Annotated in this window: 52 protein-coding genes and 3 pseudogenes; 17 read left to right on the top strand and 38 right to left on the bottom strand. The window is 72.0% G+C overall.

Annotated features, from left to right (window positions below):
• Positions 1-54: 54 nt before the first annotated feature.
• The 3 genes from AB0O29_RS01645 to AB0O29_RS01635 all read right to left on the bottom strand — a co-directional run bounded on the left by AB0O29_RS01645 (position 55) and on the right by AB0O29_RS01635 (position 3,319).
• The gene (locus tag AB0O29_RS01645) at positions 55-723 is read right to left on the bottom strand and encodes a helix-turn-helix domain-containing protein (RefSeq protein WP_365144364.1); all 669 of its coding nucleotides are present in this window, start codon (positions 721-723) and stop codon (positions 55-57) included.
• A 13-nt stretch (positions 724-736) separates the two neighbouring features.
• Positions 737-1,015: a hypothetical protein gene (locus AB0O29_RS01640; RefSeq protein WP_365144362.1), complete on the bottom strand. Its 279-nt coding sequence runs from the start codon at positions 1,013-1,015 to the stop codon at positions 737-739.
• A gap of 1,095 nt (positions 1,016-2,110) precedes the next feature.
• The gene (locus tag AB0O29_RS01635) at positions 2,111-3,319 is read right to left on the bottom strand and encodes a hypothetical protein (protein ID WP_365144359.1); all 1,209 of its coding nucleotides are present in this window, start codon (positions 3,317-3,319) and stop codon (positions 2,111-2,113) included.
• Between the two features lie 795 nt (positions 3,320-4,114).
• Between AB0O29_RS01635 and AB0O29_RS01630 the strand changes: the two genes are divergently transcribed.
• From AB0O29_RS01630 to AB0O29_RS01610, 5 genes are all read left to right on the top strand, one after another.
• A complete protein-coding gene (locus tag AB0O29_RS01630; RefSeq protein ID WP_365144356.1) occupies positions 4,115-4,660 on the top strand; it encodes a hypothetical protein in 546 nt (181 codons plus the stop codon).
• A gap of 131 nt (positions 4,661-4,791) precedes the next feature.
• Positions 4,792-5,466 (top strand): hypothetical protein, encoded by a 675-nt coding sequence (locus AB0O29_RS01625; protein ID WP_365144353.1) that lies wholly within the window; start codon positions 4,792-4,794, stop codon positions 5,464-5,466.
• A gap of 9 nt (positions 5,467-5,475) precedes the next feature.
• Positions 5,476-5,778, top strand: a complete 303-nt coding sequence (locus AB0O29_RS01620; protein WP_365144350.1) for a hypothetical protein — start codon at positions 5,476-5,478, stop codon at positions 5,776-5,778.
• 105 nt (positions 5,779-5,883) lie between these two features.
• Positions 5,884-6,108, top strand: coding sequence for a hypothetical protein (locus tag AB0O29_RS01615; protein ID WP_365144347.1), 225 nt, complete (start codon positions 5,884-5,886; stop codon positions 6,106-6,108).
• Positions 6,109-6,237: 129 nt separating this feature from the next.
• Entirely contained in the window at positions 6,238-6,609 is a 372-nt protein-coding gene (locus AB0O29_RS01610; RefSeq protein ID WP_365144344.1) for a hypothetical protein, read from the top strand.
• A gap of 39 nt (positions 6,610-6,648) precedes the next feature.
• Here the strand turns inward: AB0O29_RS01610 and AB0O29_RS01605 are convergent, their stop codons facing one another.
• The gene (locus tag AB0O29_RS01605) at positions 6,649-7,593 is read right to left on the bottom strand and encodes a hypothetical protein (protein WP_365144341.1); all 945 of its coding nucleotides are present in this window, start codon (positions 7,591-7,593) and stop codon (positions 6,649-6,651) included.
• On the bottom strand, positions 7,563-8,120 hold the full coding sequence (locus AB0O29_RS01600) for a hypothetical protein (protein ID WP_365144338.1): 558 nt from the start codon (positions 8,118-8,120) through the stop codon (positions 7,563-7,565). The genes AB0O29_RS01605 and AB0O29_RS01600 overlap by 31 nt, the downstream gene beginning before the upstream one ends.
• A gap of 145 nt (positions 8,121-8,265) precedes the next feature.
• On the opposite strand from AB0O29_RS01600, the gene AB0O29_RS01595 reads away from it, so the two are divergent.
• Positions 8,266-8,490: a hypothetical protein gene (locus AB0O29_RS01595; RefSeq protein ID WP_365144335.1), complete on the top strand. Its 225-nt coding sequence runs from the start codon at positions 8,266-8,268 to the stop codon at positions 8,488-8,490.
• 17 nt (positions 8,491-8,507) lie between these two features.
• Here the strand turns inward: AB0O29_RS01595 and AB0O29_RS01590 are convergent, their stop codons facing one another.
• Entirely contained in the window at positions 8,508-8,876 is a 369-nt protein-coding gene (locus AB0O29_RS01590) for a hypothetical protein (protein ID WP_365144332.1), read from the bottom strand.
• Positions 8,877-9,332: 456 nt separating this feature from the next.
• Between AB0O29_RS01590 and AB0O29_RS01585 the strand changes: the two genes are divergently transcribed.
• Together AB0O29_RS01585 and AB0O29_RS01580 are read left to right on the top strand one after the other, a co-directional pair.
• Positions 9,333-11,519 carry a serine/threonine-protein kinase gene (locus AB0O29_RS01585; protein WP_365144329.1) on the top strand — a complete coding sequence of 729 codons (2,187 nt, stop codon included), beginning with the start codon at positions 9,333-9,335 and terminating at the stop codon, positions 11,517-11,519.
• 430 nt (positions 11,520-11,949) lie between these two features.
• A complete protein-coding gene (locus tag AB0O29_RS01580) occupies positions 11,950-12,957 on the top strand; it encodes a hypothetical protein (RefSeq protein WP_365144327.1) in 1,008 nt (335 codons plus the stop codon).
• A 43-nt stretch (positions 12,958-13,000) separates the two neighbouring features.
• On the opposite strand, the gene AB0O29_RS01575 is transcribed toward AB0O29_RS01580, so the two are convergent.
• Genes AB0O29_RS01575 through AB0O29_RS01560 form a run of 4 tightly spaced genes read right to left on the bottom strand, consistent with a single transcriptional unit; the run spans position 13,001 to position 15,364 of the window.
• Complete coding sequence (locus AB0O29_RS01575; RefSeq protein ID WP_365144325.1) at positions 13,001-13,282, bottom strand: hypothetical protein; 282 nt, start codon at positions 13,280-13,282, stop codon at positions 13,001-13,003.
• A 20-nt stretch (positions 13,283-13,302) separates the two neighbouring features.
• On the bottom strand, positions 13,303-13,821 hold the full coding sequence (locus AB0O29_RS01570; RefSeq protein ID WP_365144322.1) for a hypothetical protein: 519 nt from the start codon (positions 13,819-13,821) through the stop codon (positions 13,303-13,305).
• Positions 13,818-14,492, bottom strand: coding sequence for a hypothetical protein (locus AB0O29_RS01565; protein ID WP_365144319.1), 675 nt, complete (start codon positions 14,490-14,492; stop codon positions 13,818-13,820). Before AB0O29_RS01565 ends, AB0O29_RS01570 begins: the two co-directional genes overlap by 4 nt.
• The gene (locus AB0O29_RS01560; RefSeq protein WP_365144316.1) at positions 14,489-15,364 is read right to left on the bottom strand and encodes a hypothetical protein; all 876 of its coding nucleotides are present in this window, start codon (positions 15,362-15,364) and stop codon (positions 14,489-14,491) included. The genes AB0O29_RS01565 and AB0O29_RS01560 overlap by 4 nt, the downstream gene beginning before the upstream one ends.
• 191 nt (positions 15,365-15,555) lie before the next feature.
• Between AB0O29_RS01560 and AB0O29_RS01555 the strand changes: the two genes are divergently transcribed.
• Positions 15,556-18,576, top strand: a complete 3,021-nt coding sequence (locus AB0O29_RS01555) for a Tn3 family transposase (RefSeq protein WP_365144313.1) — start codon at positions 15,556-15,558, stop codon at positions 18,574-18,576.
• Positions 18,577-19,080: 504 nt separating this feature from the next.
• On the opposite strand, the gene AB0O29_RS01550 is transcribed toward AB0O29_RS01555, so the two are convergent.
• Positions 19,081-19,692 (bottom strand): hypothetical protein, encoded by a 612-nt coding sequence (locus tag AB0O29_RS01550; RefSeq protein WP_365144311.1) that lies wholly within the window; start codon positions 19,690-19,692, stop codon positions 19,081-19,083.
• A 206-nt stretch (positions 19,693-19,898) separates the two neighbouring features.
• Here AB0O29_RS01550 and AB0O29_RS01545 point away from each other — a divergent pair, with 206 nt between their 5' ends.
• Entirely contained in the window at positions 19,899-20,294 is a 396-nt protein-coding gene (locus AB0O29_RS01545) for a hypothetical protein (RefSeq protein ID WP_365144309.1), read from the top strand.
• A gap of 51 nt (positions 20,295-20,345) precedes the next feature.
• Here the strand turns inward: AB0O29_RS01545 and AB0O29_RS01540 are convergent, their stop codons facing one another.
• The 3 genes from AB0O29_RS01540 to AB0O29_RS01530 all read right to left on the bottom strand — a co-directional run bounded on the left by AB0O29_RS01540 (position 20,346) and on the right by AB0O29_RS01530 (position 22,766).
• A complete protein-coding gene (locus AB0O29_RS01540) occupies positions 20,346-20,519 on the bottom strand; it encodes a hypothetical protein (protein ID WP_365144306.1) in 174 nt (57 codons plus the stop codon).
• A 23-nt stretch (positions 20,520-20,542) separates the two neighbouring features.
• Positions 20,543-20,950, bottom strand: a complete 408-nt coding sequence (locus tag AB0O29_RS01535; protein ID WP_365144303.1) for a hypothetical protein — start codon at positions 20,948-20,950, stop codon at positions 20,543-20,545.
• 589 nt (positions 20,951-21,539) lie between these two features.
• Entirely contained in the window at positions 21,540-22,766 is a 1,227-nt protein-coding gene (locus AB0O29_RS01530; protein WP_365144300.1) for a nucleotide sugar dehydrogenase, read from the bottom strand.
• A 67-nt stretch (positions 22,767-22,833) separates the two neighbouring features.
• Between AB0O29_RS01530 and AB0O29_RS01525 the strand changes: the two genes are divergently transcribed.
• Positions 22,834-23,607 carry a glycosyltransferase gene (locus AB0O29_RS01525; protein WP_365144297.1) on the top strand — a complete coding sequence of 258 codons (774 nt, stop codon included), beginning with the start codon at positions 22,834-22,836 and terminating at the stop codon, positions 23,605-23,607.
• 406 nt (positions 23,608-24,013) lie between these two features.
• Here AB0O29_RS01525 and AB0O29_RS01520 read toward each other — a convergent pair whose 3' ends face one another.
• From AB0O29_RS01520 to AB0O29_RS01460, 13 genes are read right to left on the bottom strand one after another with little or no spacing between them, the layout of a single operon-like run.
• A complete protein-coding gene (locus AB0O29_RS01520; protein WP_365144294.1) occupies positions 24,014-24,787 on the bottom strand; it encodes an SDR family oxidoreductase in 774 nt (257 codons plus the stop codon).
• A gap of 20 nt (positions 24,788-24,807) precedes the next feature.
• Positions 24,808-26,385 carry an APC family permease gene (locus AB0O29_RS01515; protein WP_365144291.1) on the bottom strand — a complete coding sequence of 526 codons (1,578 nt, stop codon included), beginning with the start codon at positions 26,383-26,385 and terminating at the stop codon, positions 24,808-24,810.
• Between the two features lie 37 nt (positions 26,386-26,422).
• On the bottom strand, positions 26,423-27,676 hold the full coding sequence (locus AB0O29_RS01510; RefSeq protein ID WP_365144288.1) for an MFS transporter: 1,254 nt from the start codon (positions 27,674-27,676) through the stop codon (positions 26,423-26,425).
• A complete protein-coding gene (locus tag AB0O29_RS01505) occupies positions 27,670-29,097 on the bottom strand; it encodes an amidase (protein WP_365144285.1) in 1,428 nt (475 codons plus the stop codon). Before AB0O29_RS01505 ends, AB0O29_RS01510 begins: the two co-directional genes overlap by 7 nt.
• The gene (locus AB0O29_RS01500; RefSeq protein ID WP_365144282.1) at positions 29,094-30,341 is read right to left on the bottom strand and encodes an ATP-grasp domain-containing protein; all 1,248 of its coding nucleotides are present in this window, start codon (positions 30,339-30,341) and stop codon (positions 29,094-29,096) included. The genes AB0O29_RS01505 and AB0O29_RS01500 overlap by 4 nt, the downstream gene beginning before the upstream one ends.
• Before the next feature lie 29 nt (positions 30,342-30,370).
• Complete coding sequence (locus AB0O29_RS01495) at positions 30,371-31,615, bottom strand: biotin carboxylase (protein ID WP_365144279.1); 1,245 nt, start codon at positions 31,613-31,615, stop codon at positions 30,371-30,373.
• Positions 31,612-32,877, bottom strand: a complete 1,266-nt coding sequence (locus AB0O29_RS01490) for a 3-deoxy-7-phosphoheptulonate synthase (RefSeq protein WP_365144276.1) — start codon at positions 32,875-32,877, stop codon at positions 31,612-31,614. The genes AB0O29_RS01495 and AB0O29_RS01490 overlap by 4 nt, the downstream gene beginning before the upstream one ends.
• A gap of 2 nt (positions 32,878-32,879) precedes the next feature.
• Positions 32,880-34,424: an aromatic amino acid ammonia-lyase gene (locus AB0O29_RS01485; RefSeq protein ID WP_365144273.1), complete on the bottom strand. Its 1,545-nt coding sequence runs from the start codon at positions 34,422-34,424 to the stop codon at positions 32,880-32,882.
• Positions 34,421-35,464 carry a class I adenylate-forming enzyme family protein gene (locus AB0O29_RS01480; protein WP_365144270.1) on the bottom strand — a complete coding sequence of 348 codons (1,044 nt, stop codon included), beginning with the start codon at positions 35,462-35,464 and terminating at the stop codon, positions 34,421-34,423. The genes AB0O29_RS01485 and AB0O29_RS01480 overlap by 4 nt, the downstream gene beginning before the upstream one ends.
• Positions 35,461-35,760: a phosphopantetheine-binding protein gene (locus AB0O29_RS01475; protein WP_365144267.1), complete on the bottom strand. Its 300-nt coding sequence runs from the start codon at positions 35,758-35,760 to the stop codon at positions 35,461-35,463. Before AB0O29_RS01475 ends, AB0O29_RS01480 begins: the two co-directional genes overlap by 4 nt.
• Positions 35,757-36,170: a hypothetical protein gene (locus AB0O29_RS01470; protein ID WP_365144264.1), complete on the bottom strand. Its 414-nt coding sequence runs from the start codon at positions 36,168-36,170 to the stop codon at positions 35,757-35,759. The genes AB0O29_RS01475 and AB0O29_RS01470 overlap by 4 nt, the downstream gene beginning before the upstream one ends.
• Positions 36,171-36,197: 27 nt before the next feature.
• Positions 36,198-37,922 carry a prenyltransferase/squalene oxidase repeat-containing protein gene (locus tag AB0O29_RS01465; protein WP_365144261.1) on the bottom strand — a complete coding sequence of 575 codons (1,725 nt, stop codon included), beginning with the start codon at positions 37,920-37,922 and terminating at the stop codon, positions 36,198-36,200.
• The gene (locus AB0O29_RS01460; protein WP_365144258.1) at positions 37,919-39,232 is read right to left on the bottom strand and encodes a phenylacetate--CoA ligase family protein; all 1,314 of its coding nucleotides are present in this window, start codon (positions 39,230-39,232) and stop codon (positions 37,919-37,921) included. Before AB0O29_RS01460 ends, AB0O29_RS01465 begins: the two co-directional genes overlap by 4 nt.
• A gap of 188 nt (positions 39,233-39,420) precedes the next feature.
• Between AB0O29_RS01460 and AB0O29_RS01455 the strand changes: the two genes are divergently transcribed.
• Positions 39,421-40,632 carry an AMP-binding protein gene (locus AB0O29_RS01455; RefSeq protein ID WP_365144255.1) on the top strand — a complete coding sequence of 404 codons (1,212 nt, stop codon included), beginning with the start codon at positions 39,421-39,423 and terminating at the stop codon, positions 40,630-40,632.
• Between the two features lie 99 nt (positions 40,633-40,731).
• A complete protein-coding gene (ddaH, locus tag AB0O29_RS01450; RefSeq protein ID WP_365144252.1) occupies positions 40,732-41,619 on the top strand; it encodes a dimethylargininase in 888 nt (295 codons plus the stop codon).
• Positions 41,620-41,690: 71 nt separating this feature from the next.
• Here ddaH and AB0O29_RS01445 read toward each other — a convergent pair.
• A pseudogene (locus AB0O29_RS01445) lies at positions 41,691-42,551 on the bottom strand (LysR substrate-binding domain-containing protein); the annotation flags it as partial.
• Between the two features lie 204 nt (positions 42,552-42,755).
• On the opposite strand from AB0O29_RS01445, the gene AB0O29_RS01440 reads away from it, so the two are divergent.
• The gene (locus AB0O29_RS01440; RefSeq protein WP_365144249.1) at positions 42,756-42,932 is read left to right on the top strand and encodes a hypothetical protein; all 177 of its coding nucleotides are present in this window, start codon (positions 42,756-42,758) and stop codon (positions 42,930-42,932) included.
• Positions 42,933-43,059: 127 nt separating this feature from the next.
• Positions 43,060-44,271 carry a helix-turn-helix transcriptional regulator gene (locus AB0O29_RS01435; protein WP_365144246.1) on the top strand — a complete coding sequence of 404 codons (1,212 nt, stop codon included), beginning with the start codon at positions 43,060-43,062 and terminating at the stop codon, positions 44,269-44,271.
• A 120-nt stretch (positions 44,272-44,391) separates the two neighbouring features.
• Here the strand turns inward: AB0O29_RS01435 and AB0O29_RS01430 are convergent.
• The 8 genes and pseudogenes from AB0O29_RS01430 to AB0O29_RS01395 form a co-directional block, all read right to left on the bottom strand.
• Positions 44,392-44,813 (bottom strand): annotated as a pseudogene (locus AB0O29_RS01430) (DUF1266 domain-containing protein); the annotation flags it as partial.
• 202 nt (positions 44,814-45,015) lie between these two features.
• Positions 45,016-46,158, bottom strand: coding sequence for a GNAT family N-acetyltransferase (locus tag AB0O29_RS01425; RefSeq protein ID WP_365144243.1), 1,143 nt, complete (start codon positions 46,156-46,158; stop codon positions 45,016-45,018).
• Complete coding sequence (locus tag AB0O29_RS01420; protein ID WP_365144240.1) at positions 46,155-47,432, bottom strand: ATP-grasp domain-containing protein; 1,278 nt, start codon at positions 47,430-47,432, stop codon at positions 46,155-46,157. The genes AB0O29_RS01425 and AB0O29_RS01420 overlap by 4 nt, the downstream gene beginning before the upstream one ends.
• The gene (locus AB0O29_RS01415; RefSeq protein ID WP_365144237.1) at positions 47,429-48,742 is read right to left on the bottom strand and encodes an MFS transporter; all 1,314 of its coding nucleotides are present in this window, start codon (positions 48,740-48,742) and stop codon (positions 47,429-47,431) included. Before AB0O29_RS01415 ends, AB0O29_RS01420 begins: the two co-directional genes overlap by 4 nt.
• Entirely contained in the window at positions 48,742-50,190 is a 1,449-nt protein-coding gene (locus AB0O29_RS01410; RefSeq protein WP_365144234.1) for an alanine racemase, read from the bottom strand. Before AB0O29_RS01410 ends, AB0O29_RS01415 begins: the two co-directional genes overlap by 1 nt.
• Positions 50,187-51,020, bottom strand: a complete 834-nt coding sequence (locus AB0O29_RS01405; protein WP_365144231.1) for a class I SAM-dependent methyltransferase — start codon at positions 51,018-51,020, stop codon at positions 50,187-50,189. Before AB0O29_RS01405 ends, AB0O29_RS01410 begins: the two co-directional genes overlap by 4 nt.
• Positions 51,021-51,025: 5 nt before the next feature.
• Positions 51,026-51,712 (bottom strand): 2OG-Fe dioxygenase family protein, encoded by a 687-nt coding sequence (locus AB0O29_RS01400; RefSeq protein ID WP_365144228.1) that lies wholly within the window; start codon positions 51,710-51,712, stop codon positions 51,026-51,028.
• A gap of 355 nt (positions 51,713-52,067) precedes the next feature.
• Positions 52,068-52,416 (bottom strand): annotated as a pseudogene (locus tag AB0O29_RS01395) (IS3 family transposase); the annotation flags it as partial.
• 103 nt (positions 52,417-52,519) lie between these two features.
• Here AB0O29_RS01395 and AB0O29_RS01390 point away from each other — a divergent pair.
• Together AB0O29_RS01390 and AB0O29_RS01385 are read left to right on the top strand one after the other, a co-directional pair.
• Positions 52,520-52,747 carry a hypothetical protein gene (locus tag AB0O29_RS01390; protein ID WP_365144225.1) on the top strand — a complete coding sequence of 76 codons (228 nt, stop codon included), beginning with the start codon at positions 52,520-52,522 and terminating at the stop codon, positions 52,745-52,747.
• 208 nt (positions 52,748-52,955) lie between these two features.
• A complete protein-coding gene (locus AB0O29_RS01385) occupies positions 52,956-53,669 on the top strand; it encodes a hypothetical protein (RefSeq protein ID WP_365144222.1) in 714 nt (237 codons plus the stop codon).
• A 17-nt stretch (positions 53,670-53,686) separates the two neighbouring features.
• On the opposite strand, the gene AB0O29_RS01380 is transcribed toward AB0O29_RS01385, so the two are convergent.
• Positions 53,687-54,025, bottom strand: a complete 339-nt coding sequence (locus AB0O29_RS01380) for a GNAT family N-acetyltransferase (protein WP_365144376.1) — start codon at positions 54,023-54,025, stop codon at positions 53,687-53,689.
• Positions 54,026-54,172: 147 nt separating this feature from the next.
• Positions 54,173-54,718: an NUDIX domain-containing protein gene (locus AB0O29_RS01375; protein WP_365144219.1), complete on the bottom strand. Its 546-nt coding sequence runs from the start codon at positions 54,716-54,718 to the stop codon at positions 54,173-54,175.
• Positions 54,719-55,222: the final 504 nt, after the last annotated feature.

Here is a 55,222-nt window from a genome sequence, read left to right as displayed (position 1 = left end):
GCGCCGGCCCAGGGCCAACGCCCCTCCCTCACAGAGATCACGCTTCGGGTTCAGCTACGTCGGATGATGCATCCGACGCAATTCCGCCCAGTTTCCACTACCGCCGTTCTCAACGTCCGACCACGTGATGGCGAGTGCGGTCTCCAGCTCCGTCGACGTCCGGGTCCGTGGGCTGGTGATCCGGGTAAAGGCGTCCGCCCAGAGCCGCAGCAGGCCGGGGCCGACCTCGCAGGCGGTCAGGAAGGCCACGCACTGCTGGCGGCTGGCCGGCAGCGCCTGCCGGTTGATGATCCTGGCCGCCGAGCTGACCGGCAGCAGGTGCGCACCGCCCGCCAGGGCCTGGAGCCGGCGCAGGGACGGTGCGCCGGCCCTTTCGTAGAAGAACTGCAGCGCCTCGCTCAAGTCACCCCGGGTGGTGGCGAGCTCGGGCGCAGCCGGTCGGCGCAGCTGCGGCAGGCGTCCGCGCCCGGCGATCCGTGCCTGCCTCCACAGCTTGAGGACCGCGTCGGATCCGCCGCAGGCCTCGCTGATCGCGGTGACGCTCTCCCGGGACGGCAGGGTCCTGCCCGCGAGGGCGCGCTTGAGGGCGGTCGGCGAGAGCCCGGTCTTCACCGCGAGCTCGTCGTAGGTCAGCCCCGCTCCGGCGCGCAGTTCGCGCAGGGCGGTGGCCAGGGCGGCGAAGGCCGGCACGGCGCGGTCGACGGGGAGTTCACGGCGTCCCATGTCCGCGCCCCCTCTATCGGCCGGCCTGGAGGGCGCCGCGGACGGCGGCGGCCACGACGCCGCGCCCGCTCGGGGTGAGGGTGAAGACGGTCAGCATGCCGATCCCGGCCGCGCCGCCCAGGAGCTGGAAGATCTCCGTCATCTGCATCTTCCCGTACAGGCGCAGCACCACGGCGAGGACCAGGACCACGCACACGACCGCCGCCTGCGGCATCGTCATCGCGGCCACCGTGCCGGGCCGGGGAGCCGTGCCCGCGCGCCGTCCCCGCGGACGGCCGTTCTCCAGTTCCATACGGACCTCCTCGTCTGTGAGCACGGGGGAAGCCCGGCTCTCATCGGGTGGGGGGAGGGGGCACACGGGTGTGCCCCCTCCCCGCTGGTGACTTCGCGCCAAGTGGCGTATTCCCGGGGGCGATTGCAGTCGCCGGTTCCCGGGAGCACCAGGATGGCAGCACCGGCTCGCACGACCTAAGCCGTACCAGGCCCGCCTCATCCCGAATGCGTGGAATGCCGGTTGATTCGTCCGCTGGCGTCCAAGGCCTGACAGGCATTCACGCACCTCGCTCAGAAGGCCTCTGACCTGCCATGATCCTCAGGCCGGGGTCCGTCGGCAGTTCCGCCCGCGCCTCACAACCCTGCAGAACGCCTACGGTTCCCCGCAGTCTTGCTGCATCCCCGGCCCATTCGTCCGAGTCCGTCCAAGCACCGGTTGCACTGCTGGGATCCGGCAGGGCACCGTGGGGTGCAGAACCGGCCGGGAAACCGGCAGGACCCCTCGAATGCTGGTGACTTCGCAGACAGGGACCCCGCGGCACCGCGTTGCAGCGCGCGTACCGCACACGCAGGGCCGACCCCTCTCCCGGGGCCGGCCCTGCCGTATTTCCCCCGCCCCGCTCCGGCAGAGGTCCGCTAACCGGTTAGCGGACCTCCCCAACTCGCGGTGCGGGCCAGGCATGGCCCTGACCTGGGACGTTCCCATATATGGGACACGTCTATCACCAGGGGCGGCACGGTTCCCACATCCGGGAACCCCCCGGCCGGGGCGCAGTGGTGCCGGGTTCGGCGGTGGCCGGCCCGGCGGCGGGCGTGGAGTGGGCGCGGGAAGGGGCAGGTCAGCGTCCACGAGCCGGTCGGCTATCCGTTACCGGGCCCCGGGAGGGGCGCTTCCATAGAGGGAACCGCTCTTACGGTGGGAGCGCTCCCGTATCCACGGGTGGAAGCGGACCTGCTGGTGCGCCCGGTCTCACGGGCCGTAGGAGACCCCGGGGGGCCGCCTCTTTCCATCATCCCTCCGTGACGGGACTGACGGGAGCGGAGTACGGCCTCGTGTCCACGACGCGGTCGCCGCGACGGCAGGGGCGGCCGTGCGCCGGATGAGGCACCACCGTCACCGCGCGCGGCTCCTGCCGGTGGAGGGCCCGGCCTGCCGGCGGTGCGGGGCGACGGCCGCCGCGGCGGGCGCGGCCTGGCCGGGAGCGGCGCCGGCGCCGGTGGTGGTGGAACGGGAGCGGGCGGCGGCAACGGAGACAGTGGGGCCGTCGGGGACCGGGACGCCGGGCGGGGTGGTCAGGGCGCGCAGGGTCGCGCCGACCAGGCGGCGTGTGATGTCGGCGGACGAGCCCTGCCGCCAGGCGATGTTGTCCCTCAGTCCGGCCTTCAGGCGGTCGCGCAGTCCCTGCTCTCCTTCCGGGCCGCGGGCGACGTCGGCCATGCGGGCCGCGAGCAGGGGCCAGGCCCGGGTCGCAACCAGCAGGGCCGTGTCCCGCTCGGAGCCGATCTGCTCCTTCGTGATCGTCACCAGCCGGCTGTTCGCCGCCGATGAGACGCCGAGCCGCTCAAGTGCGGCGGACCGGTCGGACAGGTCCAGGTCGTTCGGGACGGTCAGGCCCTCGGTCAACGGCCCCCACACCGAACGGGCGTCCGCGCTCGCCGCCACCGGCTTCCGGGCCGCGGCCGGACCGGGAGCGGCAGGGGCGGGCGCGGGCGCGGGCCGTGCGGCGGGCACCCCGGACGCGGCCGCGGGGCCGGCTGCCGGAGCGGCGGCGCCCTGCTGGGCCAGGAGGGCGGCGACCGCCCGGTCGACGCCGACGCCCTGGCCGTGCGCGGCCGTCAGGAAGCCGGCGACGTCGACACCTTGCCGGTCGAGGAGGGCCATCTTGGCGGCCATGTCCGGCCAGGCCGGGGAGGCCAGGATCGCGTCGCGGACCAGACCCTCGGGCATCGTCTTCTTGAGGAGGTCGGCCCACCGGTCGGTGCCCGCCGCGCTGATCCGGGCCTGGTTGGCCTCGACCGCCCGGTAGACGCTCTGGGTGACCTGCCCGACCTGGGGGAGGAACGCGCTCAGGTCGACTCCGGCTTTCTGCAGCAGCACCAGCTGGCCGGCCATGGCCGGCCAGCCCGGATCCGCCATCAGCCCCTCCAGCACCCCCCGGTCGAGGAGCGGGCGCAGTGCGTCGGCGGCCCAGCCCGGGGCGAGCTTCTCCTCCGCCTCGGCGAGTTCTTCCTCCTGGCCCTGGCGGAGTTTCTGGGCGGCGCGGCGTACGGCGTCGGAGATCGTCAGCATCAGCCGGAAGGCGATCGCGGCCGTCTGCGCCACCTCGCCGAGCGCCTCGGACCGAGCAGATCGCCGCCCTGGAGGCGACCGTCACCGACTACGGCCGGTTCCTCGGCGCCGTCCGCGAACTCCTCGGCGGCGGCTGGCCGTGCGCCTCGCAGATCACCGCCCACCCCGTCCTCCAGGACCTCATCCCCACGGCCGAGGGCGACGACGACCGGCGCATCGGTCACCGCGCCCTCGGCCGCCGGATCCTGCGCCCCCACGTCGGCCGGACCTTCACCGGCCTGCGGGTCGAGGAGCGGTGGGACGCCCACGCGAAGGCGTACCTGTACCGGGTCGTCTGCCGGTCCGCGGAACGCCTCGCGGCCGCCGGTAGAGGAGTTTCAGCCACGTTGCGGCGCAGAGTGACCCAGTGGCAATCCGTGCCGCTACCGGCGCGTAGTCTGCCGGAGGTCCGTCGTGAGGCCGCCGACCGGCGCGCCCAACGGCTGCGGGTAGAGCGGGCAGAAGACAGCCCTGGCCCCGACTACGGTGCGGCCCTCGCAGCCCTGGCCCGGATGACCCCGGCCCGGCAGTAGCAGCCCAACTCCCAGATGCGGCCCCGCCGGCCGGTGGGGTCTGACACCCCTGCACGAAACGGATCACGACGTGCCCCACCCCTCTCACGGACAGCAGCAGCCCGGCGGCTGCGGCTGCCCCGGCCCGGTCCCGCCCCCGCAGTGGGGCGGCCAGCCGCCCAAGCCCTGATGGCCCGCCAGGGCAGACAGGCGCCTGCCGGGACCTATCCGGCGGGCGCCTGCACCGACCACCCTACGAACATAGGAGCAGCAGCCCATGACCAGCCCCCAGCCGCCGGCGGGACCCGCGTACGGCTACCCCGGGCCCGTCCCGCCGTCCGTTCCGGAGCCGACCGGCCGCCGGACGTGGGTCGTCCCGGTGATCACCGGAGCCGCCGGTCTCGCCCTCGGGGTCCTCGGGACCCTCGCGGTTACGGCGAGCGGTGACGACGGCCAGGAGCAGCCCGGCGCGGGAGCCTCGCCCACCGGCCCCGCGACGTTCACGCTGACCGGCACGTTCAAGCTCAACGGCTACAGCAATTTCACGACCGACAGCACCGCCGGCGGATGCCGGGGCTCCAGCGGTTACACCGATATCCGCTCCAGCACCCAGGTCACCGTCTACGACGACAAGAACACCGTGATCGGCACGGGAACCCTGGGCAGGGGCGAGTCCGGCACCAGCGGCTGCACCTACTCGATCGGCATCACGAACCTCCCGGCCGACCGACCGTTCTACGCGGTCGAGGTCGGCCGCCGAGGAAAGATCACCGCCACCGCCGCCGAAGCCCAGGGCGGCCAGTGGAAGGCCAGCCTGGGCTAGCGCCCGCCCCGTGGGGTGCCCGCCGGTCGAAGACGGGCACCCCCCATGCTCTCCCACTCGCTCAGCAGTCACCGGCGCCGGTCAGACACGCCCGCGCAGCCGGATCGCACCTCCACCCAGAAAGCACAGCCATGACGCAGAACCAGTACGGCCAGCCCACCCCTCCGCCGACGAAGCCCCCGATGGGCAAGGGGAAGAAGATCGCCCTGGGCTGCGGCGGCAGCCTGGTGGGCGGCCTCGTGCTCCTCATCGCGCTCGGCCTGGCCCTCGGCCCGGCGGACGACACCGATGCAAAGGCGAAGCCCAAGGCCGCGCCGAAGCCGTCCGCCACGCGGCCGGTCGCCACCTTGTCCGGCATCAACCTCACGGCCTGGGCGGCCGCATTGGAAGGCCAGGGGATCAAGTTCGAGTCCAAGGGCGAGCAGTACACGCCGCCCGGCGGCCCCGAGGCGTTCAAGGACTGGAAAGGCAAGAGCCAGCGGAGCACCCAGGAGGGCCTCTACCTGAAGGCCACCGCCATCGCCTATGCCAGCGACGGTGCCGTCATGAACGCCTCCTGCAAGGCTCAGGAGGCCACCGGCCAGGAAACCAAGGTGACCGGCTTCTTCGAGAAGTGCGTCACCGCCCTCGCCGTCCCCGGCATGGATGCCGCGCAGGCCACCGCCTTCGTCAAGGAGAACACCGCCCGGCTGATCGCCGCCGCCTCCACCCCGCCCGCCTACCTGAACACCGAGGGCGTCACCCTGCGGATCGATGACGACGGCCAGGCCGGAGCCGCCCAGCTCACCATCACCGCGAAGCGATAGGAGCAGCGCATGAGCACCGCCGAGTTCGTCTCCGCCGGCGAGCGGAAGAAGGTCACCCGCGAGCAGGTCGAGGCCGCGGCCGCCCGGCTCGTCCCGGCCCACAGCACCACCATGGCCAACCCCGAGTGGTTCGCCCTCGTGGGCCCGAACCTCTACTACGTGGTGACGCTGGTCGAAGAGGCGACCGGGCATCGGCCCTCCGGAGTCAAGACCGCTCGCCTCGCCCTCCACGAGCTGAAGTTCCCCATCCTCTGCTACGCCTGGAACGACAAATTCGTCAACGAGGGCCACCCCTGGCACAGGGGAACCTGAGCAATCACTGAACCCCCGCCAGCCGAAAGCCTGGCGGGGGCTCTTCACATCTCTGCCCGGGTGTGCGCTACTGCGCGGCGGCGCGACCGTCGAAAGGAGTCATGGGTGGCGGCAGCGGACTGGATCAACAGGCACCCCGCCCTTGTCGGAAACTCAATTCTGGGCGCGCTGATCTTGCTGGTCGTGATCGTAGCGAGCGTCGCGCTCGGCGAGGACGCCCCGCTCAACGACCGGCAGCGCTGCGAGGAGTCATCGAGCAGCACCGAGCTGCGCTTTGAAGACTGCAAGACGCTTTTTCCGGGGCAGAGCGGACTCAGCGGCTGGGACTGACCCCAGCGCACGCGCAGGCCCCGCCGGTCACCGACCGGCGGGGCCCTGTCTCACAACCTGGCGGCTGGTGAGCGGCTGCTGATCGCCACCGGTTCCCGACGTGGCATGGCCGGGGTGTGCCGGGACGCGGTGATCGCCTTCGAGGCCGACGGCCTGGATCCGGCGGCGTGCCTCGCCTGGGGGTGGATCGGGCCGGAGGAACTCGCCGCCTACGTGGGCCGCCACGTCAGCGGCTACACGCTGGCGGACAAGGCGGCCGGGCACCTGCGCGCCGTTGCAGAACCGTGGGCGCTGGTCGGCAGCGGCTTCCCCGGCGTGGAGCACGTTCCAGTGCCGGGGCGGTTCTGGGTGGCGTGGCCGACACCGTTCCTGCCGGGCGGGAAGCCGGTGGGCAGACCGGCTCGTGCGGCGGGCCCTTCTCGCACCGGGACCGCCCCACGGTGCGACGCTGTCGAACCCGACAGCGCCGTTGACCCGATCCGCCCCCGACACGCGCCGTAGCGATTGGAGGTCCCCGACTCTCCCTCAGACCGCTTACGGTCAAGGCAAGGTGAGGATGGCGTCCTCCATCCCGGGCCAGCCCAGGGTGATGTCGGCGCGCGAGCAGATCCGCAGCCACGCCTCTACATCGGCGGGCTCTCGCTCGACCCACAGCAGCAGGCGCAGGCCATCATGGTCTCGGAAGTGGTCGGCGTACTCCAGCAGCTGCCCGACCGCCGAGCGGAGCTGGGCCGTGTCCGCGCCCTCAGGGAGGGATTTGACTTCGCACAGGATGAGCCGCTCGCCGTCCAGGCCTGTGAGCACCAGGTCGTAGTCGGGCTCCTCGGGGGCCGGCGAGCGGGGCACGAACCCGCGAACTTCGGCGGCGTCGGCGAGCGCGTTCTGCAGCCGCGCGTGGGTGTTGCGGGCGCGCTCGATCAGGGCCGGGTCCGGAGCCACCGGCATCGAGGGGGCGACGGTGCTGTCCGTGCGGGCTTTGCGGTAGGGGACGCCGACGAGCCGCCGCTTCTCGTTCTGGTGGGCGTTGATCAGCGCTTCGACAGGCTCCCGGTTGTCCGCGAGCAGCTGCTGGAACGTCCCGCCGGCCGCTTGAGTGGAGTACCGCGGCAGGGATTTGCGGGGGACGGTGATCTGCCAGTCCACGGCACGGCGGCGCGGGAAGACCGCGCCCTCCGTCTCATCGAACGTGGCCTCGCCGGTGATCTCGCCGATGTACGCGCTGGTGTCGTCGGCGATGACGACCCAATCACCGATCCGGTCCGGGGACAGGAACCGCAACAGCTGTCCGGCCCTCGTCCCGCACGTCGACGGGTCCTTCTTGTAGGCACGGCCCATGGCGGCGCGAACGTCCTCGGGGTCGGCGCCGGGCGCGATAAACCCGGCCTCCCAGTAGTTCGTCGCGCATGTGCTGTTCGCGACCCACGCGGCGGCCTGATTGGCACCCCTGCCGGTGCTCAACACCCATATACCGAACTCGTCCACCATGTCCTCCCCTGACAACTCGTGCCGCGCCGACTCGATCCTTGCAGGCGCAGCACAAGCGATACATGCAGGGGCCTCACCGCCGCCCAGGCCCAGCTGGACACCATGGTCACCACCACGGGCCTGCTGGCGGCCCTCGGCGAAGAGGCGAGGACGGTCGACGAAGAGGCCTTCGAGAAGGGTGCGGCGTACGGGCGCGTGAGCAGCTCCTGGCCGCCCTGCTGGAGGACATCGAAGGCCACGAAGTAGGCCGGCCACTTCGCGGCGAGGGCGGCGGCGCCGCGAGCGCGGGTGGCGGCCCGGCGCTGCAACGCCCCGAACGACAACGCGCCGGCCTCGGTATCCCAGGCGACCAGCTCACCGTCCAGGACGAGGCCGGCGGGAAGCTGCACCTGGGCGGCAGCCACCGGGTCGGGCCAGCGGTCCTGGACCAGCGCACCGCGCCAGGGCTGCACCACCACCGCCCCGCCCAGACCGGCCGTAGTGAACAAGATCGCCCGGTGACCGTCGAGCTTCTGCTCATAGGCCACCCCGGCACGGAGCGCGGCCGGGCCCGGCACGGCTTCAGTACCTGTTTCTGAACCCGGAAGCCGCAGGCCAGCCCGCCAGTGTCCGGATCGCGAAGTTCGCGGAAGCGTTTGCCGAACGGTCACTGTGACCGTTCGGCAAACGGAAGTGCAGGGGCGTGTGGAGCGGGCGGAACGTTCCCCACCGGGAACTCGGCCTGGAGGTTGGGCGGGGAAGGTCGGTGGACCGGACCACGAGGACCTCGGCCAGGACCAGCACATCCCGAGCCCGCCCCGTTTCTGCGACCCCGAGCCGGCACTGCGCCAGGCGCTGGCCGACCGGTCCACCGAGTACGGACAGATCAGCCTGCCCGCCAACTACCTGGCCGAGTAGCGCGCGCTGTTGGCGGCTCAGTTGGCCGGGCCGCACACCTCTGCGCTGAAGGGCCCCCACAAACACGCCTTCAGGGATACGCCCGGGCCGTCGTACACCCAGGGCGACTGGCTGGGGCTGGTGGTCGGGCCGTACGCCCACCCGCCGGTGCTCAAGTTCCTGATGCCGAACTCACAGCCATTGGGGGCGGCGGTCGGATCGATCGCCATGTAGTCGTGGCCACTGTGGAGTTCGACCTTCTCTAACGCGGTGCAGCCGCCGCTGCGGATAAACCAGGAGCCCTCGGCGGCCTGCGCCGAGGTCGCGCTCCCCACTCCGATCACGCCCATCGCCACCATGGCGAGCGCGGCGGCCGAGGCACGCTTCCCGGTCCTGGTGAATCGCATGGAATCCTCCGGTTCGTCGGTCCCGCCCCGAGCTGGCGCCCGGGGCGCACCCCAAGTCCAGCAGCCGACAGCACGGAGCACAACTGATCGAGCGGAATCCGGACGGTCCTGGACACCGGCCCCCGCATGACCACTCCACCATTCGGCTGGCGGGCCGGGTCGCTGACATAGCTCTTGCATCTTCGACGCGAGGTCTGTCGGGCTCACGTCTCGGGATTGTCTTGGGGGAGGCCGGAGCGCTGCAGCGTCTCCATCAGGTGGGCTGCGTGCTCGGGGTGGTGTCGGGGGTTCAGAAACAGGCACTCAACGGCGGCCGAACGCGGCCGACCCGCGACAGCGTCCACGCGCTCGACCTTGCTCTTCGGTGGGCATCGACGGAAGATTCTTCAGCTGCCCGGTGCTGCGTCTGGGTGGGCTCTGCGGGCAGGGGTGGCCCGCGATGACGTGGGGGGTGTTGTGGAGGCGGGGAAGCGTCTTGCCGACCGGTACAAGCTGGTCGAGCGGCTGGGGCAGGGCGGCATGGGCCAGGTGTGGCGGGCCTTCGACGAGCATCTCCAACGCGTGGTCGCCGTGAAGATCCTGCACGATGATCGCGAAGACGCGCGTGCGGTGAGTCGCTTCCGCAGAGAGGCCATGATCGGGGCCCGGCTGCACCATCCCGGGATCACGGTGGTGCACGACGTCGGGCGTGAGGCGGGACGGCTGTTCATCGTGATGGAACTTCTCGACGGCCGCGACCTGGCCGCCCTGCTCGCCGAGTCACCGGACGGGTTACCCATCGCGGACGCCATCAGCCTGGCGCTCCAGATCATCGACGCTCTCGCCGCGGCCCACGACCAGGGCGTCGTGCACCGCGACCTGAAACCGGCGAACGTCTTCCTCCACCAGGGGCGGGTGAAGATCTGCGACTTCGGGATCGCCCGAGCCGTCGACTCCACCGCCGGCCTGACCCTGGACAACCAGTTCCCCGGGACACCCCCGTACATGGCACCCGAACAATGGCGCGGCGAAAGCATCAACGCGCGCTGCGACCTGTACGCCTTCGGATGCCTGCTGTACGCCATGCTCACCGGGACGCCGCCCTTCACCGGCGACCGCTTCGCCCTGATGTACCAGCACTCATACGAGGCGCCCGTCCCGCCGCGGATGCTCCGTCCTGAGATCCCGCAACCCCTCGAAACACTCGTTCTGGCACTCCTTGAGAAGGCTGCTCAGGACCGACCAGCCGACGCCCACACAGTGCGCGAGACGCTGGCGGCTGCCGCTCGCGTCCCGGAGCCCGACACCGCCTCCCAGGGGTCGGTGCCCAGTGGGGCCACGTTCGTAGACGAACTCCTCCAACAGGCAAAGACAGCCGCTGAAAGCGATCCCGTCAGAGCGCGAGACCTGGGTGCCGCCATCATCGAAGTCGCCACGCACTCCCTAGGCTCTGACCACTACAGCACCCTCACGGCCCGCCTCAATCACGCCGTGTGGGTGGCGCTCACCGGCGACCCGGCGACCGCACGCGACCTGGAGGCAGCCCTCGGACCCGACCTCACCCGCGCCCTCGGACCCGACCACCGCGACACCCTTGCAGCCTGTCTCAACCACGCCCTGTGGGTCGGCGAGGCAGGCGACCCGGCGAGCGCACGCGACCTGAGCGCAGCTCTCATCCCGGACCTCACCCGCGCCCTCGGACCCGACCACCCCAGCACCCTCACCAATCGTCGCAACCACGCTTGGTGGGTCGGCGAGGCCGGCGACCCGGCAACCGCACGCGACCTCTACGAAGCCCTCATCCCGGACCTCACCCGCGCCCTCGGACCCGACCACCCCAGCACCCTCGCTGCCCGTCTCAACCACGCCAGGCGGGTCGGCGAAGCCGGCGACCCGGCAACCGCACGCGACCTGAGCGCAGCCCTCATCCCGGACCTCACCCGCGCCCTCGGACCCGACCACACCAACACCATCGCCGCCCGCAGCAACCGCGCCGCGTGGGTCGGCCACGCCGGCGACCCGGCAACCGCACGCGACCTGAGCGCAGCCCTCATCCCGGACCTCACCCGCGCCCTCGGACCCGACCACCCCGACACACTCTCGGAACGCGGCAACCACGCCGTGTGGGTCCGCCAGGCCGGAGACGCGACAGCCGCACGCGACCTGGGCGAAGCTCTCATCGCCGACGACTTGCGCGTGCTCGGACCCGACCATCCCCTCACCCTCACAGCCCGCCGCAACCACGCCGCGTGGGTCGGCCACGCCGGTGACCCGGCAGCCGAACGCGACCTGGGCGCAGCCCTCATCCCAGACGACACGCGCGTCCTCGGCCTCGACCACGACAACTCCCTCGCAGCCCGCCTCAACCACGCCTGGAATGTCGGAGTCACCGGCAACCCCTCAGCCGCGCGCGACCTGGGCGCAGCCCTCATCCAGGATCTCACCCGCGCCCTCGGACCCGACCACCCCGACACCCTCACAGCCCGCAACCACCAAGCCTGGTGGGTCGGTGGAGCCGGCGACCCGGCAGCCGCGCGCGACCTCTACGCGGCTCTTGTCTCCGACTGCACCCGAATCCTCGGAGCGGAGCACACCGACACGATCGCCTTCCAGAAAAACCAGGCCTACTGGGCGCAGGAAGCCGCCCGAGTTCAGGGATTGTAGGGCGGCGTCGAGCGTCGCCCCACGCAGAAGAAGGTGGCGCGCTTCGGTGGTCGTTCGGGCCGCCGCACGGGTGATGGGGTGCACCTTCCCGTGCTCGCCCTCGGTGTCTTTCCCGTTCTCGCGGCACCGGCCGTGCGCTCAGCACCTGCTGGGAGGGCGGCAGGTCCTGCCCCAGCCAGCCCTGCTCGTTCGCCACACCGGTGGACTGGTGTTCGCAGTGTCGCGTACCGCGTGTCGCTTGCCAGCGGGTCAGCTCGCGAGGTGGAATGCGGATCGGTCTCAAGGAGACCGTGCCCCGGCGTCCGCCCGACCTTGAGGACGTCCTCAGCGGGGGCAGAAGTGGGCTCCGCCCACGCCGGCTGACTGCCATTGTCCGAGCCCGCGACCCGTCGCGAGCCGGTGTCGGGACGGGTCGACGGCCGAGGTACGCATGGCCACCACCGCGCTACAGCGTGATGCCGAACGGCTCGCCCTCTACACCGGTCTCCCCTACCAGAGCACTCACCAGATCGCCGGAGCGATCCGGCGCAGGGCCGCGGTGATTCCCCGGCCTTCCCCGCAGCAGGAGCTGCTGGAGCGCTGGCTGCTTCGCCGCGTCGCCTGGCCGATGTACGACCCGGTCCGTCCGTGGGGCATCACCTGGGTGCGTCCCGAAGCCGACGGTCTGACTGTCCACTTCGAGGGCGACTACTTGGCTGGTGAGCTGGCCGGCCTGCTTCCTCCCCGGTTCACCGCCGACGGCCTGTTCTACGGCATTCCTGGTGCACGCTTCTTCCCTGCCTCGAAGAAGGGGGTCGAGATGATCCTGCCGGGGACATCCGCCCGGATCCGGCTTGCCGGGATCGGTCCCAAGGCGTGGAAGGCCGCGTGGAAGAAGGAACAACACGAAGCGGCGAAGGAGGGCGACGTCCTGTGCCACCTCGGGTCGCCTCGCTCCTGGACACACCGCGAACTGCTCTACGTGGCTGGTGCCGGAATCGGGGCGGTGCCCCGGGCCCGTCGCGCCGAGGCCTCCGCCTGGCTGGCCAGCGCACTGCTCAGGCGGGTGGGCCTGTGGTCTGCCGCCGGGATCGCCCTGTCCAACACGTCCTGGACCAACCCCGAGAACGGTGGGGAGCAGTGGATCATCGAGCACATCCACCAGCCCACCCCCGACTCCCTCCACCACGACGAACTCGTCGGCCTCCTGACCGACCCGGAATGGGGGATGCGCGTCAAGGTCACGGACCGCTGGTGTTCGTGCGCCCGGCAGGGAGAGATGTGCCTCGTCAAGCTGAGGAGCACCCAGGACGAGGCCGGCGAGCTGGAGCTTCGGTTCGCCCGCAGGGACACACCACGCTCCGTGCAGGCGTGGGGTGGCGAGCTGTACGCCGCGAAGACCCTCGCTGCCGTCATCGCTCCCACACGGCTTAGACTCCGGCCAGAATCAGCCAGCTGACAGCGGTCTGCCGCCCCGGACGTTGCCCGGGGCGGCGCATGGGTCAGCCGGGCGTGAAGAAGCCTGTGATCTTGTAGGGCGTGGTCTGGTGCCAGGTCCCGAACGCCATGACCCAGGGCACTCCGGCGCTGTCCACCACGACAAGCCGAGTGTCGGTGCTGGCGAGCGGGCGGTGGAGGGCCATCCGGACCGGGCCTGGGCAGGTTTCCCCGGTTGGGGAGATCGCCCGAAAGACGGCGTCGGTGACCATTCGCCCAACGAGGCGGCCGTCGCGGTGGTAGTGGGCGTGAACCGATTGGAGCACGCCGTCGAGTTCGATTGGCACGGTACGGGGGATCGGGGCGCTCACCGGAGCGGACCGCGGTAGTAGGGGAGGTCAGTCAGGGGGCGATAGGGGATGCCGGCACTGATCCACAGTCGCATGGAGTGGTGTGGGATCACGTGTGCGGTTCCTCGGCCGTCTCTCTGGAGCTGGCCTACCTTCAGGACGACCCGTTCCGAGGTCCCCTTCATGGTCCACAGGTCCAGGAAGATCGGCCGTCGGCAGGATCTGATGGTGCGGCGGTGGTTCTTCCAGCGGAAGGTGACGAGCCCGTTCAGGGATCCGGTGATGGCCAGGCGTCCGGACCGGTAGAGGTGTCGGGCGTCGAAGTTCCAGACCATGTTGCCGTGGTCGAGTTCCCGGCCGCTGATCTCCGTGGCGGACATGCTCTTGTGCTGGACTTCGATGACGCATCCGTCCGGGGTGACCAGGTCGGCGATGTGGGCCCCGCGTGGCTGCTCGCGCTGGAGGACTGGGGCCATGTCCTTCCAGTAGTTGTGCCACTGCATGGAGGACCACAAGGGTTCGCACCAGTCGTTCATGCGGGTGCTCCCGCCGGGGTGAGGTCGAGGCCGAGGGCGTCGGGGTCGAGTCCGAGGGCGGGAAGGTCGTCGATGCCGGCGGCGGGTGCGTTCTTCGCTGCTGCTTTGGCCTCGATCAGCTTCCGGAGCTGTTCGACCAGTACCTGCTTCTCCGCGCGCATCATGCGGCGGACCGTGCGGCTGTCGCGTTCCTGGCCGACCAGGCGCCGGTATTCCGTGTCGATCCCCTGGATCTTCAAGCGGATGTCCTGGATCTTCACCTCGATGAGGTCGAGGGCGAACAGCGGGCGCTGCTGGGGGATCTGCGGGCCGGGGCCGCAGACGGTCGGCTCGGGTCCGCCTGCGGTGTCGCTGCCCTTGTTCGGGGCGTCGTCGGAGGGCTTGGCGGCCTTGGTCTGGTCGGCTCCGTCCGGGTCGTCCGGGGTGCTGATGAGGGCGGCGAGCTTCTCCATCATCTCGGTGTCGAGGGCGACGAGGTGGGGACCGGTGAGGGCGCTGTTGTATTCGATGGCGGACAGGTCGCCGTCGCAGATGCCGGTGAGGAGGATCTCGTTGAAGGCGCTGATGCGGCGGCTGCCGTCGGGGTGCGTGGGGGCGAGGTCCTTGTAGTGGTCGACGATCCACTGGCGGGTGGCTGCGGAGGTGGAGGAGAAGCGGGAGGTGGGGCTCACTGTGCGTCGGCCTTTCGGTTCTCGATCTTGGTGATCCACTCGGAGAGGTGGTGGACGGCTGCGGTGAGTTCGTTGAGGGTGTCTCGGTCGGCGATGTTGAGGATTTGCTCGGGCGGCATGCGGACGACGTGGCGCAGCGTGTGGACGTGGCGTCGGAGTTGGTGCAGGAGTCGTTCGTCGCCGGTTGCGTCGTCCCGCTGTGGGGGGTCGGCGGGGTGCGCAGGTGTGTCGGTGAGGGATGCGCGGAGGCGCAGCTCGGTGAGGGGGTCTTCCTGGAGCGCTTCGCGGAGGAAGGCCGGGTCGGTGACGTGGGCGACTACTGCGGCGCGTACGTCGTCGCGGTCGAGCTGGGCGATGATCCGCGCTGGCGTCAGGCCGGCGCCCGCGTCGACGGTGAGGCGTGCCCCGATGGCCTGGCGGTACTTCTGGGCGGTGACGCGTTCTCCGGTGCGGGCGGCGTCGCCGAGCATCGTCAGGAGGATCTCCCAGCGTTCGGCCGGCGGGCGGCCTGATCCGGCGGTGTCGATGGCTGCTTCGCGGATCACGGAGTAGGAGACGGTCACGCCGGTGGCTGCGACGCGTTCGCGTACGGGGAGGCTGCAGGCTGCTGCGACTTTGCGGTACTCGCGGGCGGACTCCGGCGAGATGCCGATCTCCGACGCGAAGCGGGCGAGGAGTTGTCGGGTGCCGTCGAAGTCAGGGGTGGTGTGGGGGGCGACTTCGAGGAACAGGTCGCCGAGGTCCATCCGGGTCCGGTGTCGCTCTGCTTTCAGGAGGTCGTCACGGCTGACGAGTCTGCGTCCTCGTTCGACCTGTTCAGGGCGGTAGGTGGTGGCGTCCCGGGCTTGAGGCTCGGTCCAGTAGGAGGTCATGGGCCAGGACGGTAGGGGTGCGGAGGGCAGCGCGGCGCATCGAAAGAGCGGCTGCGCGGGTGACGCAGACCAACCGTGCGAAAGCGCGCGCTAAGGCCTCCGGCGGGTACACAAGGGCGGTCCGTCATTTGCCGTGGGGCGGTCCAGAGCCCGAGGCTTCCCCCGTCAAATCCGATCTTCGGAAGGTGGGCATGACCGACAATTGGTTCCTGAGCGATGAGGATGTTGCCCTGTACGGGGCCGTCCCCAAAGGCCTCACCCAGCAAGAACTCCAGCAGTACTTCGTCCTGGACGAGGACGACCTCCAGACGATCGCGAAGTTGCGGGGACCGGAGAACCGGCTGGGGTACGCCGTCTTACAGGCGGGCCTGCGCTTCTCGGGACGGTTCTCCGATCCTCAGCGCACCCCAGCGGACGTCGTGAAGTTCCTGGCTCATCAGCTGGACGTCGACCCGGCGGTGCTAGGCCGCTACGGGGCACGGGACGCCACAGCCCGTGCCCACAAGAACCAGATCAAGAACGCGGGCCGGTGGCAGGAGTTCGACGGGGACAGCTGTCGCGATTGGCTCGCGGCCCATATGTGGATCACCGGCGCAGGCCCCAGGAATCTGTTCTACGCCGGCGTGCAGGAGCTGCGCGGCCGCCGCATGCTGCTTCCGGGGCTCAGCACCTTGGCACGCCTGGTGATGACGGTTCGGGCCGAGGACTGGGACAGGGTGTGCCGGCTCCTGCTCGCCGCTCCGACCCCGAAGCAGATCGAAGTCCTCCAGGATCTGCTGCGCGTGCCGGAGGGAGCGAACCTGTCGGAGCTGGGTCGAATCCGGCGCAGGCCACGGAAGAGCAACTCCGAAGGTGTCGAGGAGGCTCTGCGACGGGCTGCCACAGTCCGGAGCTGGGGGTTCCACGGCCTCGATATCGGGGTGCCTCCACGTCGTGTCGCTCAGGTCGCCCGCTCCGGTGGGGAAGCCCGGGTCTCCAGGACCGCACGTCTTGCCAGTACAGACAAGACGGCCACGACGGTGGCCACCGTGGTGAGCCTGAGCACGAGCTCGATCGATGACGCCCTCAACGTCTTTCACGACCACATGGATTCCGACATCGTGCGGAAGGCCAAGCGCGCAGCTGAGAAAGCCCTGCGCGATGCTCTGCCGGAGCTGGTTGCCGCACTGGGCACCCTGGATCAGGTGACAGAGGTGTGGACGGCTGGAAGGGATGAACTCGTCGATGCAGCATCCGGCGAGGTCAAGGATGGTAAGCGGACCGCCCTGGAGCACTACACACGGATGGAGCAACTCGCCCCGCCGCCAGACGACATCGACACGGCGCGGGCCACCGCTCGCAGACACCATCCGGGGACAGGCTCCGATCCTGACGAGGCCTGGCGGGCCGAGCTGGTGAAGGGATACAAGCACGTCGCGGACTTCCTCCCCCTGCTTCCCGTCGCCATCGACTTCCGCGCGACGCCGGACGGAGCACCGGTGCTCGCCGCGCTGAAGGCACTGCCCGCTCTGATGATCCGTGCGCAGGTCGGCCGGGACGAGATCGACCTCACCTTGGTCAGAGGGTCCTGGCGGAAGCTGGTACTGGCAGCCCCGGGCAACGGGCCGGAGACAATCCACACCGAGGCGTACGCCATGTGCATCCTGACCCAGTTCCACGAGCAGCTGAACTCCCGCGACATCTACGCCCTGTACTCCTCCAACTGGGGCAATCCTGATGCCCAGCTCATGTCCGACCGGGCCTGGGAGAGGGAGAAGCCCGCGCTCCTGACCAACCTCCACCTGGCTGAAGACCCCCAGGAGCTCCTTGCGGAGAAGAGCTCCGATCTGGACAGGTCGTTCCGAAGGGTGGCACAGGGCTTTCCCGACAACGCCCACGTCTCCTACGACCGCCGTGGCAAACTCCGGATCTCGAACTCCCACAGCGACCCCCAGCACGATCCGGCCCCCCTGCAAGCAGCGGTCATCAGGTCCCTGCCCCGCGTCGACCTCCCCGAGGTCCTGCTGACCGTCCTGCAGTGGGCCGGCGCCGACCGCATCTGCACCACGCCGGCCGGAGCATGTCCACGCGCCAAGGACTTCAACACCACCTTCGCTGCGCTCCTGGTCGCCTACGGCTGCAACGTCGGGTACGACCTGGTGACAGGCCACAGCCCTGCCCTGCGCCGCAGCAGGCTCAAGGAGGTGGAACGGGACTACCTCACCCCCAAGAACATCGAGGTGCTCTCGAAGCGGATGATCGAGCTCCAGGCGGACATCCCCCTGGCGCGCCTCATGGGCGGGGGCGAAGTCGCGGCCGTGGACGGCATGCGGTTCTACGTTCCCCCCAGGTCGCCGTTCGGCCACCGCGGTGAGCCACGGCGCACCGCAACGTGGTTCACCGTGGTCACGGACCAGGCAGCAGGACGCGCCGGCATGGTCGTCTCGGGCAGCCCAGCCACCTCTCTGTACGTGCTCGACGTACTGGGCGAGCGCACCACCGACGGTCCCACCACAATCGTGGCCGACGCCCGGCAACACGGCGATATCGTCTTCGGACTGCTCACCCTGGCCGGATACCACTACGCCCCCCGGTACGACGACATCCCGGAGAAGGGCCTGTGGCACACGCAGCCGGCTGGGGGATACGGGCCCTTGCAGAAGGCCGTCAAAGGGCGCATCGACATGGCCCTCATCGAACGCCACTGGCCCCGCGTCCTGAGGGTCATCGGCTCCATCCACCACGGCACCGTCCGCGCCCACGACATCATCCGCATGCTCACCCAGGGCGCCAACGACAGCCTCGGCCAGGCCATCGCTCACTACGGCCGCATCGCCAAGAGCCAGCACATCCTGCGCCTGATCGAAGACACCGACTACCGGAACACCATCCAGTCCATGGCGACCCTCCAGCACGACCGGCAGAAACTCGCACGCAAGATCCATCACGGCCGTGACGGACACAACGAGCGCTACCACCCCGGCATGGAAACGGAAGTGGGTGCGCTAGGCCTGGTCCTGAACGCCGTCGTCCTCCACACCACGTGTCTGACGGACCAGACACTGAACGATCTGCGCGCCAGCGGCCACCCCGTCCACAACGAAGCCGCTGCCCAACTCTCACCCTTCACCCACGACCACATCAACCTCCGCGGCCGCTACACCTTCGAATTCAAGGAGGTCACCAACGGACCCCGGTTCGCTCCGGACTCCGGCTCCGCCCAGACCGACTGAGCCACCCTCCGCAGGCTCAGCCGACCACGCCGGCTGAGGCACTCGGAGCCGAGGCCGACTCAACAGCCCTGCTTGCCCTCCCCCCGCGGGGGTGGACCAGCAGGGCTGTTCCGCATGCCCCCTCACACGAAGCCGGCATTCGTCGCCGGTCAACCTCACCACCTTCGCCGTCACCCAGGCCAAGGAACAATGCCTCAGGTCTCTCCGCACGCACGCCTCTGACCTGCACAGAAGGCCCTTACCGCGCGCTTTCGCATAGTTGGTCTGCGTTCGGCCCCTCACACTCCAACACAGGACACGAGAGTTCGAGACATGCGGCGCCGGAACCCGCAAGACGTTCTCGGTGACCTTCGACAGCATGAACAGCGCCGAGGTCACCCTCCGCCTTCGCTGAGCACCCGGTCGCCGTAGGCCCGGGGGGCCGGGGGGCCGGGGGGCCGGGGGGCCGGGGGGCCGGGGGGCCGGGAACGGCCTTGATGGCCGCCGTGCTTTGAGCGGCTGCCATCAGGGCCGGTAGGGGCTCCAGCGTCCCAGGCGGGCGAGTTCGCGGCGGGCGGCCGACTCGGTCAGGCCGAGGGCGGTCGCGGCCTGGGCCGGGGTGGTGGTGTGCTGGGCGGAGCGGGCGAGCCAGGAGCCCGTCGCGTGGGCGGCGGCCTCCATCTGGCGGACGGCGCGGAGGGCGGCGAGGGGTGAGTCGTCGCCGAGTTTGCCGATCTCGGCCTGGAGCTGCTCCAGCAGGTGGGTCACCGATTCGGGGACGGGGATGGTGGCGGCTTCGACGGCGGTCGTGTGGCCGTCCCAGTCGTCGTAGCAGGCGTCCGCCTCGTCGGCGGCGGCATCCTCCAGGTCCTGCTCGCCGATCGCGTTCCAGTCCAGCGCATGTTCGGGGCCGGTCCATCCGCACGAGCAGGTTCCACGGAGTACGGCCGCGCGCGGGATGCGCCCGCGGCGGCCGTCGTAGACGGACCAGTGGGACGTCTTGTGGACGTTGGGACCCGAACCGGTGTCGAAGAACGCGGGTGCGGGGACGGTGCCGTCGGGCAGGAGGACGCCGATCCAGCCCTCGTGGGAGGTCCCGAACTCCTCCGTCGTCCACGTCTCCCTCTCGTCGGCCATGACGCCCCTTCAGCACCCAGCAGGGCCCGCCCGGCTGCGGGCCCGTCTGCCACGACCTTGACGCACCGGCGTCCCGGGGTCAGGCGAATGGGGGAAATCCGTCCCGAAAGGCTGACCACGAAGGAAGGGCCTGGGGCAGGTGGGTCGTGTTCTCTCACTATTTCGAGGACGATTCGCCGTCCGCACTGGCTGCTACCTTCGGCCGGATGAAAGCGCTGGTGTACGACAACAGCTTCCGTGAGCGCGCCCGGCGTCAGCAGGTGTGGGGGTTCTGTCTGTTGGCCGCCTCCGTCGGCGTCTGGATCTGGATCGCCGCGCAGTTGCTGCTGCCCTACTCCGTGACCGGACGTGAGGGCGCGGATTGCCAGTCCCGGGTGTTCTACACGGAGGAGAACGAACGGGGCCGCCCGTATGAGGGCTACGCCGACGCCGCGGGCGCCCGGTGTGCCACCGAACGCGACTGGGCCGAGCTCCTCGCCCTGCTGCTGCTCTCCCTCCCCACGGCCGTGGTGGGCACGGTCCTCTACACCTCAGGCAGTACCGGGCACCGACTCAGCGAACACGCGGCAGAAGTCAACCGGCTGAAGGAGTTCTCCGCTTAGAGGCCGCAGGCATATCCGGCCTCCGACGGGCCCAGAGGAGCGACTGCGAACCTAGGCGCACGCGGGTTCGGGGGGCGCGTAGATCATCACGCCGCCAACCGTGGGCACACACCGCGTGCCCACGGGCAGCTCCTCCACGACGGCGAGGCCGTCGACCAGCCCGTCGAACACGATGCGCTGGAGGTGGTCCCGGCCGTAGAGGCCTCGGTGTCCTAGCTCAGACACCAGCCGCAAGGTAGCGGGGTGATCTAGGCGTCGGGCCCCCAAAGCTGCGCCCGGACCGTCGCGAGGAACACCCTGCGGGCCTCGGCGTACTCGGCGCGCACCATCCGGTATGCGTGCAGGTACTCAACCAGCTGGGCATCGGCGTGGTTGGCGCCTCGTATGTCGTCGTCCGAGACGGCGGCCCGCAGGAACCGCTGATACGCGGCGCTCACGCCCTGGTCGGCCAGGCGGAGAACATGCCCAAACACCGTCCTGGCCAGCGTCCCGACCGCGGGGCCGCCGGCCAGGCGGACTTCGACCAGTGACTCGCGGACGTTCCCGGCGCGCTCTCGGAGGGGCTGGGGAAGCTCCGAGGTCTCGTCGGTCTCGGTTCCTTCCCAGCGGCCGGGCTCCAGGACCGCAGGGTCGGTCGAGTAGACGTCGCATGCCACCAGCAGGGCACGGCAGCCAGGTGATGCGGGCTCCGGCGGGACCATCCGCGCGGTGCGGGGAGCAGGCCCGCTGGCTCACCCGGAACCCGGTCACCGTGGGACCATCCCCGCAGGTGCGGGGAGCAGATCGTGAGCCGTAAAAGCCCCTACCGTCGGCACGGGGTCATCCCCGCGGGTGCGGGGAGCAGCGTCGAGTTCACGCGTCCGAATGGCAGGCCGCGGGGGTCATCCCCGCGGGTGCGGGGAGCAGACTAGCTGACCTGCCACTTTATGCGGGGAGGCTGGCGTTCTGAAGCACTTTCATCGATTCGCACATTTCGGGCATGGTCTTGGAAGTCGGGCTCAGACTGCTCTTCGCGGCCTCTCCTCCCGTCCGGTTGAACGGAAGGCAAGGTAGGCACGTGTCACCTCCTTCCATCCCCTTGGCTGCGGCATCAGCTGTCATGGTGACCGTTCGTGCTGCGCGTCTCGCTCCCGTGCAGCTTCGGCGGAGCGCGAAACGTCCTTGGTGGTCGGGAAGTTCGCCCTGGCTTGCAGGGCTGTCCGAAGCCGTCCTCCGTGGAGCCGTCCCGCTCGCACTTGGCCTGACTCAGCGCGGTCCATGCCCGGGGGCCAGGGGCGACCCGCCGTCTGATGGCGCCGGCTGCTGCACTCGCGCATCGCCCAGCATGGGCCTGGAGCAGAAAACCCTGCTGCCGGCCTGCTGCGGGGAGGTGCTGCTCGGTGGTGCCTCCTGGCCGCCCCGGCTTTTGCCTGCGGTCCAAAGCCGGGGCGGAGGCCCAGGGCCAGTTACCAGGCCGGTCTGACAACGACAGGGTGATGAGAACGAGTTTGCGCCGCCTTCGACGTGCCGAGCATGCGTTGGGTCAACCCTCCCCCAGCCCTCGTGGCTGGCGGTACAAGCCATGGCTGGACTGTCCCGTGCCGTACAGAACCGCGTCAACATGGCCGTATCTTGATCCGAGAGCGTTCCGAACCTGAAGGGGAGACCGAGGTCCTCCCGGATCTTCCAGGAGAGGAACAGCGGGTCGATGGGGAGGCAGTGTCCGCCGACTCCCGGCCCCGGGGTGAAGCGGGTGAAGCCGAAGGGCTTGGTCGCGGCGGCGTCGATCGCCTCCCAGATGTTCACGCCGAGGCGGTCGGTCAGCGTCGCGAGTTCGTTGATCATGGAGATGTTGACGAGCCGGAAGGTGTTCTCGATCAGTTTGGCCAGCTCGGCGACCTTGTGCCCGGACACCGGCACCGTGGTCTGGAAGATGCCGTCGTAGAAGGACTTGATCACACGGAGTGATGTGTCGTCGATGCCGGCCACCAGTTTCGGCGTCGTCTCGAACGACCAGCGCGGGTTGCCCGGGGCGATGCGCTCGGGGCTGAAGCCGACATGGAAGTCCGTTCCGCCCGTGAGGCCCGACACCTCCTCCAGGATCGGCAGCAGCACCTCCTCGGTCGTGCCGGGATAGGTCGTGGACTCCAGGATGACCGTCGCGCCGCGCCGAAGGTGCTTGCCCAGGGTCCGGGCGCAGGACTGGATGTGGCTCAGGTCGGGTACGCCGTCGCGCAGCGGGGTGGGTACGGTGATCACCTCGATGTCGAAGCCGGCGAGCGCGTCCTGGTCGGCGGTCGCGACGTAGGATCCGCTGTCCAGGGCCTCGCGCAGCCGCGAGGAGGGCACGTCCTGGACGTACGACTCGCCCGCGGCCAGTCGCCGGATGCGGTCCGTGTCCACGTCGTAGCCGACGACGCGGTGACCGGCCTCGGCGGCGCGCACGGCCAGGGGGAGGCCTACGTAGCCCTGACCGGCGACAACGATCTGCATGGCGGCTCCTGCTCGGTTGCGGTGCTTGAATGGGGTTGTTGGTTCCGGTCTGGCGAGGAGAAGTGCTGTGCCCCTGGTGTCTGTCGTGATGCCCGTCTACAACTCGGCGGCGACCCTCGGTGCGGCCGTCCGGTCGGTGCTCACCCAGACCCACGGCGACCTGGAACTGCTGGTCACCGACGACCAGTCCTCCGACGGCTCCATGGACCTCCTGGAGGAGTTCGCCCGGCAGGACGAGCGCGTCCGGCCGGAACGGGCGCCCGAGCAGGGCGGGGCCGGCCGGGCCCGAAACCGCGCGATCGAACGCGCCCGCGGGGACTACGTCGCCTTCCTCGACAGCGACGACATGTGGCTGCCGCAGAAGACCGCCAAACAGCTCGCCTTCGCCGCCGAGGCCACCGCGCCGCTGACGTTCACCTCGTACTTCAAGATGGACGCCGACTACGCCGGCGAGAGCACCGACTGGGTTCCCAACGGGCGCGTGGTCCGCGCGCGCGAGCACGTGGACTACCGCGCGATGCTCGTCCGCGACCACATCGGCGCTCTCACCGCCATGTACGACCGCAACGTGCTGGGCACGAGGCTGATGCCGGAGATGCGCAAGCGCCAGGACTACGCCCTGTGGCTGTCGATCATGCGGGACGGCGCCGACGCCCGGGGCCTGGCCGAGCCGCTCGCGGTGTACAGGGCCCACCAGGCGGGGTCACTGTCCTCCAACAAGATGTCGCTCGTGCAGTACAACTGGGCGCTGTACCGCGAGCACGAACATCTTTCGGTCCCGCGAGCGACGCGGGCGCTGGCCGGTGCCGTGTGGCAGTCGGTACGCAACTCCCGCATCTAGCCCCGGTCACGCGGCCGGATCGGCGCCGGGCCGCGCGCGCAGGAACAGCTGGAGCAGCAGCGGCCGAGACGCTGGTCGCGGTGCGGCTGGGCCGTCAGGAGGTGCTATCCCGGACCGGCAAGGGTATGGATTGTGATCATGGCTGTCATGGAGTGACCCTTCACAGCAGACATCCGGCACTGAGCGGTCCCCGTTCGGGCACAGACCGACGGCCTCGGCCTTGAAGTCGGCTGTGAACTGCCGCCTCGACGGCGGCTTCCTCTTCGTAACAGCGCCGGCCACCCCGCCTTCCGAGCAGCTCCGGCTGGTCCTTCCCCACACCTACGCCACACCAGCCGCCGAGGATGGCCGGCCTGGTGCGGCGGGCGGCCGGTTGGAGGGTGGCCGCCGTGGTGGGAGAGCCTGGTCAGCGGCCGCGTTCGGCGCCGCCGTTCACCTGGATGATCTGGGCGGTCACCTGGGAGGCCGCCGGGGAGGCCAGCCAGTGGACGGTGTCGGCGATGTCTTCGGGGACCCCGGCCCGGCCGGTGTGGGTCTGGCCGACGAGGAGGTCGTGGCGGTCGGTGGGGAGGCCGGAGGTCCCGAAGAACCCCGTCTGTTCGATGTAGCCGGGAGCCACGGCGTTCACCGTGACGCCGCGCGGGCCGAGGGACGCGGCGAGGTCGTACACGTACGGGTGCAGGGCCGCCTTCGCTCCGGCGTACGACCCGGCCCCCGAGCCCCGGTAGGCGGCGATGGAGCTGATCATCACGATCCGGCCGCCGGGTGAGGCGATCACGGGCTGGAGGGCTTCCGTCAGGAGGACGGCGCTGAGGACGTTCGAGCGGAAGTTCTCGGTCCAGTGCCAGGCCGCTCCGGCCGTGCCCTCCGCGGCCCCGTCGGAGGCCCCGATCAGGACGTTGCCGCCGGCGGAGTTGACCAGGACGTCGACCGGCCCGCCGAGCGCGAGCACCTCGTCGCGGACCCGGTCCGCCTCCTCGGGGAGGGCGAGGTCCGCGGCCAGGGCCAGCACCCGGCCGCCCGTGCCCTCGTGGCGTTCGGTCAGCTCGGCCGCGGTCCGCTTCAGGACGTCCTCGCGGCGCCCGACGGCGATCACCCGCGCGCCCTCGGCGGCGAAGGCCGCACAGACGGCGCGGCCGATGCCGGTGCCTCCGCCGCTCACTACCACGGTCCTGGTCATGGAATGCCTCCCAGAGGGTTTCATCGCGTACGACGGACGCCGCTGCGGACGCCCCATCGGTGGAACAGGAGCCCGGCCGCGCCCACGGCCACGGAGTCCCACGGCGCGGGGAGCACACCGGTGCCCCCGGTGGATCCGACGGCGGCCGCGGCGAAGAGCACCGCCAGGTAGGCCACGAACCAGAGCCCGGACCGCAGTTCCGCCGTCAGCCGGTGCCGGTCCCGACGGTACCTGACGGCGAAGACGGCCACCGGGATGAGCAACAGCGGGAGCGCGACCCGCAGATGGGCCCATCCGGCCCAGTGGATCAGCTCGGTCGAGACGACGAAGCTCACGGGTGCCACCCACCGCATGCCCCGCATGCGCCACGAGGCGGGATCCCGGTCGGCCGCCCGGAACGCGCTCACGGCGACCGAGCAGGCGGAGTAGGTGAGCAGGGAGAGCACGCCGACCACGCCGATGATCTCCTGCCAGCCCCGGAAGGGCGCGAGGAAGACGGTGGCGAGGACGAAGTTGGCGACGAGGGTGCGGCGGGGGACGCCGGAGGCCGGGTGGACGGTGGTGAAGAAGGCGGGCAGGACGCCGTTGCGGGCGGCGGCGTACGTCTCGCGGCTGCCGGAGGCCACGAAGATGGCCGCGGCCCCGGTGGGTGACAGGACCGCGTCCGCGTAGATCAGTGTGGCGAGCCAGCCGAGGTTGAGCGCGATCGCGACCTGGCCGAAGGGCGAGTCGAAGTTCAGCCCGTGCCAGCCGCCGGCCAGTTGTCCGACGGGAACGGTGCCGAGGAAGACCAGTTGCAGCACGGTGTACAGCACGATCGCGAGCACGATGGCCGTGATCACGGCGCGGGGCAGGTCCCGGCGGGGGTCGCGGGCCTCCGCCGACAGTTCGATGGGCGCCGCGAATCCGTTGAAGGTGTAGATGATGCCGGCGCCGGCCACCGCGGCCAGGGCGGCCGACCACCCGTAGGGGGCGAGGCCGCCGCCGGCGTCGACGGTGGCGGAGTCGAAGCCCGAGGCCGTCAGCGCGGCGATGGTCAGCAGCGGCACGCCGAACTTGAACACCGTCAGCGCCGTGGTGATCCGGGCGAACAGCCGGACCCCGAACCAGTTCAGGAGGGCGAGCAGGGCCAGCAGTGCCACGGCCGCCGCGGTGCCCCGGGGCGTGAGGCGGCCGTCCCGGAACAGGCCCGGGACGTAGTGGCCGGCGTACTGGGCGATGGCCGAGGCCTCGGCGGCCAGCGCACTGGCCACGGAGAGGAGCACGGCCCACCCGATGGTGGTGCCCACCAGGGGCCCGCTGGCCTCCAGGGGCCAGCGGACCATGCCGCCGGCCCGGGGGCGGGTCGCGCCGAGCTGGACGAGGACGAGGCCCACCAGCATCATCGCGGCCCCGGCGACCGGCCAGGACAGCAGCGCGGCGGGACCGGCGAGTTGGGCCGCGTAGTAGGCGCTGAAGAGCCAGCCGGACCCGATCATGCCGCCGAAGGCGATGGCGGTCAGGCTCCACCGGCCGAGTTCGCGGCGCAGGCCCTCCTCGGGGGCGGCCCTCGACCGGGTTTCCTTCGGGAGTACGGGAGTCAGCGGAGGTGCGGACATGTGTGGGTTCTCCGGTTGAGAGGTCGGGCCCGGGCGGTCAGCGGGTGCCGTCGGCCGCGGGGGCCGGTTCGGCGGCGCCCGGGGCGGCGGCGGGCGCGGGTGTCCGGCGCAGGAGCAGGCCGAGGAAGAGGACTCCGAGGGCGACCGCTCCGACGGCGAAGGGCAGTGCGGGGTCGAGCTGGTACAGGCTCGTCGCGGCCAGCGGGCCGAGGACCAGGGTGACCGCGTTGGCGGAGGCGCTGAGACCGGCCGCCCGGCCCTGCTCGCCGGGGCCGACGCTCAGGCTCAGCGCCGAGTTGTAGCCGGGGATGGCGAAGCTGTGCCCGAACCCCGACAGGGTGACGGCGGCCAGGAAGAACGGCAGCGAGTCGGCCAGGCAGATCGCCGCGAAGGCGACGGTGGTCAGGGGCACGCCCACGAGGAGGAGCCGCTGCGGACGCCAGGCCAACTTGGGGATCAGCACACCCTGGACGAGGAGCATGGGCAGGCCGCCGGCCAGGAGCACCATGCCCGACAGTTCCACCGTTCTGGCGGCGTCCAGGTCCAGACGGTCCATCAGCAGGAACCCGATGCTGGTCTGGAGCAGGCTGGTGGACAGGTAGATCCCGGCACCCACCAGCAGGAGGGACCGGATGCGGGGGTCCGCGGGGCTCAGCCGCCCGGCGACGCCCCCGCGGCCGGACCGCACCTGCTCGGCGGGCAGCCGGGCCCACACCAGCAGGCCGACCAGCCCGATCAGCGCCGGCGCTGTGTACAGGGCGGGCAGCAGGCCCAGGTCTCCGAGGAGGCCCCCCAGTCCGGGGCCCAGGACGAGGGCCAGGCCCACGGCGGCGCCGACGCGGGAGATGCCCTTGACCCGTTCCTCGTCCCCGACGGAGGTGTCGGCGACGTAGGCCTGCGCCGCGACGGGAAGCGCCGCCAGGGAGCCGCCGAACAGGATCCCGCGGGCGAGCAGCAGCAGGACGAAGACGGGGACGGTGCCCAGGACGCCCCGCAGGCCCAGGTGCGCGGAGACGGCGAAGGCCAGCAGTCCCAGTGAGGCGCCGAACAGGGCCATCACCATGAGGGGCTTGCGGCCCCACACGTCGGCGCGCCGCCCCCACACGGGACTGACGAGCGCCACCACGGCGGCGGACGCGCTCATCACCATGCCGTACTGGAACTCGTTGATGGACAGCTCCCGGGCGAGCGGGGGCAGCACTGGGGTGAGGATCTGCTGTCCGGCGTATCCGCCGAAGACGGCGAGGTGGAGCAGGTCGAGCCCGCCCGCTGTCTGACGGGTGGTCACCACGGTCGGTCCTCCTTGTCCGCACGGGCCGGCAGGCCGCCGGGGTCGCGGGGGCGCAGGTCGAGCCCGCCGAGGGCCTCGCCGACGTCCCGGGCCGCCGCGATGAGCAGCTCCTCCTGCCCGGAGCCGCCCACCAGCTGCACGGCGACCGGCGCGCCGCCCTCCGGGTGGACGCCCACGGGGAAGGTGATCGCGGGCAGGCCGGCGAAGCTGGCGACGGGGGTGAACCCGATCTCCCGCTCGTAGCGGGGGTCGCCGGGGGCGGGGATGGTGGAGTCCGCGGCGGCCGCCGTGCCGCGCGGACGCGGCAGCGCGGGATCCAGCGGCAGCAGCCAGGCGTCCACCCCGCGCCCGGCGAACAGGGCGGCGGTGCCGGCGCGCAGCCGGGCCATGCGGTCGCGGACGGCGGTGTACTCCTCGTCGCCGACCCCGGCCCCGACCCGCAGCGCGGCGAGGGTCGAGTCGAGGAGGTCGTCCCCGATGCGGCCGCCCCACCGCCGGTACCCGTTCCAGGCGTCCCGCGCGCACAACTGCCAGGCGTCGCCCCGGCAGTCCCACAGCTCCCCGAGGTCGGCCTCGACCACCTCGTGTCCGGCGGAGCGCAGCAGGGACGCCGTGTGCCCGAGTGCCTCGGTGATCTCCGGGTCGAGGACGCCCTCCGCGAACAGCTCCCGGGGGATCGCCACGCGCAGCCGCAGGCCCGCCGGCACCGGGCCGCCGAGCCCCATGTGGTGCCAGGCGAAGGCCAGGTCCGCGGCGGTACGGGTGACCCATCCGGGGGCGTCCATGGCGGGCGACAGGGGGAAGATCCCGGGCAGGTTGCGCGGATGGTGGGTGGCGCGCAGGCCCACCGCACCGCAGCGGCCGGCGGGCCAGCGCACCGACCCCAGGACATCGGTGCCCAGGGAGACGTCGCACACGTTCCCCGCCACGGCCACGGCCGATCCGGTGCTGGAGCCGGCCGGATCGATGTGCGGGAAGAAGGGGTTCACGCACCCCGAGCCCACGGCGATGTTGAGTTCGGTGGTGACCACCTTGGCCACCACCTCGGCGCCGGTGACGCCCTGCAGCACGGCGGCCGTGGTGCGGGGGTGGTGGCGGTAGTGGCGCAGTCCGAGGCGGGTGGCGAAGCCCCGGACGTCCACGGTGTCCTTGACGCCGAGCCGCAGGGCCGCGCCCGCGGGCTCCCGCAGTTCGGCGCAGGCACGGTACCGGCCGTCGGCGGTGGCCGCCCAGTCGGCGGCCGTGGTACGGAACTCCTCGGCGCCGAGCTGTCCGGTCGTCAGGAGCCGGTGGCGTTCGGCCAGGGGGAGGGCCAGGAGTTCGGGCAGGGCGGTCCCGGGCGCCTCCGGCTCCAGGAAGGCCCGTACGGGGTCCGGCGCGGCGGCGTCCGGAGCGGTGGCGGTGGCGGTTCGGCTGCTCATGACAGTTCGTAGAGCCCTTCGCCGTCGAGGAAGCGCAGGGTTCCGTAGTCGCGCAGGACGACCTCGGCCACTTCGTGGCGCAAGTTGACGATCATGGGATAGGTCAGGTCGTCGACGGTCGGGCGGATCTCGCCTCCGGGCGCGACCAGGGCGCGGATCTCGTGGAGGCTCTCCAGCCCCTCGATCACGTCCAGGTGGCGGAAGCCCTTCAGGGTGCCGGCCTTGGGGGAGATCATCGCGACGGAGGCGAAGTGCCGCCGGACGACGTAGTCGTCCGCGCGGCGCTCGTGGAAGCGCTCGGGGGCGACGTAGGCGTCCACCGTCCAGTCGATCTGGGAGGAGCCGGTGCCCAGGCCGGCGTAGTGGGGGATGTCACCGCCCGCGATGCGGGCGCCGGCCTCCACCAGCCGGGGGCCGTCCGGAGTGAGCTTGATCTCCAGATGTCCGGGACCGTGCCGGATGCCGAGGGCGTCGAGCACGTCCTCGGCGTAGCGCCCGAGCACCTCGCCCTCCGGCGAGCGGCGGGTCAGCAGGTGTACCGAATCGCACAGGTCGAGGATCCCGTTGGCGGTGATCCGGGTCGTCTTCCAGATGTCGGTGACGTGGTGGTGCCCGTCCCGGCTCACGGTGTTGACCACGTACTCGCCGCCCACCAGGTACTCCTGGGCGACGACTCCCTCGTTGTCGACGGAGAAGAAGTTCTGCGCCCGGGCCAGGGCGCGGTAGGCGGCCACCGACTGGTCGGGGGTGTCGCAGAAGTGGATGCCGTCCCCGCCGGTCGAGCGGATGGGCTTGACCACGACGCGCCGGCCCAGCGCGGTGTGCCACGCCCGCAGTTGCTCCTCGTCCGAGACGAGGATCTGCTCGGAGCCGGGGACTCCGGCCCGCTTGATGGTCTCCACCATCGTGTACTTGTCCCGGCGGGCCGGGCTGAGGGCGGTGCCGTTGGTCGGCAGGGACAGCGCCTCGCTGAGGACGTCGGCGAACTCGACGCCGAACTCCCCGCCGGGCACGACCGCCACGGGCGCGTACGCCGAGACGGCGCGTACGGTCTCGGCGAGGTCGCCCTGGTGGACGATGTTGGCGCTGTAGTCGTCCAGGCTGAAGGTGGAGCGGTACACCATTGGGATCTCGGGCGTGCTCTGCACGCGGACGCAGGCGTATCCGGCCTTGAGGAACTCCGGTGCGAGGCGCCGGGTGGGGTGGTAGGCGTCGACGATGACGACGTGGCCCTTGACGGACATGGGGATGCCTTCCCTGGGGGTGTGTGGGTTCAGTGCACGGAGCTGAGTTCGCCGACGGCCTCGGCGCTCACCCGGAACGCGGCGGCCGTCGCGGTGAGGGCCCGCTCGACGGCGGTGCCGTCGGCCGCCCGGAACCGGAACCGGCCGCCGACGTGTTCGTAGTAGGCGTCGGCCGCGGGCAGGACCTCACCCGACTCCAGCAGCGCCTCCGCGTAGGGACCCGGCTCCCGGCCGACCATCGGGGTGACGCGGGTGATGCGGCACGGGCGGGCCGCGGGGGCCGGGACGAGCAGCCAGCCGCCGACCGGTCCGGCGCCGGTGGGGCGGGGGGCCGGCTCGGCGGGCAGCCCGAGCTGGATGCGGAAGGCGGCCTCCATGAGGTCGTAACCGTGCAGCTCGCGCCAGACGAAGGGGATCTCGGCGCCGCCGACCCGCGCGCCGACCTCCAGGAACCGGCAGGTGCCGGTCGCCTCGTCGAAGAAGACCTCGAGGTGGAAGGGGGTGGGGCGGTCGGTGAGCGCGGTCATGGCGGCCAGGGTGTGCTCGCCGATCGGCCCGAGGACCGCCGGGTCGTCGACCTCGACGGAGCCCAGGAAGGTTCCCTCACGGAAGCCCAGGCAGGTGTTGACGTAGCGGGAGGCCCGCCAGCACACCAGCCGGGAGCCGTCGAAGACCCCGTCCACGTGGTGGATCCGGTGCGGGAGGTACTCCTGGACGAGCATCGGCTCCGCCCAGTCGACCCCGATCAGGTCCTCGGGGCCCGAGACGAGGCGGACCCCGGCGCTCGAACTGCCGATGCGGGGCTTCAGCACCACCGGCAGGCCGTGTCCGGCGGCGAACTCCATGACCCCGGCGGCGTCGGACACGGCCGCGGTCGCGGGCGCGGGCACGCCGGCGGCCCGTATCCGCTCGGCCATCACGTACTTGTCACGGAAGCGCAGCAGGTCCTCCGGGCGGTCCCCGGGGCAGTCCCACTCCACCCGCAGGGCGGCGGCGGTGAGGAGGTCGTCCTCCTTGAGGGCGATGATCCTCTCCGGACGCCCGTGGCGGGAGGCCAGCAGGGCCAGAGCCGCGCGGACCTCCTCGAGGTCGTCGGTGCGGCCGACCGTCACGACGTCGGCGGCCGAGGCGGGCACCGCCGGCAGGGCCACCTCGGTGGCGACGTAGGTGACCGTGTTCCGCACGTGGTCCAGATAGCGGCCGTATTCGGCGTAGCGCTCCTTCCACCGGGTGATGACCACGATGTGGGGGCGGTCGGTGTGCGAGGGGGTCACAGGACGTCCTTTCGTTCGAGCAGTCCGGCCGTCACCGTGATCAGGCGGTCGGCCTGCCCGGGGCCGAGGCGGGGGTCGCAGGCGGTCAGGTACCGGGGCAGCGCGCCGGCGGTAAGGTCGGCGGGGCGGTCGACGCACTCGGTCACGTCGTCGGGCGTCATCTCCAGGTGGAGGCCGCCGGGGTGGGCCCCGTGGGCGCGCAGCACGGCGAAGAAGTCGCGCACCTCGCGCTCGACGTCCGCCAGCACCCTGGTCTTGCGGCCCGAGCCGTGCCGGACGGTGTTCCCGTGCATCGGGTCGCACAGCCAGACCACGCGTCCGCTGAACGCGGCGGCGGCGTCCACCAGCGGCGGCAGCAGCCGGGCGGTGTCGGCGGCGCCGAGGCGCGTGATGAGCGACAGGCGTCCGGCGGGTCGTCCGTCCGCGAGGCGTTCGCACAGTTCGCGGACGTCCTGCGGGGTGGCGCCGGGGCCGAGTTTGACGCCGACGGGGTTGTTCACGGTCTCCGCGAAGCGGACGTGCCATCCGTCCGGGCGGCGGGTCCGCTCGCCGATCCAGAGCATGTGCGCCGAGGAGCCGTACCTGCCGCCCGTGTGCGGGTCGGTCCGGTCGGGCCGGACCAGGGGCTCCTCGTAGTCCACGAGCAGGGCCTCGTGGCTCGTGTACACGGGGGACGGGGCGCGGTCGGCGGGGCCGTGCGCCGGGTGTCCCTCGACGAGTCGTCCTTCCACGAGGTGTCCTTCGACGAGGTGTCCCCCGACCAGGAGGGTGTCCAGGCACGCGGCGGCGTGGTCGTACGCGGAGCGCAGCCGCAGGGGGTCCGGCCGGCGCGCGGCGGGGGCCGCCTCGGGGCGGTTGACCGCGTCACCCCGGTACACGGGGAGCACGACGCCGTCGTCCGAGGTCTCGACGTCCTGGGACCTGGGCTTGGCGTACTGCCCGGCGAACCGGCCCACCCTGACGACGGGCAGGCCGGCCCGGGTCTCCAGCCGGTCGGCCAGGGCGGCGAGATGGGCCGCCTTGGCGCTGATCCGGTCGGGAGCGGAGTCGGCGAAGGGCTCGGCGCAGTCGCCGCCCTGGAGTACGAAGGCGCTGCCGCGGGCCGCGCGGGCCAGGTCGTGGAGCAGCCGTCGGCAGGCGGCGGCGTCGGTCAGCGGTGGGAGTCGGGCCAGGTCCTGGCGGACCCCGCGGAGGACGTCGTCGGACTCCCAGGGCGGCTGCTGGGCGGCCCGCTGGCGTACGCGGTCTGTCGCTGTCGTCATGGTCATCGTTCCCGGGGGGTGGTGAAGTGCCGCTCGACCCGCCGGGCGGTGTCGGCGACCTCGTCGGCGAGGGGGCGGTCGCGGTCCAGGGGGATCCAGTCGGCGGCGAGTTCGGCCCAGATGCCCGCCGGGGGTGTCACGTCGCCCAGGTGGGCGTACTGGGTGAGGGCCATGTAGAGGGAGGCGACGATCCACCACGCGCGGTCCAGGGCGCCGGATACCGCGTTGGCGCCGTTGAGGGCCAGGGGGACGTGGTCCTGGTTTCCCAGGTTGGTGGGGACCGGGGTGAAGGAGGCCGGGTAGCCGTGCTGGCGGATCGCCCCGAGGTGGGAGCCGGCGGCGATCTGCACCCCGGCCAGGCCGCTCTGGCGGCCGGGGGCCGGCGTCAGCATGGGCGGCAGGCCGCCGTTGTGCTGGGGGTCGAGCACCAGGTGGAGCTGGCGCTCGGCCAGGTAGGCGAGCTGGTGCAGGCACAGCATGTGCTGTTCGCCGGCCAGCGCGACGGGGGCGGCGTGGAAGTTCCCGCCGTGCAGGACGTCGCCGTCCACGAAGACGGGGTTGTCGGTGGTGCCTTCGCCTTCGGTCGCCAGCACCGCCCCCTGGAACGAGAGCTGGTCGAGGACGGCGCCCACCACCTGGGGCGCGCACCGCAGGGAGTAGGGCTCCTGCAGTCGGCGGGCCGCGCCCGTGTCGTGGACCACCGCGTCGCGGGCCTCGCGGATCACCGCCGCGGCGCGGCGCTGGCCCGGGTGGCGGCGGACGGCGGAGAGCCGGTCGTCGTAGGGCTCCGGGCTGCTGCCGAGGAGACCCGCCAGGTGTCCGGAGCCGACGGCGACGGCGCGGGTCAGAGCGTCGAGGCGGGCGTGGTTGTGCAGCGCGCGGGCGAGCGAGGCGCTGGTGCCGTTGGCGAAGGCCAGGGCCGAACGGGCGTCCCAGCGGACGGCGGGCAGACCCAGGTCGCGCAGGGCCCGCTCCGCCGGTACCTGCTCCCAGTCGCCGCCGGCCGTCCTCTGCCAGGCGGCACCCCTGCCTGCCGCGGCCTGGGCGGCATGGGCCAGGGGCACCAGGTCGCCGCTGGCGCTGAGGCTGCCGTCCTGCGGTACCACCGGGGTGAAGCCGGCGTTCCACTGCGCGGCCAGGGCCTCCCAGACCTCGACGGCGACGGCCGAGTGTCCCAGGAGCATGCCGCGCAGACGCAGCAGGACCATGGTGCGGGTGACCTCGGGCGGGAGGGCCGGGCCCTGGCCGGCGGTGAGGTGGTCCAGGAGCCCGGTCCCCTGCACGTGCGGGTCCTGGTCGGCTTCGTAGTCCACGAGGGGGCCGAAGCCCCGAGTGAGGCCGTACACGGGGCGGCGCGCGGCGAGTGCGGTCAGGGAGGCACGGCTCGTCTCCATGCGGCGGCGGTCCTCGGGGCCGAGGGAGAGCGTGGTCCCCCACCGCGCCGTGCGCAGGAGGTCGGCGACGGCGGTGGGGCGGGAGCCGAACGGCGGGGACGGCGTGAGCGGTGGAGATGGGGATGGGGATGGGGATGGGGCCAGGGTCGTCATGACACGTCCGTCGTCGTGGTCCGGAAGGCGGGCAGCCGGTGCGGCAGCGGCTTTCCGGTGTCGGAGTGGGGGATGCGGCCGACCGCGTGCACGGCGGCGGGCAGGGGGCAGCCGGGCAGGAGGGTGGCGATGGCGGTGCGGACCGAGCGGGCGTCGACATGCTCGCCGCCACCGGTGTGGAACAGCTCGTACCGCTCGCCGCGCAGGGGGTCGCTCGTGGCCGTGCACACGATCTCCACGCCGGGGAAGGCGGAGCCGATCGCGGCCTCGACGGCCCCGAGGTCGCAGCGGATCCCGTTGACCTTGATCATCCGGGAGGCCCGTCCGCGCCAGCGGAACGACCGCCGCCCGGCGGGAGTCACCACGTCGCCCGTGGACCACGAGGCGACCGGACGGTCGGCGCCGTCGGGCCGGGCGAGCCGGGGACCGCGCACGGTGAGGAGCCCGTCTTCCCCGATGGGCGCGTCGACGTCGTCCAGGAGTCGCCAGGGCCGCTCCGGCTCGTCGGCAGCCGCTATGGGGCGGACGGCGATCGCACCGGTCTCGGTGGAGCCGAACACCTCGACGGCGTCGAACGCGGTGCCCCGGCGGTCGCGGACCAGCTCGCGCGCGGTGGTCGTGACCGGTCCGGTCCCGTGCAGGGCGACGGCGCCGGAACGGCCGGTGGTGGCCGGGAGCAGCGAGCGCAGCATCAGCCAACTGGACGGCAGGCACACGAACAGGGTCCGGGGTCCGCGGTGGAGGGACGGCACGGAGGCGGGGTCGCGCCAGGCGTGGACGGCGGGCACACCGAGGAGTTCGGGCAGCACGACCCCGAAGAGCCGCCCGAAGAGGTGGCGGGGCGGGGCGAAGCAGACGACCCGTTCCACGGTCCCCAGCCCGGCGGCGGCCACCAGCAGTGCCTCGTCGTGGAGTTGCCGGGGCGTGCGCCACCACCGCACCGGGCGTCCGGAGTGGCCGGAGGTCTCGAAGGGGATCTCGGCGGCCCCGGCGGCGCTGGGAAGGGGGCCGGAGGGACGTAAGGCCGGCGCGGTCGTCACGAGACGGCGTCCAGGGCGGTCCGGTCCTCCAGGAGGTCGCGGACGAAGGCGGCGATCCGCCCCACGGTGGCGAATCCGTACCGGACGTCGTGGGCGACGAAGTCGACTTCGACGCCGAAGGCGGTCTCGACGGCGGTGACGCATTCGAGGGCGGTGAGGCTGTCGTAGCGGTCCCCGAGGACTTCGGTGAGCTCGGCGTCGTCGCGGACGGAGTCCAGGGCGTCGCCGAGGAGCGGGGTGAGGGCGGCCCGGACCTGCGGGGTCAGTTCGTCGATGGTGGGTACGGTCGCGGTCATGGCTGGTTCCTTCGCGGGGTGTCGGCGGGCCGCAGACGGCCCTGGTCGGCCAGGTAGACGTGGGAGGGATCGGTCGGGCGGAACTCGATGTAGAGGAACGGCGTCCGCTCCGTGAGGCCGAGGGCGGCGGCGATCTCCCCGGCCAGCTCCGACCGGAACGCCTCGTCACGGTCGGCGCCCACGCACACGGTCACGCGGGCGTGCCGGAGCCCTTCGCCGGCGTCCGCGGGCGACAGGGCCGCGACGGGCACGCCACCGCTGAAGAGGGTGTTCGGTTCGCTGGGGGTGAAGTGCACGACGACGTGACCGGGGGCCACGCCGCGGGCGGCGAGGAATCGGGTGAGCCGGACGGACACGGCGCGTCGGGCCGGTACGGTCATGGCGGGCGACAGGATTTCGATGGTGGGCATGGATGCCTTCGGTGGGCCGGCGCGGGCTCAGGACAGGACCAGGGGCGGCAGGCTGCCGGTGGGGCCTTGAGCGGCCCGGTGGTGGAGCAGGGTGCCCAGGCAGTCGGCCAGGGGGCCTCCGCCCGTCGGTGCCATGGGGGTCCAGGCCGTGCCGGCGGAGGTTCGTACGCGGTCGACGAACCGCCGCAGGTGACCGGGGTCGACCGGGATGCCGAACAGGTCGGCGGTGGCAACGGCCTCATGGGTGGACAGCAGGTCGGGGATCCGCTTGCCGCTGTCGGCCCAGCCGCCGCCGGTCACCCGGTGCTCGTCCAGGACGCGGCGCACCGCCGGTTCGTCACGGTCGCCGAGTGCGTGCCGGATCCGCAGGATCCGCAGCCGCGCACGGGAGCCTTCCGGCGTGGTCCGCGTGGTGTAGGCCGCCAGCGCGCCGGCGTCCAGGACGGCGGGCACCTCGGCGCCCAGCAGCGCGACGACGGCCACGGCGGCGGCCGTCGACAGCGGGTCGGAGCCCCGTCCCTCCCAGAAACCGAAGCCCCCGTCGGGGTTCTGCAGCGAGCGCAGCCAGTCCAGTACGCCGGCCCGCTGGGCGGCGTGGCGCACCGGGTCGGCGAAGGCGCCCGCGGTCAGGCCCCACAGGGTGCAGCGGATCTCGCTGCCCCGGCCCGGCATGTACATCAGCCCCGCCTCGTTGGGCAGCAGACAGCCCTCCAGCCAGGCGCGGTGGGCCGGGGCGGCGGGGCCCGAGGGGTCCGCGAGGACGGCCGCGGCCGTGGTCAGGGTGTCGGCGGCGCGGGCGGGCTCGCGATAGGTGTAGCCGCCTTCGGGGCAGGCGAGTTCCGCGATGCGGCGGACCACGGCGTCGGCGCTCGCGGTGAGGTCCGCGCCGACTCCGGCGAGGGCGCCGACGGCACAGAAGGAGGCCCACACGTCCTCGATCCCGTACCCCTCCCAGCGGACGAAGGCGCCGCCGGGGCCGCGCAGGCCCAGGATCCAGGGTGCGATGTCCTGGCGGGGCATCGCGTCGAGGAGGCGGAGGGCGGCGACCGCCCGGTAGGTGGCCCACATGCACGGGGTCCGGGCGGCGGCGGAGAACGTGAAGCCGCCGCCGGGGGTCTGGCGGTCCTGGATCCACGTGAGGAGTCGGGGGACGTCCCAGGGCGGGCTCACGGGTTCCCGGGCGTTCATTGCCGCCCAGGCGGCGATCCCGTAGTGGCAGGCGCGGATGTCGGCGTCGCCGTGGCCGGGGCTCCACGTCAGTCCCCCGTCCTCGGTCTGGAGGGCGCGCAGCCAGGCCAGCAGCCGGGCCGGGTCGGGCACCGCGGATACGGCCGGGCCGAGAGCGGTGCGGGTGGAGAAGTGGGTGGCCCAGACCTCGGCGCCCTGGCCGGGGGTCATGGCGTAGGCGTCGCCGGTCCAGGTGGTGCGGAGCCAGTCGGCGGTGGCGTCGGGGGCGGGAACGGGCCGGCCGAGGTCGGTGAGGGCCTGGGTGCAGTAGAAGGTGGCCCAGGCGTCCGAGGGCATGCCGACGGACCAGGCGTAGCCGCCGTCCGCGTTGCGGCGGCCGGCCAGGTAGCGGGCCGTGGCCTCGGGGTGGGTGGCGTCGTCGGTGCGGCCGAGCCAGGCGAGGGTGCGGACCGCGGCGTAGGTGCACCACAGGTCGGGTTCGCCGAGGACCGCGCCGCCGGCGGGGCCGGCCGGGGCGGTGGTGGGGGCGGTGGTGGGGGCGGTGTCGCCGGTGGCGAGGGTCATCGCACGCTCTCCACGACACGGATGTTGGTGCGCTTCCAGCTCTTGCGGGATCCGCCGCTCTTGGTGGTGGAGGGCAGCGAGTTGAGGAAGGCGATCGCGTCCCATTCCAGTCCGAGCCGCTCCGGGCCGGCCCGCCGGACCGCGTCCAGGGCGAGGGCCTCCTCGGTGCGGTCGGATCCGTGCGGGCGCTCCAGCAGGAGCCGCGCCCCGGAACCGGCCTCGTCGGTCTCGATCAGGTATCCGGTGGCCGGGGTGAGGCCGTAGACGATCTCCTCCACGGCGTGGACCGAGAGATCGGTCCCCCGGACGCGCAGCGCGTCGGTGGAGCGGCCGCGGACGACGACGGTGCTGGTGGGGACCGGGCAGTCGCACCGGGTGCTGCTGATCTCCACCTCGTCGCCGGTGTCGAGGCGCAGCAGCGGCCGGGCGTGGAGGTTGAGGGGGGTGACGACCAGCCGGCCGGTGCCGTCGGCGGGCAGCGGCGTGGTGCGGGTGCCGTCGGTGAGTTCGAAGTGGTTCGCGTTGGTGAGCAGGTGGAGGTTGCCCCGCGCGCAGGTGGCGGCGAGCGTGCCGGTCTCGGTGCTGCCGTAGCTGACGTCGTGGGCGGTGGCGTCCCACCAGGTGCCGAGGCGGGTCCGCAGGGCGGGGGTGCTGACCTCGCCGAGCAGCATCAGCTTGGTCACGGACCCGGACAGGTCGGCCAGGGTGCCGCGCTGCGCCAGCAGGCGCGTGAGCTGGATCAGCACGCCGGGGGCGGCGAACACGGCGGTGGGGCGCAGGGTCGTCCACAGTCCGGCCAGCCGGTCCCAGTCGGAGATGCCGGTGGCGAACGGGTAGGCCCGGGCGTGCGGCAGGCCGAGGTACTCGCAGACGGAGACCACCAGGTCGGCGACCGGAACGATGTCGGAGGGCAGCAGGATCGCGACCCGGTCACCGGTGGTGAGGACGGAGCGCCAGGCCTCGGCGACGGACACCGTGTTCCACACCATGTCCTCCAGCCGGCGGGGGGTCGGCGTGACGCGTCCCGACGTGCCGGTGGTCTCGTAGTACTTGGCCGCCTCGGACAGTTCCCCGACGGCGAACGACCACGGATCCTGCTTCAGCCGGTCCTTCGTGGTGACGGGCAGCCGCTCGAACCGCTCCCAGGAGAACTCCCCGATGTCCCGGAACGCCTGGGACTTGGCGGCTCGTGCCCATGCCTCGGACAGCTTGCGGGTGAGGAACTCCGGGTCCGTGCGCTGCCGGGCCGACCTGGTCTCCTCCTGCGCCTGCCGCAGCAGTCGCAGTCCCGCCTCGTCTCGGATCAACATGATCTTCTCCCCCAACTTGCCGTGGCACGTCAGAACTTCACATATGCGTGTCTGAGCGAGATTCATTCACAGGGCGCGGCGGCGAGTCCAATAACTGTCTCGAATCAGAAGACCGATAAGCGCAGCTTCTCAGCCGATTGGTAAATCCACTTGGACTCTTCCCGGAACGGACGGGTGTACTGGCCGGCATGACGACCTCCCCTGCTCCGCTCTCTGTTCCGGTTCTGCTGGAGCGCATGGCGGACATTCCGACGCTCAGCAGCCGTTACGACGAGGCGCGGGCCCTCGCGCAACCGGAATTGCGAGACCTGCCGATCCTGACGAAGGACGATTTCCGCAGCGCGCTGCCCGATGTCCTGCGCCGTGCCCGCAGCCGTCCGCACGGTTCGATCGTGCTGGGCAGCGGGGGCACCACGTCCACCCCGAAGCTGAGCTTCATCTCCAGCAGCCAGCTCGTCGAGGCCATCGCGGCCGAGTGGAGCCCGCTCGATCACCAGGACGTCCTGGTGAACTACGACACCCCGGGCAGGCTCTGCTCGTCGCACAACTTCTTCAACGCGGTGGCGCACGAGGCGGGCGCGGTGACGGTCCCGCTCGGCGCCGTGGACGAGGCCCAGCTCTCCGAGTGGCTGGACTTCGTGGACCTGCTGGAGCCGACCGCCCTGAACGCGACGCAGAGCCAGATCGCCAACCTCCTGGAGTTCTACGAGCGCACGGACCGCAAGCCCCCGACCTTCAGGAAGCTCCTGTGGACCGGTGAGCCGTTCGGAGCCCGCGCTCTGGAGACCACCCGGCGGATCCTGCCGGACGCGGAACTGCACGGGGTCTACGGGTCCACCGAGACCTGGGTGATCGGGCACAACGGGCCCGGGTGCGACATGGACACCTTCCATCTGATGCCCTACCAGCACATCGAGCTGGAGGACGGGGCCGTCCTCGTCACCAACCTGCACCCGGAGTGCGTCAACCCCGTGGTCCGCTACCGGATCGGCGACCTCGGCGAGTTCACCCGCTGCGCCTGCGGCCGGCCGGACCCGGCGCTGCGGGTCCTGGGCCGGGACGACCCCCAGATGAAGTTCCTGAGCATCCTCCTGACCCCGCAGGAGGTCGCCGAGGCGGCCCGTGTGCACGAGGCCGTCCGCGACGTGCAGATCGCGCTCTTCGGCCACGGCTCCCCCGCCGAGCGGATGGAGCTGCGGGTCAAGGCAGCCGAGGGCTGGGACCCCGAGGAGGTCGAACGGGAGGTGCGGCACACGGTGCTGACCCGGGTCTACCGGCTCGGGTACGAGGTGGAGACGGAGGCTCCGAACGCGTTCGCCGTACGGGTGGTCGAACGCTTCACCGTCAACGAGCGGTCCAACAAGACCCCGCTGCTCGTCAAGGACGGTCCGCCGGCCTGAGCGGGCGACGCCCCGCCCGGCCGCCGAAGGCGGCCGGGGACCCGCGCAACACCCTTTCCGGAAACCGGGGCCGGCTCGTCCGTGCCCGAAACCGAGGAGATGAATCCATTGTCCGAGCACGCATTCCGTACCGCTGTTCCGCGCCGCTACCTCATGTGCCGCCCCTCCCATTTCGAGGTCACCTATTCCATCAACCCGTGGATGGATCCCGAGAAGGCGGTGGACCGTGATCTCGCGGTGCTCCAGTGGGAGCGGCTGCGAGACCTCTATGTGGAACTCGGGCACACCGTCGAATCGATCGACCCGATTCCCGGACTGCCGGACATGGTGTTCGCGGCGAACGGGGCCACCGTGGTCGACGGACGCGTCCTGGGGGCCCGTTTCCGCAACGAACAGCGTGCGGCCGAGGGCCCGGCGTACGCGCAGTGGTTCCGGCAGAACGGCTTCGCCGACGTCCGGGACCCGGAATTCATCAACGAGGGCGAGGGCGATTACCTGGTCACGGAGAGCTGGGTGCTGGCCGGCTGCGGCTTCCGGACCGATCCGGCGTCGCACCAGGAGGCGCAGGACTTCTTCGGCCGGCCGGTGATCGGGCTGCACTTGACGGACCCCCGCTTCTACCACCTGGACACCGCTCTGGCGGTGCTGAGCCGGGACGAGATCATGTACTGCCCGGAGTCGTTCTCCGAGGGCAGCCGGGCGGTGCTGCGGCGGCTGTTCCCGGACGCCCTGCCGGTCTCGCGGGAGGACGCCGACGTCTTCGGCCTCAACGCCGTCTCGGACGGGTACAACGTGGTCCTTCCGGAGGCGGCCGTGCGGCTCGGGCGGCAGCTCGCGGCCCGCGGCTACAACCCGATCGGGATCGACCTCTCGGAGCTGCTCAAGGCGGGCGGGAGCGCCAAGTGCTGCACCCTGGAGATCCGCGGTGCCGCCTCGGCCGCCTCGGTGCGGGCGGACGCTCCGGCCCGGACCGCCTGCGTGGTGTGAGGACGCCGCGGGCCGGCCGCCTGCCCGCGGGCGCGCTCGTCCCGGCGCCGGGGGTCCGTGGCGGCGGCCGCGAAGGACAGGAAGGTACGCAGTGCCGACTTCTTGTTGTCCTTGCGCCACACGAGGGCCAGCGGCACCGTGGGCCTGCCCTCCAGCTCCCTCAGCACCGCGCCGGGTACGTCGAGCAGTGCCACGGAGTCCCTGGTGACCAGGGTGATGCCGTGTCCCTCGGCGACCGCCATCAGCATGTGGGCCTCGTCCGGTTCCTCCCGGGTGATGTGCGGTGTCCGCCCGGCCGGATAGACGGCGTGGATGATCGACTCCCACAGTCCGCCGGACTCCCGGGGGAAGAAGACCAGGGGCTCCGCGGCGACGGCGCGGAAGGGGACGGCGGGCCGGTCGGCCCAGGGGTGGCCGGCGGGCAGGGCGACGAGGAGCTCCTCGCGTCCCACGCCCAGCAGTTCGAGGTCGTCCCCCGGGTCCACCGGCGGGCGTACGAAGCCCACGTCGATCGCCCGGGCCCGTACGCGCTCCAGGTTGATCGAGCTGAACCCGGCCGAGGTGCGCAGGGTCACGCGGGGCCGGGCCGACTGGAACGCGGCCGTCAGCTCACTGGCCCGGCCCGGGCTCGCGGACGCGGTGTGGGCGACCGTCAGGGTGGAGTGGTGGCGGTCGGCCATCCCGTGGGCGAAGCCGTTGACCTCCTCCGCGTGGGCGACCAGCCGGCGGGCCCTGGGTAAGAGCTCCTCGCCGATCGGGGTGAGGGTCACGAGGCGGCGCGACCGGTGGAACAGGGGGGTGCCGAGCTCGCGCTCCATCCCCTTGATCGCCTGTGAGAGGCCGGGCTGCGAGAGGTGCAGTCTCTCCGCCGCCTTGCCGAAGTGCAGCTCCTCCGCCACCGCTATGAAGTACTGGAAAGCTCGGATGTCCACGGTCGTAGCCTCCTTGCGGGTCTCGCAGCGGCGGCGGGACGGAACGGATGTCTCGAACTAGCCGCCGGACTTGAAACTAGAGACTCCAGTCAACCTCTGTCAATGTTTGACCCATTGTCATGCGGGTCGTATCGTCACGGTGCACGGCCCACACGTCCCGGGGCGCCAAGCCCCCGGACCGACCTTCCAGGAAGGCAAGAACCTGTGCGTCTCGCCAAGCGCATCACTGTTGTGACCGTCCTCGCCCTCGGCCTGCTGGTCCCCGTCATGGCGCCGGGCGCCGGCGGGACTCCCCACCGTCCGGTGGTCGCCGGCGGCGACGAGATCGAATGGCCGAGCCGACCGATGACCGAGATCGAGTGGCCGGCCCGCCCCGTCTAGGAGCGACGAGGATCGCCGTTCGCGTGTGACGCGCCGTCGATGTCTCGTATATTGACAGCCCGAGTAACGGATTGACTCAATCCGCTGACCTTCAGACAGAAGGGGGGCGTACGTAAGGTGAACAGAGATGCTTGAGCAGCCGGCCTTCGGCCGTCGACTTCGCCAGCTGCGCGAGAAGCAGGGGCTGACGCAGGCCAGCCTGACCGGCCCGCGGATGTCCGCCGCGTACGTCTCCCGGCTGGAGGCCGGCTCGCGCTCTCCGACCAGGCAGAGCGTGGAACTCCTGGCCGCCAAGCTCAATGTGGCTCCCACCGCGTTCGACCGGACGGAGGTGACGAACCTCGCGGACGTCCTCACCACCACGGTTGCCATCTGGGACTCCGCCGACAAGGGCGACCTGCGGCGCCTGCTGACCGACGCCCTGAGCCTGGACACCCGGGCCGACCTCACCGTCCGCTGGCAGGCGTGCGCCCAGCTCGCCCGGCTCCAGAGCGAGTGCGGCGACCGCGGCAAGGAGTACCGGACGCTCCGGGAACTGCACCGGGTGGGCGAGGAACTGGGCCATCCGGTGCTCCTCGTCCACACCCTCCTGCGCCTGGCCCGGTGCGAGCGGGCGCTCGGCCGCATCGAGGACGCCCGGGCCACCGCCCGTGACGGACTGGGCCTCGCCGCCCGGGCGTGCCTCGACACCGACGACGTCACCCGTCTGAAGATCCTGGTGGTCTCGGCGGCGGCCGAACTCGGCGACCTCGCCGAGGCCGAGCGCCTCAGCGCGGAGGCCTGCGAGGCTCTGACCGCGCCGGACCGCCCCCTGGCGGGCGAGGTCTGGTGGACCGCGGCCACCGTCGCGACGCGCACCGGCGACCACGCCCGTGCCACCCTCCTGCTCGACAAGGCGCTGTCCGCCGTCCGCAGCCGCGACGACCTCGCACTGTGGCTGCGGCTGCGCCTGGCCGCCGCGGCCCTGACCCTCAGGGGCGTCCCCCCTCGGCTGGACCTGGTCGAGCACTACCTCGACGAGGTGAAGCCGGCGCTCGACCTCGTCGGCACCCCCTCGAACCAGCAGGAGCACACCTTCCTCACGGCACAACTCCTGTACCAACGGGGCGACATCGCGGCCGCTGCCGCCCTCTGCGACGCCATCGACCAGGACACCCCCCTCCTCGGCTACCGGGACAGCGTCCGCTACCGCATGCTCCGCGCGCGGATCCGCCTGGCCCAGGGCGACCGCACCGCCCGCGACGACCTCAGCGCCCTGGCCGCCGAGGTCCAGGAGGCCAGGATGCTCGACCTGGCGGCCGAGATCTGGCGCACCGCGGCCCAGGCGGGCCACCCCTGACGCCCGGGAGCGGGCCCCGGCGGCACGGCCCGACGGGGCCGGCGCCCCGGGCCCGCGCCGCCGGGGCGGCACTTCGCGGGCTCCGCATGCGGGAGTCGAGGGCGTACGGTGCGGATGTGGTCACACCACTGCACCAGGGTCTGCGTTGCTGCTCGCCGCCGCACCGACGGGCGGACATACCAGACCCTGGACCCAGGGCAGGGTGCGCCAGGGGCTGGCGGGGTCGGTGGTGAGGAGGCGGTGGGCGACGAGGACCGACTCGTACCGCTCGCCGAACTCCTCGTCGTCGAAGTGGAGGCAGCGGCCGAGGACGCAGGCAGCGGAGAAGTCCTCCCCGGAGCGGTAGTTGTCGTGGACGAGGCGTCCGGCGCGGACCACCGCCGCCTCGGCCTCCGCCGGGGTGCACAGGCGGGCCCCGAGGCCCCAGCGGGCCATTCCGGAGGTCCGGCCGTAGTCCCCCATGCCTCGACGCTGCGGACGTATCCGCCGTCGGGCAGCAGGCCGTCGGCGCGGAAACGGGCCTCGGAGCGGGTGATCCGGCCGCTTCTCGACGGCGTAGCCGCAGCCGTGGTAGGCCATGGCGTTCCAGAACCGGCCGTTGGCCACGGCGATGTGCGCGCCGGCCGCCAGCCACTCCACCCAGCCCGGCAGCCGGGTCGTGAAGTCCTCGAAGTCCTTCGGCCGCCCAGGGCGGCGGCCCGGGCCGCCTCGCGTCACACCGCCGGCCCGGGCGCCGACAGGGGGTCAGGCCGGGAGGGTGGCTTCGGGGTGGGTGGCCAGGTGGGTCAGGGGTGTGGCCTCCTGGGGGTGGTGGGGCTTGATGTAGGCGATCTGGCGGCGCGGTACGCAGCCGCGGAGCAGTTTCGCCCGGTCCGAGCCGGTGGAGTAGTGGATGTGGGTGAGCCCCTCGGCCATCGCCACCCGCAGCAGCTCGTAGTAGACGAGCCCGAAGTAGAGCGGCAGCCTGCCCTGGGCCTCGTAGTCGAAGCCGGCCTGGCGGGCGTACATCTCGCCGCGGTGGGTGAAGGTGAGGGCGAACCCGGCCAGGTTCCCGTCGAGGTGCGCGGTCGTGACCCGGGCGGCCTCGCCGGCGTGGCGGGCGACGCTGTGCAGGACGGCGGTGAAGGCGTCCGCGTTCGCGGGGGTGCCGTACTTGGCGTAGAGGGCGAGCTCCAGGGGGGCCAGCCGCTCGATCAGGTCCGGGGTGAGCGGCTGCGTCCGGTAGGTGACCCCGGCCTCGTCCAGGGCGCGGAGTTCGCGCCTGATCTTCGTACGGCGTGACCGGTCGAAGCGGGCCAGGTAGCTGTCGAAGGACCCGTCGTCCGGCACCGGCAGGGAATAGGCGGTCTGGCCGGGCAGTGCCGTGTACCCGCGTTCCGTGAGCACGCCGCGCAGCAGGTGGTCGTCCTCGTCTACGTACAGGAAGGACACCGCCCGCAGTCCGGCCTCCCGGGCCTCCTCCTCGGCCCGGTGCACCAGGGCCGTCAGGGTGGCGCGTCCGCCGTCGGGGGCGGGGGCGGTCCCGGCCTTGGTGTGGGAGGGGTTGCGGCCCCCGCACGCCAGGGCGGGCAGCAGTCCGGCGGCCCAGGGAGCCCCCTCGCCGGTCAGGGTGCGGTGGACGGTGTCCACGACCCTGGCCGGGCTGCAGAAGACGTACGGAGTGTCGTGGTCCAGCGGGTACGCGGGCAGGACGCCGGTGGCGGGACCGTCGTCCTCGTGGGCCGTGAGGTAGTACGGGGCGTCGCCCGCAGTGGCCTCGGCGTGCCGCAGCCAGGGGGAGGCGGCGTAGAAGCCGCGGGGGCCGAGGAGGGCGTCCCAGTGCTGCGGGTCGAGGTCGCGCAGGGCGCGGTGGACGCGTACGCGGGGCCGCCCGGGTGCGGCGGTCACCGGGCGTCGCCCGTTGCGGGGGCGATGACGGGGGTGAGCTGTCCCAGGGCCGCCTCGGCGCGGCGGGCCGCGTCGCCGGTGGTGTCGCCGACGGCCACGACGTAGCCGAGCAGGTCGAGGTTGCTCTCGGCGGGTCGTACGGGGTCGCCGGGGTGGACCTCAAGGTCGACGTCGACTACGCCCGGGACCCGGCGGGCCAGGTCGGTACCGCCGATCCCGGTGAGGGTGCCGGCCTGGCGGGCGGAGAGGTAGCGGGAGGCCGCGGCGCGGTCGTGGGTGGTGGTGAGGTCGGCGGTGAGGCCGGCGTGCAGCCGGACGACCTCGCGCTGGAGGTAGAGGCCGGTCGCCTCGCGGATCAGCTGGGTGATCTCCGCGCCGGGCATGCGGCCGTTGACCTCGACGACGTAGGGGCCCTTCTCCGTCATCTTCACCTCGACGTGTGCGGCGCCGAAGTCGTGGCCGACGGCCTCCAGTGCCCGGCGGGCCAGTTCGGTACATTCGGCGCGGACGGGTTCCGAGAGCATCGAGGGGAAGGTGTCGCCCATCTCCACGAAGTGCGGGTGCGCGCCGAGGGCCTTGTCGGTGACGCCGAGGAACCGGCGCTCGCCATCGGCCAGGACGGACTCGACGCTCACCTCGAAGCCGAGGAGGTACTCCTCCACGAGTGCTCCGGGGCGGCGGGGCTGGCCGCGGAAGTCGGTCGGGGAGGAGGTGATGTCCCGGTAGGCGGCGAGGACCTCCTCGGGCGTGCGGCACAGGGTGACGCCGATGCTGGCGGATTCGGTCATGGGCTTGACCACGACCGGGTAGCCGAACCGTTCGGCGGCGGCGAGCGCGTCCTCTTCGGCGGTGGCCTGGTGGAAGCCGGGCACGGCGACGCCGGCCCGCTCGCAGGCCTGGCGCATCAGCAGCTTGTCCCGGCAGGTGCGGGCGGCCTGCGGGGACAGGCCGGGCAGGCCGAAGCGCTCGGCGACTTCGGCGACGATCGGGATGTTGTAGTCGGTGACGGTCATCACGCCGCGCAGCAGGCCCTGTTCGTGGAAGGGCAGGAGGGCGGCGACGACGGCCTCGGCCGAGTTGGTGTCGGTGCGCACGATCTCGTCCACGTGCCGGGAGAAGATCTCCTCGGCGATCCCGACCACCCGGTAGCGGTCCGGGTCGTTGCTCACCAGGACGGTGTGGAAGCCGAGCTCGTGGGCCGCGCGCAGTGGGGTGAGGCCGAAGTTGGACAGCTGGCTCTCGACGACGGCGATCACGCCGGGTGCGGTGTTCATGTCTGGTTTCCTCGGGAGTCGGAGGTCGGGGCCGGGGTGGGGTCCGCCCCGGTGGTGGGAGCGGGGGACGGGGTCACGGCCCGGGTGATGGCCCGGCGGGCGGCCAGGCTCAGCAGGAGGGCGGCCAGGGTGAAGGCGGCGGGCATGCACAGCGCCGCGCCGGGGCCGGCCCGGTCCGCGACCAGGCCCGTGAGGGCGGAGCCCGCCGCACCGCCGAGGGCGATGAAGCTGCCGACGCCGGCGAAGGCCTGGGTGGCCCGGCTCTGCGCGGTCATCTCCCCGATGAGCTGGAACTCCTCGGCTCCGGCCGGGGCCATGGGGAGCCCGCTGAGCACGAGCAGGACGCCGAGCAGGCCCAGTGCCCAGCCGGCCGGGAGGCCGGGCGCCAGGGCGCGTACGGCAGGCAGGGCCGCCAGCGCCAGGGTCAGCACGATCAGCAGGCGGAGGTAGCGCTGGTACGTCGTGCCGCCGAAGGTGCGGGCGCCGTAGAGGAGGCCGCCGACCACGCTGCCCGCAGACTGGAGAGCGACGAGGGTGCCGGCGAGTTCGGGGGCCGAGCCCTGGTCCTGGAGGGAGGCGGTGACCGCGACGACGAGTCCGCTGGACAGTGCCGCCGTCAGGGCGATGGCCACCAGGACGGCGGTGGCGGCGGCCCGGACCGGTTCCGGTTCAGGTTCCGCCTGCGTCGGGTCCGCGGCACCGGGGGGTGTCGCGGGACGGCCCGCGCGCGCCCGTACGGCGGGTACCTGGCCGTACACCAGGCCTCCGGCACCCAGCAGGACGGCGGTCACCAGCAGTGCGCCGCGGGCGCCGGTGAGGGCGGCGAGGACGGTGACGGCGGTCGGGCCGAGGATGAAGAGGAGTTCGCTGAGCGTGGCCTCGAAGGAGAAGGCCCGCTGCCGCAGGGCCGCGTCCTCGGTGAGGGACGGCCACAGGGCTCGCATCGACGCCCCGACGGGGGCCGTGGCCAGACCGGCCGCGCAGGCCGCGGCCACCACCGCGGCCGGGGTGGTGGCCGCGGTCAGGGCGGCCGCCGCGAGGGTGAGGCCCGCGAGGGGTCCGGAGACCCTCAGGACGCGGCTCGCGCCGGCCCGGTCCATCAGCCGCCCGGTGAAGGGTCCCCCGACGGCGCTGCCGACGGCGTAGGCCGCGCCGGCGGCGGCGCCGGCCGCGAGGGAGCGTCCGGACTGGACGCAGGCGAGCAGCAGGGCGATGGGGACCATGGTCCCGGCCAGGCGCGCGAGCGCGGCGGGCACCGCCGCCGCGCTCGCGCCCGGAAGCCTCAGGAGCTCCAGGTAGGCCTTGACCATTACGGGGTCCCGGGGGCCGGGACCGGGTCGGCCAAGGCGGCCGGGTCGGCCAGGGCGAAGACGTCCGCGCCGGTCTCGGCCCGCCAGACCAGCTGTTCGGCGTCCCCGTCGACCGCGACGACGGCGGCCCTGGTGCGGATGAAGTTGTTGCTGCGGCCGAGCGAGTAGGCGCCCGTGTCGTGCAGGCACAGGAGGTCCCCGGCCCGTACGTCGTCGGGCAGCTCCGCGGCGGCGGCGTGCACGTCGTTCTCGTAGCACAGCGGTCCGGCCACCGACCAGGTGCTGTTCACGGCCGAGTACCGCCGGCCGATCGGGGTGAGGCGGTGGACCTCGCCGGTGCCGCTCCATGGGGTGACGTGGTTGCCGGCGTCGAGGATCAGCCAGCGGGCTTCGGGGAGTTCCTTGCGCGACATCACCCTGGTGACCATGGCCATGACGTCCGAGACCAGCCAGCGGCCGGGCTCACAGGCGAGGGCCACCCCGTCGAGGCCGCGCAGCCGCATCCGCTCGTCCAGTTCCGGCAGCAGCCGGGCGATGTCGAGGAAGGGCTCCTCCTCCGGGAAGGGGTCCTCCCCGCGCAGGGCGGCCAGCGCGCCCTGCGGGCCGGTGCGGGGGCGCCGGATGCCGGGTACGCCGAACCCGCCGCCGATGTTGACCTCGGTGAGGCCGAACCGGGCGTGCAGCTTCGCGGCTTCGTCCAGGACCCGGTCCAGTGCCGTCAGCATCAGGTCCTCGTGAACGATCTGGCTGCTGAGGTGGGCGTGGACGGCCCGCAGGGTCAGGTGCGGGGACGCGTCGATCCGGTCCACCAGGGCGGCGAGCTGCGGTGATCCGGCGGGCCAGCCGAAGCGGGTGCGGGCGGCGGCGCGTTCGGCCTGGGCCCGGTAGCTGGGGTCGGCGGAGGTGGAGACGGGCAGGCCCGGGGAGATCCGGATGCCGACCTCGACGGGGTGTCCGGCGCGGGCGGCGAGGGCCTCCAGCGCGTCGATCTCCTGCTCGCCGTCGATGTTGACGCGTACGCCGTGCCGTACGGCGGCGGCCAGTTCGTCGTCCGTCTTCACAGGGCCGTTGAACACCATCGCGGCGGGGTCGAAGCCGGCGGCCAGCGCGGCCTCCATCTCGTAGCCGGAGACGACGTCCGCGCCGAGGCCCTGGGCGGCGAGCCGCCTCATGAGGTAGGGCAGGTAGTTGGTCTTCACCGAGTAGTAGGCGCGGGCGGGCCTGCCGAGCCCGCCGAGCACCTCCAACAGGTGGGCGGTGGCGCGGTCCAGGCGTTCGGCGTCGAGGACGTGCACCGGGGTGCCGTGGCGCTGCGCGACGTCGGCCAGCCGTGCGGGGTCCCAGCCGGGGGCGGTGCGGGGGCCTGTGTCCGTGCCGGTGGCGGTGCGGGGGCCGGTGGCCGTGTCCGTGCCGGTGGCCGCGGCCGTGTCCGGCCAGGGGCGGCTCATGCGGATGCCTCCGTCCGTGCGGCGTGGAGGGACTCGCCGGTGAGCAGGCGGAAGCCGGCGTCGATGTGGTCGCGGGTGGCGAGGTCGGCGTAGCGGCGGTGCCATGCGCCCGAGTCGAGGTCGTCACGCAGGCGGGTGACGCCCCGGTCGACGGCCCGCTCGTCGGTGAGGGCGAAGGCGGAGCAGGCGCGGCGCGTGGCGGGGTCGAGGTAGGCCTGGGGGCGGCGCCAGAAGGCGGTCATGAACCCGTCGGTGAAGTCGTGCCAGACGGGGAGTTCCGCCACCTCGCAGGGGCCCAGGAGCTTGGTGAGGCGTTCGAGGGAGGGCACGCGGGAGCACTCCGCCTCGGCGATCTCCGGAACGTAGTCGCGGGTGAACCAGAAATTCCGCTGCACGTCCATGTCGTACGTGACGATGGAGAAGCGGCGGGCGACGCGCTGGAGTTCGGCGATCCCGGCTTCCAGGTCCGTCCAGTGGTGGACGGTGAGGACGGCCATGACGGCGTCGAAGCTCTGGTCGTCGAAGGGCAGCCGTTCGGCGCTCGCGACGACGCAAGGCGCCGCGAGCGGGCCGCGCTGGGCCCGCATCTCCAGGGACGGTTCGACCGCGACGAGCGTGCGGCCCTCGGGCTCGTAGGCGCCGGTCCCGGCACCGAGGTTGAGCACCGTGCGGGCGTCGCCGAGCGAGGCCTCGATCTGCGCGGCCCAGCGGTGGTCGGGGCGGCGTATGGAGGAGTAGCCGACGCCGATCCGGTCGTAGACGGGGGCGTGGCCGGCGGGTGCGGCGGTGCCGGCGGACGCGGCCGGGGTGGGGGGCAGGGTTCGGGACATGGTGCTCAGACCTCGTTGCTCGCGCGGACCTCGGCCTCGTACTCCTCGCCGTAGCGCCGGTTGTCCCAGGTGTTCACCGCGACGAGCCACACGTCCCGGTGGCCGCCCTCGTCCGTGAGGTGCTCGATGTCGGTGACGTGGTGGAACATCAGGCGGTCGTCGAAGGCGATGGCCTGGCCGTCCTGGAGGGTGGTGCGGAAGAAGGGCTCGCCGCCGCCGAGGGGCATGAGCTGGGTCTCGCCGCCGGAGATGTTGTGGCGGCGGGTGACGGCGACGATGCCGTACTGGTGGCCGTCTCGGTGCGGTCCCTCGGGTGCGGCGACGCCCTCGACCTCGGGGGTGGAGACGACGCGGCACTGGTGGATGTTGAGTTGCCAGGCGGTGTTCTTGTCGAGGCCGAGCGCTTCGGCGCCGGCCGCGATGAGTGGGGTGGGATCGGTGGTCAGCGGCTCCAGCGTGCGCAGCTGTCCGCCGACGAGGTCGTTGTACTGGCGCGGCTGCGCGAAGTGACGGTGCGGCAGCAGTTCCAGCTGCCACCGGTCTTCGTGGACCAGGCGGAACTGGGAGAAGCGCCGGTACCTCTGCGTCGAGCCGGTGTACGGGTCGAGCGGCAGCTTCTCGAACTCGGCCAGGCTGTGCTCGTCCAGCGGCGGCGTGTCTATGACCGCGTAGCCCTTGTCGCCCAGACTCATGTAAACCCCCAACGTCAGGAGCCCGGAGGTGTGTTCTCCGGGCTTCGAAGCAACGCTGTGCAGGCTAGGCAGGTGTACGACACACCAACAAGATCTTGATCTTGGCATGAACGCCGGGTGAACTCGACAACTTGTCATATGGACAAGCCGCATACCGGGCGGTATGAGAGGGGCGCGCGAGGGCCGACACCCGGGGCGTGGTCATGGGGGTGGTCGCGGCTTGAATCATACCAACGTTCGCGGCCGAAATCCGACGATCGCTCAGGCGCGGGGGTGACACAGGGAGTCGATGAAGAGCTTTGAGCGCGTTCACATAGGGGCGGTCTCCGGTGTCCAAGATTCCAGGTCAAGGCCCGTCGGGTGCCTTCGCCGCTGCCTGGTCGGGGACCGTGGTGCGGTGCCTGCGACGCAGCCGCAGACCTGCCGGGCCGACCTGGCACATGACGCGGGCGACGCGTTTGTGATGCACCGGTTCGCCCTGGTCACGCAGCTCGGCGGTGATTCGGGGAACGCCGTAGGCGCCGTCCGATTCAAGGTGCACAGCCACTTCACGCCGTGGCGGCGCTGGTGGTCGGCGACGAACTGGAAGCGGTTCACCAGGGCGTCTCCTCCCCGGCGAAATACTTCGCCGCCTCCCGCAGGATCTCGCGTTCCTCCTCGAGCTGGCGGACCTTCTTGCGCAGAGCGGCGTTCTCTGTCTCCAAAGACGTCGCGGGTTCCGCGGGCGCCTCTACCCGGCGCCAAGGCCCACGTGCCGCCGCCCCGGCCTGCTGGACACTCCGGGGCCGAGGCCCTGAAGGAGGGGCTGTGACGCTGGAACGGCCGGTACGCGAGGCGGTGTTCGCCGCACCGGCGGAACGTGGTGATCGAGATCGGATACGACGCGCGCAGACGGCCGCCGCCCGGCAGTTCCAGGTGACCGCGTCGGGTCCGCAGGTGTCGGGGTGGCAGGGCCGCACCCTGGGGCGCCGGGCCGCGAACTGCCGGTTGCGCATCGTTTCCGCCGAAGTGGACGTGGCGGGCGGACCGCCGTGAGAGGGAACGGCGACCGCAGACACGCACGTGCCCCGGTCGGTACCGCGGCCGCGGCTTCACGGCGTCCTGAACTGGACCTCACCGGGCATCACCTACCGGTCCAGCGGATACAGCCCTGCGCTCCCCCACCCCTGCTCGGCGCCCGGACGGTGCAGGGGCCGGGGTGACCGGCATTGGGCAGGGGCCCACGAGACCGTAGTGTCTAATCATGACCATGCCACCTTTGCCCAGCCCACCCGACGCGTCCGGGACCTCGCAGCAGTCGTACACGGACCCGGAGACAGACGGCCCCGTGGGAAGGCGGCGGGGCAGGAGGACGGTACTGATCGTCGCCGTATCGGTCGCGGGCCTCCTCGCCGCGGGATTCGGGGTGCGGTGGATGGCGAGCGGGCCCGACGAGTACCGGCTCTCCATGCCCGACAGCCTGCTCGGTGGCTCCTACCAGCGGTCTGAAGACGAGCCGCCGAATTCGGAGGACGATGCGCCCATGGGGCCTTCCGGCACCGCTGCAGGGAAGGTCACACGCGTCGCCGCCCGGTACGAGAGGCGCTCGGCGGGTACCAGAGAGGTCCTCATGGTGACGGGGGCGTACGGCCGTTTCACGACCCCGCACGACAGATCCCGCACGGCCCTGCTGTCGGGAGCCTCGGCGCCGACCGACGCGCAAGCGCCTGTCCCGCCCAAGGACATCACCCCGCCGGGCAGCGACATCACGGTGAGCTGCCAGGTCCTCACCCGGCCCGGCGATGAGGACGCCCGGGTCGCCATGCCCATGTGCGCATGGTCGGACAGGAACACCATGGCCCTGGTGGCGCTGGTCACCCCGGACGGCCCGCAGCCGGCCCCGGAGGGCATCGATCTGGACCGGCTCGCCGCCATGACGCTGCAGGTGCGGTCAGAGGCTCGACAGCCGGCCGGTTGATCGTGCGGCGTGAGCCGTCACCACAGCTTGTCGATCTCCCCGGGATACAGCTCGATGCGGGAGTGCTGGAACGCCGTCCGCGCCTCGCGGCCCGCTGCCGAGAAGAAGTCCGACATCGTGATCTTGTCGAAGCCGGGCTGGTTGCTGGGGAAGGGAGCCTGCCGTGTTCCTCCGACGAGTACGGCCCCCGGGAGCACGGTCCAGCCGGCGCTCTCGTAGAACGCCCGCAGCGGACGGTCGCAGGTGAACACACCGAGGTCCAGGTGCTGGGCGATCATCGTGTCGCGCGCCGCCGTCACCAGGTGCCGGCCGTACCCACGGCCTCGGGCGTGCTCGCTCGTCACCACCGTACTCAGCCCGCCGGCCGAGAAGGCCCGGCCTGCATGGGTGATCCGCGGACGAACAGGTCGTCCCAGCGGGCGGGGTCCTCGACGGTCACCGCAGTCTCCTTCCCCTTCGGGTCGGATGCTCGCGCGTGCACCCTGCGCGGGGCAGGCCGGTGGTCACACCCAGGTGTAGTTGTCGTCGGTGACCGCGTCGAGGGCGGTGTCGGTGACGGCGGCGCGGGAGTCGGGCAGGGCGGCAAGAGCCGGCCCGATGGGCGGGAAGATCGGCAGTTCGGCGGTCTCGCGGTAGTCGATCCACTCGATGACGCCGGTCTCGTGGCTGCCGTCGGGCAGTTCGTCCAGTTCGGTCTCGGCGAGGGTGGCGCGCAGTTCGGGGGTGATGTGGAAGCGGTAGATCAGGTGGAGCTTGCGCGGCGGCGGGGTGGGCCCGGGGCGGGTGACGCGCTGGTCGACGACCCACATCAGGTCGCCGCCTTCGGCCTGGTCGACATCGAGGCCGAGTTCCTCGGTGAGTTCCCGGGCGAGGGCGGCGCCGAGGTCTTCGCCGTGCTCGACGTTGCCGCCGGGCGGGGTGTAGTGGATGGAGTCGGCGCGGTCTCGGCGGATGAGGGCGACGTCGCCGCCGCAGAACACCAAGGCCCCGGTCCGGATCTTGATCCGGGAGAACGGGGCCGCAGCGAAGGTTTCAGGTGTGCTGGTCATGGCGGACAGTATCGTGGTCACCCAGGCGGCCCGGCGGGCTTTGTCCGCCTTTCATCCGCCCACCCAGCAGGGCCGTTCAGGCGGCGGGCAGACCGGACAGCGCGAACGCGGCGCGGCCCGCCGCCATGCCGGTGCTGCTCGATGAAGCCGTCCGGCAGGGTCAGCACGTGCCGGCGCAGGCGGCACCCCGTACTCCGCATGGCCGGGGAAGGGTGGCAGGGGCCGAGCCCCTCGACGAGCAGGGTCAGGGCTCTCGTGGCCCGGGTCGCTGGGGCGGCCCCGCCCGGTTGCCACCGGCGGTGCCCGGCACCTTGCCCGGCAGGGCCGGCCGGCCCCCTCAGGGCGGGGTGGGCATGGCACGGCGCGGGCCGGGCAGGCGCAGGGCCCAGCCCCCGCGCGGCTCGAGGAGGGGATGATGGCCGACCCCGCCGAATGGCACTGCCCGCGCGAAGGCAGCGGAGCGGCAGCCCGCGCCCGCGACGAAATGCGCCACTTCCTCGATGA

This window comes from Streptomyces sp. NPDC089915 (assembly GCF_040684675.1).
Lineage (GTDB): Bacteria > Actinomycetota > Actinomycetes > Streptomycetales > Streptomycetaceae > Streptomyces.
The sequence above is the reverse complement of the archived record's forward strand: the minus strand, read 5'-3'. Positions and strand labels throughout refer to the sequence as shown.

Excerpts from the sequence above, each read along its gene's own strand:
- AB0O29_RS01400 (WP_365144228.1), bottom strand. The coding sequence starts at position 51,712 with ATGAGTCTGGGCGACAAGGGCTACGCGGTCATAGACACGCCGCCGCTG.
- AB0O29_RS01455 (WP_365144255.1), top strand. The coding sequence starts at position 39,421 with ATGACGACCTCCCCTGCTCCGCTCTCTGTTCCGGTTCTGCTGGAGCGC.
- AB0O29_RS01460 (WP_365144258.1), bottom strand. The coding sequence starts at position 39,232 with ATGTTGATCCGAGACGAGGCGGGACTGCGACTGCTGCGGCAGGCGCAG.
- AB0O29_RS01505 (WP_365144285.1), bottom strand. The coding sequence starts at position 29,097 with ATGAGCAGCCGAACCGCCACCGCCACCGCTCCGGACGCCGCCGCGCCG.
- AB0O29_RS01545 (WP_365144309.1), top strand. The coding sequence starts at position 19,899 with ATGAAAGCGCTGGTGTACGACAACAGCTTCCGTGAGCGCGCCCGGCGT.
- AB0O29_RS01435 (WP_365144246.1), top strand. The coding sequence starts at position 43,060 with ATGCTTGAGCAGCCGGCCTTCGGCCGTCGACTTCGCCAGCTGCGCGAG.
- AB0O29_RS01620 (WP_365144350.1), top strand. The coding sequence starts at position 5,476 with ATGAGCACCGCCGAGTTCGTCTCCGCCGGCGAGCGGAAGAAGGTCACC.
- AB0O29_RS01640 (WP_365144362.1), bottom strand. The coding sequence starts at position 1,015 with ATGGAACTGGAGAACGGCCGTCCGCGGGGACGGCGCGCGGGCACGGCT.
- AB0O29_RS01485 (WP_365144273.1), bottom strand. The coding sequence starts at position 34,424 with ATGACGACCCTGGCCCCATCCCCATCCCCATCCCCATCTCCACCGCTC.
- AB0O29_RS01560 (WP_365144316.1), bottom strand. The coding sequence starts at position 15,364 with ATGACCTCCTACTGGACCGAGCCTCAAGCCCGGGACGCCACCACCTAC.
- AB0O29_RS01580 (WP_365144327.1), top strand. The coding sequence starts at position 11,950 with ATGGCCACCACCGCGCTACAGCGTGATGCCGAACGGCTCGCCCTCTAC.
- AB0O29_RS01515 (WP_365144291.1), bottom strand. The coding sequence starts at position 26,385 with ATGTCCGCACCTCCGCTGACTCCCGTACTCCCGAAGGAAACCCGGTCG.
- AB0O29_RS01550 (WP_365144311.1), bottom strand. The coding sequence starts at position 19,692 with ATGGCCGACGAGAGGGAGACGTGGACGACGGAGGAGTTCGGGACCTCC.
- AB0O29_RS01520 (WP_365144294.1), bottom strand. The coding sequence starts at position 24,787 with ATGACCAGGACCGTGGTAGTGAGCGGCGGAGGCACCGGCATCGGCCGC.
- AB0O29_RS01375 (WP_365144219.1), bottom strand. The coding sequence starts at position 54,718 with ATGACCAGCACACCTGAAACCTTCGCTGCGGCCCCGTTCTCCCGGATC.
- AB0O29_RS01625 (WP_365144353.1), top strand. The coding sequence starts at position 4,792 with ATGACGCAGAACCAGTACGGCCAGCCCACCCCTCCGCCGACGAAGCCC.
- AB0O29_RS01465 (WP_365144261.1), bottom strand. The coding sequence starts at position 37,922 with ATGACCCTCGCCACCGGCGACACCGCCCCCACCACCGCCCCCACCACC.
- AB0O29_RS01385 (WP_365144222.1), top strand. The coding sequence starts at position 52,956 with ATGACCATGCCACCTTTGCCCAGCCCACCCGACGCGTCCGGGACCTCG.
- AB0O29_RS01590 (WP_365144332.1), bottom strand. The coding sequence starts at position 8,876 with ATGCGATTCACCAGGACCGGGAAGCGTGCCTCGGCCGCCGCGCTCGCC.
- AB0O29_RS01570 (WP_365144322.1), bottom strand. The coding sequence starts at position 13,821 with ATGAACGACTGGTGCGAACCCTTGTGGTCCTCCATGCAGTGGCACAAC.
- AB0O29_RS01410 (WP_365144234.1), bottom strand. The coding sequence starts at position 50,190 with ATGAGCCGCCCCTGGCCGGACACGGCCGCGGCCACCGGCACGGACACG.
- ddaH (WP_365144252.1), top strand. The coding sequence starts at position 40,732 with ATGAATCCATTGTCCGAGCACGCATTCCGTACCGCTGTTCCGCGCCGC.
- AB0O29_RS01530 (WP_365144300.1), bottom strand. The coding sequence starts at position 22,766 with ATGCAGATCGTTGTCGCCGGTCAGGGCTACGTAGGCCTCCCCCTGGCC.
- AB0O29_RS01405 (WP_365144231.1), bottom strand. The coding sequence starts at position 51,020 with ATGTCCCGAACCCTGCCCCCCACCCCGGCCGCGTCCGCCGGCACCGCC.
- AB0O29_RS01470 (WP_365144264.1), bottom strand. The coding sequence starts at position 36,170 with ATGCCCACCATCGAAATCCTGTCGCCCGCCATGACCGTACCGGCCCGA.
- AB0O29_RS01555 (WP_365144313.1), top strand. The coding sequence starts at position 15,556 with ATGACCGACAATTGGTTCCTGAGCGATGAGGATGTTGCCCTGTACGGG.
- AB0O29_RS01475 (WP_365144267.1), bottom strand. The coding sequence starts at position 35,760 with ATGACCGCGACCGTACCCACCATCGACGAACTGACCCCGCAGGTCCGG.
- AB0O29_RS01415 (WP_365144237.1), bottom strand. The coding sequence starts at position 48,742 with ATGGTCAAGGCCTACCTGGAGCTCCTGAGGCTTCCGGGCGCGAGCGCG.
- AB0O29_RS01645 (WP_365144364.1), bottom strand. The coding sequence starts at position 723 with ATGGGACGCCGTGAACTCCCCGTCGACCGCGCCGTGCCGGCCTTCGCC.
- AB0O29_RS01420 (WP_365144240.1), bottom strand. The coding sequence starts at position 47,432 with ATGAACACCGCACCCGGCGTGATCGCCGTCGTCGAGAGCCAGCTGTCC.
- AB0O29_RS01605 (WP_365144341.1), bottom strand. The coding sequence starts at position 7,593 with ATGGTGGACGAGTTCGGTATATGGGTGTTGAGCACCGGCAGGGGTGCC.
- AB0O29_RS01490 (WP_365144276.1), bottom strand. The coding sequence starts at position 32,877 with ATGACGACAGCGACAGACCGCGTACGCCAGCGGGCCGCCCAGCAGCCG.
- AB0O29_RS01500 (WP_365144282.1), bottom strand. The coding sequence starts at position 30,341 with ATGTCCGTCAAGGGCCACGTCGTCATCGTCGACGCCTACCACCCCACC.
- AB0O29_RS01630 (WP_365144356.1), top strand. The coding sequence starts at position 4,115 with ATGACCAGCCCCCAGCCGCCGGCGGGACCCGCGTACGGCTACCCCGGG.